We start from the raw sequence: 57671 nt of genomic DNA, 5'->3' as shown, positions 1-57671 counted from the left end.
GGCAAGATCATCGACCCGCAGATCCCCGTGGTCGGCGACCTCAAATCGGTGTTCGCCAGCCTCATCGAGAGCTTCGGCAAGTCGAAGAAGGCGCCCGACACCGCCGACTGGCTGGCCGAAGTGTCCGCGTGGCGCGAGCGCTACCCGCTCTACGACAAGCGCCTCGACCCCGACAACGACGTGATCGTGCCCGAGGTGTCCATCCAGCTGCTCTCGCACCTCATCGATCCGGACAACACCATCGTCGTCACCGAGGTGGGCCAGCACCAGATGTGGGCCGCGCAGTTCGTCGACACCGAGCGCCCGCGCTCCTTCCTCAGCTCGGGCGGCGCCGGCACCATGGGCTTCGGGTTCCCCGCCGCCATCGGGGCGGCCATAGGGTGTCCCGACAAGACCGTCGTCTGCATCGCCGGGGACGGGTCGTTCCAGATGAACAGTCAGGAGATGGCCACGGCCGCCATCGGCAACGTGCCGGTGAAGGTGGTGGTGCTCGACAACCGCGCGCTCGGCATGGTGCGCCAGTGGCAGAAGCTGTTCTACAAGCGCCGCTACTCGTTCACCGAGCTGGCCGACAACCCCGATTTCGTGAAGCTGGCCGATGCCTACGGGTGGCAGGGCGAGCAGGTGACCAGCGCAAGCGAGCTGGCGGCCGCCTACAAGCGCATGCTCGACGCGCCCGGCCCTTACCTGCTCGACGTGTGCATCCCGCGCGACCAGAGCGTGTTTCCCATGGTGGCGCCCGGAAAGGGCCTCTCGGAGGTCACCGGCGCCATCGACAGCGCGGCCGGGGCCGTGCGCGTCGGACCCGAGGATTCGCCCGAAGTCGCAACGCCGGAAGGAGCGAAGTAATGAAACATGTGCTCTCAATCTTGGTCGAGAACAGCCCCGGCGTGCTCTCGCGCGTTACCGGCCTCATCTCGCGACGGGGATTCAACATCGAGTCGCTGTCCGTGGGTCCCACCGAAGACCCCACCAAATCGCGCGTCACCATCATCGTGAACGCCAACGAGGTTGCCTACGAGCAGCTCACCAAGCAGCTCCACAAGCTCACCAGCGTGCACAAGATCAGCGACCTCACCAACGACAGCGCCATCGAGCGCGAGCTCGTCTTGTTCAAGGTGAACGCGCCGGCCGAGCGCCGCGGCGAGATCATCGAGATCGCCAACGTGTTCCGCGCCAACATCGTGGACGTGGGCCGCACCTCGCTCACCGTCGAGGCGACCGGCGACGAAGCGAAGCTCAAGGGCATGGAGGACCTGTTCCGCGCCTACGGCCTGAAGGAAGCCACGCGCACCGGCAAGATCGCCATGGGCCGAAGCTCGAAGGAAAGCTAGCGGCCGCGCGACGCTGCCGGCCCGCGAAGGGGCGCAAGGAGGCGCCGACCGGCTTTAAGCACGATCACCTGCGCGAAAGCGCACGCGATACCAGTAACAGCAGCCAACAGACGAAAGGAAGCGACATGGCTGTCACCATCTACTACGAAGAGGACTGCAACCCCGAGGTCATCAAGGGCAAGAAGATCGCCGTCATCGGCTACGGATCGCAGGGCCACGCCCACGCGCTCAACCTCAAGGACTCGGGATGCGACGTGCGCGTCGGCCTGCGCGAAGGATCCTCTTCGGCCGAGGCCGCCCGCGAAGCCGGCCTGAACGTCGTTTCCGTCGAGCAGGCCGCCGAAGAGGCCGACGTCATCATGATCCTCGTCCCCGACGAGATCCAGGCCAAGGTCTACGAAGAGCAGATCGCCCCGCACCTGCATGCCGGCGACACCCTCGCGTTCGCGCACGGCTTCAACATCCACTACGGCTACATCACCGCGCCCGAGGACGTGAACGTCATCATGTGCGCGCCCAAGGGCCCCGGCCACATCGTGCGCCGCCAGTACACCGAGGGCTCGGGCGTACCCGATCTGGCCTGCGTGCACCAGGACGCCACGGGGGATGCCTGGGACATCGCGCTGTCGTACTGCTGGGGCGTGGGCGGCGCCCGCACGGGCATCATCAAGGCCACCTTCGCCCAGGAAACCGAAGAGGACCTGTTCGGTGAGCAGGCGGTTCTGTGCGGCGGTCTGGTCGAGCTGGTGAAGGCCGGCTTCGAAACGCTGGTTGACGCGGGCTATCCGGCCGAGCTGGCGTATTTCGAGTGCTACCACGAGATGAAGATGATCGTGGACCTCATGTACGAAAGCGGCATCCACTTCATGAACTACTCGATCTCCAACACCGCCGAGTACGGCGAGTACTACGCCGGCCCCAAGGTCATCAACGACGAGTCGCGCGCGGCTATGAAGGAGATCCTCGAGCGCATCCAGAACGGGGACTTCGCACGCGAGTTCGTGGCGGACTGCAACAACGACCACAAGTGGCTGCTCGAGCAGCGCGAGGCCATCAACAGCCACGAGATCGAGAAGACCGGCGAGAAGATCCGCTCGATGTTCACCTGGATCAAGAAATAAACGGCTCTTCGGACCTGGGGGAGCGACCGCGCCTCCAGGTCCCCGGGCGAAGCCGCCGCGGGGCAGGGCCCCCGAGGGGTGCTCCGCTCGGGGGCTTCCCGGATACCCCTTGCCCCCTGCGGGCGCCGAAAGCATAGGCAACCACCCACTCACAGGAAAGGAGACTCGCATGACTCGGAAGATCAAGATCTTCGACACCACCTTGCGCGACGGCGAGCAGTCGCCCGGCGCATCGATGAACACCGAGGAGAAACTGGTGGTGGCGCGCGAGCTTCTGCGTTTGAACGTCGACGTCATCGAAGCGGGTTTCCCCATTTCGAGCCCGGGCGACTTCGAGAGCGTGCGCCGCATCGCCGAGTTGGCCGGCGACAACGCCACCGTCTGCGCCCTCACGCGCGCCGTCAAGAAAGACATCGACAGCGCCGCCGACGCCTTGAAGTACGCCAAGCGCCCGCGCATCCACACCGGCATCGGCGTGTCGCCCTCCCACATACACGACAAGCTGAAGATGACCGAGGACCAGGTGGTCGAGCGCGCGATCGAGTGCGTCTCGTACGCCAAGCAGTTCGTCGACGACGTGGAGTTCTACGCCGAGGACGCGGGCCGTTCGGACTACGACTTTTTGGTGCGCGTCATCCAAGCCGTCGTCGATGCGGGAGCCACCGTCGTGAACATCCCCGACACCACCGGCTTCTCGCTGCCCGAGGAGTACGGGCGGCGCATCAAGTACCTGCGCGACAACGTGCGCGGCATCGAGAACGTGGATATCTCCGTGCACTGCCACAACGACCTCGGCATGGCCACCGCGCTGGCCATGGCCGGCGTGCGCAACGGCGCCACCCAGATCGAATGCACCATCAACGGCCTGGGCGAGCGCGCGGGAAACACCGCCATGGAAGAGGTCGTCATGGCCATCCGCATGCACGGGGAAGAGCTCGACGCCCACACCGACGTCAACACGCGCGAGTTCGTCAAGGCGAGCCGCCTCGTGTCGTCCATCACCGGCATGAACGTCCAGGCCAACAAGGCCATCGTGGGAGCCAATGCGTTCGCGCACTCCTCGGGCATCCACCAAGACGGCGTGCTCAAGCAGCGCTCCACCTACGAGATCATCGATCCCGAAGAGGTGGGTGCGGGCCAGTCCAAGATCATCCTCACGGCGCGCTCGGGCCACGCGGCGCTCAAGCACCGCCTGATCGAGCTGGGATACGAGTTCGAGAAAGACGAGCTCGACAAGATCTACGAGGCGTTCCTCGACCTGGCTGACAAGAAGAAGGAGGTCTTCGACGAGGATCTGGAGAGCCTGGTCAACGAACGCGAGCGAGAGGCTGCGGCCCTGTACTCCATCGTCAGCGTCCAGGTGTCGAGCGGATACCCCCTGATCCCCACGGCGACGGTCACCCTGAAAGACCCCAACGGGATCGACACCACCGTCTGCACCTGCGGCGTGGGACCCATCGACGCGGTGTTCAAGGCCGTGAACCAGATCATCCGCGTGGACAACGAGCTGTCGGAGTTCTCCGTCCAGTCCGTCACCCGCGGCCTGGCGGCCCTCGGCGAGGTGACCGTGCGCGTGGCTGCCTCCGACGGACGCATCTTCGCCGGCAGGGGAGCCGACGGCGACATCATCGTGTCGTCTGCCAAGGCCTACGTGAACGCCCTGAACCGCCTTCTGTCCGACCGCAAGAATTAAGCGTTTGTTACGTGCCTGTGGGTTTCGGTTGGAGTTGGGGAAAACCGCGGCCCGTTGGTATAGATTGAATCAAAGGAGACACTTTCGCGCGAGGTGTCTCCTTGTTCGTTGGAGCCTAAGAGAAGCACGAGACTAAGAAGTTCAGCATGGATATCTTTTCGCACGCAGCCTTTCAGATGATCGAACTCACCCTTTTGGCGGCAGCCGGCGTCATCGCCCGAAAACTCGACTTCATGAACAGCGCGTTCGACACCATGCTGTCCCGCCTCGTGATGAACTTCTCGCTTCCCGCGCTGATGATATCGTCGGTTCTGAACAACACCGGCCTGCCCGACTTCGCCACCATCATGCGGATCCTCGGGTTCTCGATGCTCGCCTACGTGCTGATGATGGTCGTTTCCTACCTCGTCCCGCGTCTCTATCCCAACCTCGAGCCCGCCACGCGCGGCGCCCATTCCTTCATGATGGGGTTCGGGAACACCAGCTTCGTCGGCCTTCCCATCCTCAACGCCATCTTCGGGCCCGCTGCGGTGTTCTACGGCGTCATCAACAACATCCCGTTCAACATCTTCGCGTTCACCTGCGGAGAGGCCATGATCAAACAGGGAGGCGCCCCCAAAGCCGGCCCGTCGCTCAAACGCCGGGTGAAAAAGGTCTTGCGCAACCTCATGAACCCCGCCATGATCGCCTGCATCGTCGCCCTCGTGCTGGCATCGCTGGGCATCACCGACAACGGGGGACTGGTGGGCAACACCCTGAACTACATCGGGCAGATGACCGTCCCCGCCTCGATGCTGATCATCGGCTCAACACTGGCCACCATGTCGCCCAAAGAGATGCTCTCGCACGCGAAACCCTACGTCACCTCGGTCATGCGCCTGCTGGTCATCCCCGTCGCCCTGTTCTTCGCGATGCGGCCCTTCATCGACGATCCCCTGATCCTGGGCGTCATCGTGGTCGGCGCCGGCATGCCGGTGGCGTCGATGGGAACCATGATGGCCCTCATGTACGACGGCGACGTCAAGGCCATGTCGCAGGGCACCTTCATCACCACGGTCCTCGCGCTGGCCACCATCCCGCTGCTGGCCGTCCTGGTGTCGTAAGCCCCCGCGCGCCTGCGCATCGGGCAAGCCGAAGGAAGCCCCTCCCAAAACCTCGGGGGGCTGCCGAGAGGTGGCGGGGCCCAAACGTATTACTTGTGTGTTAACGAATTCCACGCATGCGAAAAACAGCTGATCACCTGCTACAATCTCGCTATCCCCAGCAGGGGATGTTTTTTTAGCCGCCCCGTTTGGAAAGAAAGGTGAGGACAATGGCATACTACCAGCCGGACATCGAGACCATGTCTCGAGAGCAGCTGGGGAAGTTGCAGTTTAAGCGCGCTCGATGGACGGTCCAGCATGCCTTTGACAACATCCCTTTCTACCGTGAGTCCTGGAAAGAGGCCGGGGTGGAGCCGGGCGATCTCAAGTCGCTCGAGGATCTCCCCAAGTTCCCTTTCATCAAGAAGCAGGACATGCGCGACAACTACCCGTTCGGCCTGTTCGCAGTGGAACAGCACCAGGTAGCGCGCATCCATGCGTCATCGGGCACCACCGGTCAGGCGACGGTCGTGGGCAGCACGGCGTCCGATCTGGCCAACTGGGCCGACTGCTTCGCGCGCGGCATCTACATGGCCGGGGGAGGCCCCGAATCCACCGTTCAGGTATCGTACGGATACGGCCTGTTCACGGGCGGTTTGGGGGCGCACACCGGAAGCGAGCGCGCCGGCGCCACGGTCATCCCCACCTCGTCGGGCAACACCCAGCGCCAGATCCAGATGATGAAGGACCTGGGCACCACCATCATCGCCTGCACGCCTTCCTACGCGCTGCTGCTGGCAGACACCATGATCGAGATGGGCATGGATCCGCATGCCGACCTCAAGCTGTCCGCCGGCATCTTCGGAGCCGAAGCGGCTTCCGACGGCCTGAAAGACGAACTCGCCCGCAAACTGGGCATCCGCTACGTGAACGTCTACGGCCTCTCCGAGATCATGGGGCCGGGCGTGGCGTTTTCCTGCGAGTTCAACAACGGGCTCCATCTGGCCGAGGACCACTTCTACGCCGAGATCATCGATCCCGACACGCTTTTGCCCGTGCCCGACGGCCAGTACGGCGAGCTGGTGTTCACCACGCTGACGCGCGAGTGCTGCCCCATGGTGCGCTACCGCACGCGCGACATCACGCGCATCGTCGATCGGGAATGCGCATGCGGGCGCACCCACCGCATGATCGACGACATCGTCGGGCGCTCGGACGACATGATGATCATCCGCGGCGTGAACGTGTTCCCGTCCCAGATCGAGCAGGTCATCACCGCAATCCCCGAGATCGCGGCCCAATACAAGATCATCCTGCGCACAGACGGTCACCTCGACCGCATGGAGCTGCAGGTGGAAACCGTTCCCGAGTTCCCCTTCGACGAGATCAGGAAGCTCGAAGAGGTCAAGGCGCGCCTCAAGGCCGAGCTCAAGAGCAACCTGCAGATCGGCGTCGACGTGAAGCTGGTCGAGCCGATGACCATCGAGCGCTCGGAAGGGAAGGCCAAACGCGTATTCGATCTGAGGGAGAAGGTGGCGCGATGATCAAGCAGCTTACCGTTTTTCTGGCGAACGAGCAGGGGCGCCTCTCGTCGGTGTGCAGGGCGCTGGCCGATGCCGGCATCAACGTGCACGCGCTCGTGCTGGCCGACACGGCCGAGTACGGGGTCGCCCGCTTCCTGTGCGACCGACCCGAAGCGGCGGCCCGCGAGTTGGAGCAGCGGGGGTACCGTGCGCGAACCGTCGACGTCCTGGGCGTCTACGTGGCCGATCGGGCCGGCGGGCTCGTCGAGGTCCTCGACGCGCTGGGCGAGCACAAGGTGAACATCGAGTACCTTTACTGCATCTCCTCCAACACCGACGACGCGCTCGACATCCTGAAGGTCGAAGACCCCCGATCCGTCGAGGCGGCGCTGAAAGACGCCGGGTTCCGCATCGCCGACCCATCCGATATCTATGATCTGGACTAACCGACCCACCGGCACGGGCAGGGCGAAGGGGGGCGCTCGCTCCCTCCTCGCGCTGTCCCTCGCCGCGGCCCTGGCGTTTCCCGCGCTGCCGGCCTTCGCGGACGTGCGCAGGTCCGACCAGATCGGCGACTCCACCGTCGAGGGCCTGGGGCTGTCGGTGGGGGACTGCCCCGACGTGGCCGCCGACTACGCCGTCCTGGTCGACTCGGAGGGAAACCCCCTGTTCCAACGCGATGCAAACGCGCCCGCGCAGATCGCCTCGATCACCAAGGTGATGACCGCGCTCGTAAGCATGGACTACCTCAAGCTCGACGAGCAGGTCTCCGTGAGCGATACGGCCGCCACGATAGGCGAGTCGTCGGCCAACCTCATGGCGGGCGATACCATGTCGTTCGAGACCGCGCTGAAGGCGCTGCTGGTCCCCTCGGGAAACGATGCCGCCGTCGCCATCGCGGAGGCCGCAGGGGCCGCCATCCTCAAAGACGAGCCCGGTCTGGCCGACACCCCCGCGGCGGCCTTCGTCGCGAAGATGAACGCCAAGGCCAAGGAGCTGGGCTGCGCCGACACCGTCTACGAGAACCCTCACGGGCTCGACGACGGGTCCTTCGCGGGAGCCCTCCACAGCACCGCCGCCGACCAGGCCCTCGTAGCGAGAAAAGCGATGGAAAACGACGCGATCGCCGCGATCGTGAAGGGCGGCAGCACGTCGATCGTGGTCAAGAGGAACGGCGCCAACACCCAGATCGACCTCGAAACCACCGACGCGCTGCTCGAGATGTACGACCGCGCCATCGGAATCAAGACGGGGGAGACGCTTCTGGCCGGGCCCTCGTTCATGGGGGCCGCCAGCGACGGGAGCATGAAGCTCTACGCCGTCGTGCTGCATTCCGACACCGCCCAGACGCGCTTCGACGATGCGCAGGCGCTGTTCGAGTGGGGATACCGCCACTACATCGACTACCGCCTGGTGAATGCCGATCAAACGGTCAGCATGGCCGCGAACTCCACGGTGACCGAGGTTCCGCTGGTGGCGCAGGTCGAGCTGGCCGACCGCCACGGGGACACCCTCGACGTGACGATCGCGGATCCCAACGCATCGGTGCGCGTGTTCGACCTCGACGGAAACGTCAGCCAGGACGTCCAGATAGACGGCAGCCGGCTTTCAGGGGTCGTCAAAGCCGGCCAGAAGGTGGGCACCATCTCGTTCAAGCAGCACAACGAGACGATAGCCAGCTACGATCTGCTGGCCGCCGAGACCGTCGACGCGCCCGGCATCTTCGACCGCATCTCGAACTGGTTCTGGGGCCTGTTCGGAAGCAGCGATGACCGCCAGAACGTCGTTACCGTGCACAACAATACGCCTATAATCAAGAACAACCAGAAAAACCAAGCGTAACCGCGCCCGGAGGTGCACCATGAGCCGAACCTGCCCCATTTGCAACAGCGTTGCCGACGACACGGCCCTGTCGTGTCCCGCGTGCGGTTTCAAATTCAACGGCTCCACCGAATCGTTCGCGCCCCTCCAGCTCACCGGCGCGAACCGCCCCGTCCAAACCAGGGATGCGCGCAAGCCCGGATGCCTCAAGGTCATTCGCGGCCCGCGGACCGGAGCCGTCATCGACCTGTACGACGGCGAGCTGTCCATCGGGCGCGATCCGCGCTGCGACGTGTTCCTGAACGACATGACGGTTTCGCGCAACCACGCGACCCTCACCGTGCAGGGTGGCAGCGCGACGATCCGCGACAACAACTCCTTCAACGGCGTGTGGGTCAACAACAGCAGCGTCGACGTAGCCACGCTCACCGTGGGCGACAAGATCCAGATCGGCGAGTTCTGCCTGCACTATTGCGAGGCGCAGTAGGAAAGCCCCTCCAGGGGGCGCCCGCTGCGCCGAAACGGACCTCTAGGGCTGAACAGGTGCCGCTGGCAGGTGGCGCGGCCCGGCGCCGAACGACTACGAAATCGCGACGATAGCCCCGTTTGCGGCGCTATCGGAGCCTGGAACGTTTATCCTGTTCGGATGGTTCCCATTCTTGCGGCAACCCGAGGGGGCCGCCGACCCGAAGGTCGGCGGGGCAGTGGAACCGTCGAATTGACGAGAGGCATCACATGGAACTTTTATCAGGAAACGAGGCCATAGCGCGCGGCGCCTGGGAGGCGGGCGCCCATATCGGAGTGGCCTATCCCGGAACGCCGTCCACCGAAACGCTCGAGACGTTCTGCACCTTCGACGACGTGTACGCGGAATGGTGCACGAACGAGAAGGTGGCCGTCGAAGTGGGCATGGGCGCTTCCGCCGCCGGCGCGCGCGTGCTTTCCACCATGAAGCACGTCGGCGTGAACGTCGCGGCAGACCCCCTGTTCACAGCGGCGTATACCGGCGTGAACGGCGGGTTCGTCATACTCGCCGCCGACGACCCGGGCATGTACTCGTCCCAAGACGAGCAGGACTCCCACTGGTACGCGCGGGCGGCCCACATCCCCATGCTCGACCCGGCGGACTCGGCCGAGGCGCTGGCCTTCACGCGCGACGCCTTCGATATCTCCGAAGAGTTCGACGTGCCCGTGTTCATCCGCTCGACGGTGCGCGTGTCGCACACCAAAACCGCCGTCGAGACGGGGCCGCGCCGCACCCGCGACATCAAGCCCTACGAGAAGGACGCTGCGAAATGGGTCATGATGCCCGCCTTCGCCAAACCGCGCCGCAAGATCCAGCTCGAGCGCATCGACGCGCTGCGCGCATGGGTTGAGACCTGCCCGTACAACAAGGTGGTCCGCAAGGGAACAGAGGTCGGGGTGATCTGCGCCGGAGCCGTCTACCAGCACGTCTGCGAGGCGCTGCCCGATGCCTCGGTGTTCAAGCTGGGGGTCAGCTGGCCCTTGCCGCAGCGAGCGCTCGAGGAGTTCGCAAGCTCGGTCGACAGGGTGTACGTGGTCGAGGAGGGATCCGAGTACTTCGCCGACCAGGTGCGCGCACTGGGCATCGAGCCCGCTGCGTTCGAACGGCCCCTGCCGCGCGACGGCGAGCTTTCACCCGGCCTCATCCGCACCGCCTTCGGCTACGAGGAGCCCGCGCACGCCGATGCGTTCGGCGATGTGCCCGCGCGTCCGCCCGCGCTCTGCCCGGGCTGCCCGCACCGCCTGGTGTTCAAGGAGCTCTCGCGCATCAAGGCCATCGTCACCGGCGACATCGGCTGCTACACCCTGGGTGCGCTCGCGCCGCTGTCCGCGATCGACACCTGCCTCGACATGGGGGCCTCGGTCTCGATGTCTCACGGATTCGAGCTCGCGCTCGCAGGCACGCAGCATCGACCCGTCGTGGGCATCATCGGTGACTCGACGTTCGCCCATTCGGGCCTCTCGTCCCTCATCTCGACGGTGTACAACCGGGGGAAGGGCACCGTCTGCATCCTCGACAACCGCACGACGGCCATGACCGGGCGCCAGGGCAACCCCTTCAACGGGGAAACCCTCCAGGGACGCCCCAGCAGGGAGCTCGACCTCGTCGGGCTGCTTCGCGCGATCGACGTCGACCATGTTTTGGAAGTGGACCCGCACAACGCCAAGGCCGTGCGCGCTGCGCTGCGCACCGCGACCAAAGACCAGGCCGACGAGCTGACCGTCATCGTGTTCAAGGCGCCGTGCGTGCTTTTGAGCAGGGACCGGCGTCCCAACTACTTCATCAACGGCAACTGCACCGCCTGCGGGGCCTGCACCTCCATTGGGTGCCCCGCTCTGTCCAAAGACCCTGAAAGCGGCCTGGCTTCGATCGACCAGTCGCTGTGCGTCGGGTGCGGGCAGTGCGAGCAGTACTGCCATTCGAACGCCATCGAGCAGCTGACCGGCCTTTCGGCCTAGGAGGGAAGTCCTATGAACGCGCGCACCGTCCTTCTTTGCGGAGTCGGGGGGCAGGGGACCATCCTCGCCGCCGACCTGCTTGCCCGCGCCGCTCTGGCGGCCGGCCTCGAAGTGAAGGTTTCCGAGATCCACGGGATGGCCCAGCGAGGCGGCGCCGTCACCACGGTCGTCCGCTTCGGCGAAAGCGTCTCCACTATGGTCGCCGATGCCGGCATGGCCGACTGCGTGGTCTCCTTCGAGACCACCGAGGCCCTGCGCAATGCGCCGTACCTGAAAGAGGGGGGATACCTCCTCGTATCCGACGAGACCATCAAGCCCCTGCCCGTCGCCTGCGGACGCGCGTCCATGCCCGCGCAGGCCCGAACGAAACTCGAGCGGCTCGGCGCGGTGATCGTTCCCGCCACGAAGATCGCCCGAGAGGCCGGCAATCCGAAGACCGTCAACGTCGTCCTTCTAGGGGCGCTCGAAGCGCGGCTCGGGTTCGGGCGCGACGCTTGGATACAGGCGATCGAGGGGAAGGTTCCCCCCAAGACCGTTGAGGCCAACACGCGGGCATTCGACCTCGCGCTGGAATTCGCCCAGGGCGATCTGGGTTAGCAGACCGTGACCGTCGTCGGCCGCTTCGCGCCCAGCCCGACGGGGCGCATGCATGCGGGAAACATCTACGCCGCCCTCCTTTCGTGGCTGATCGTCAGATCGCAGGGGGGCAGCATCGTTTTGCGCATCGAGGATCTCGACCGAGAGCGGTCGAAGCCCTCCTACGCCGACCAGATCATGCGGGACTTCGAGTCGCTGGGACTCACCTGGGATCGGGGGCCTTTCTACCAAAGCGGGCGCGACGACGCATACCGCCTCGCGTTCGATGCCCTCTCGCAGAAAACGCGCGTCTACCCCTGTTTCTGCACGCGCGCCGATCTGCGCGCTGCGTCGGCCCCCCATGCCGGCGAGCGCTACGTGTATGCGGGAACCTGCAGGGATATCCCCTCGAGCGAGGTCGAGCGCAGATCGAAACTGCGGGTCCCGTCCTGGCGGGTGTTCGCCCCGGATGCTGTTTATCGGGTGAACGACCTGGTCCAAGGATCATTCGAGCAGAACCTCGCAACGGATTGCGGGGACTTCGTCGTGCGGCGAGCCGATGGGTCCTTCGCCTACCAGCTCGCCGTCGTTGCCGACGATTTCTACCAGGGGGTTACCTGCATCGTGCGCGGTTGCGACCTGCTCTCGTCGACCCCGCAGCAGATGTACCTGCAAAACCTGCTGGGATTCGGCAACCCCTCCTACGCCCATGTCCCCTTGCTGGTCGATGCGAGCGGGCGACGGCTCTCCAAGAGAAACCGGGACGCATCGTTTGACGAGTTGATCGCCCGATACCGGACCCCCGAGGGCATCATCGGGCACATAGCCTATATCGCGGGCGTTCTGGAAGACGACGAGCCGGCCCCTCCGGCCGCGCTGCTTGCAAGGTTCGACCTCGACCGATGGAAGCGCCGCCTTAAAGCGCGGGGAGGAATGGCGCAGCTGGAGTGGCGCTGAAAAGCCGGCTCGGAACCGCTACAGCGACAGGTCGACCGAGGCCGACAGCAGGATCGCCGCCGAATAGAACGCGCCCAGCACGATGTTCACCGTGAGGATCTGCGGCATCGACTGGAGGCGCCGCTCGGGGGTGAGCGGGTTTCGGAACAGCGCCTGGAAAAGGGGCAGAGAACCCAGCACCATGAACGGCATCACGATCAGCCCTTTGGGGAACCACACCGCCAAAACGGCCAGCATCGCAACGACGCTCGCGACCGCAAGCGCGTGGTACAGCGATCGCGCCCGCTCGCGCCCGAGTGCGATCGCCAGGGTCCTGCGCTGCGCCGGAACGTCGCGCTCGATGTCGCTGATGTTGTTGGTGAACATGATCAAGCCGACCAAGAGGGCCAACGGCGCGCTCCATACGAGCACGAGCGGCTCGACCGATCCGGTAAGCGCCTGCACGACGGCGAAGGGCACCAGAGCGCCCATGACGACGCCGCTTACCGCCTCTCCGAGCGGCAGATAGGAGAGGGGAGTCTTCCCAGCCGAGTACACGACGACGAAGAAGGCTCCGATCACCCCGATCAGCAGGGGAAACAATCCCGCCTGCACGATCACGTAGATACCGAGCGCGAATGCGGCGGCCACGAAGCCCACGGCGAGCCTCAAAGCGCAGCGGGGGTCCACGTCGTTGTAGACCAGGACCGAGTCGCTGGGATCGACGTAGTCGTCCTCGCTGTCCGTCCCCTTGATGCAGTCGTAATAATCGTTGAAGGTGTTGGCCGCCGATTGGAACAGCACGACGATCGCCAGCATGGCCAAAGACAGCGACACCGAAAGCGACTCGACCCGCGTGGCCGCCATGCACACGGCCGCCAGCGTGGGGAGGATGGCGGCGGGCCAAGTATGCGGGGCCGCCAGCTCGAGGGCCATTTTCGCCGTCAGCCGCCCCGTATTACCGCTGGTTCGATCATGAGTGTTCAACGCTTTACCTCCCTTGCTGCATACCGATCCATCATGCCACAACCGCATCCGCGAATCCTCAATCGGATAAGTTAAATTATGGAATGATGAGGGTAGATCGCCCCGGAAGGGCCCTTGTTTGTTCTCGGGCAATATAATGCTTGATGAAAAGCCATAAAAAGGAGAGATCATGGTCAAGGTAGTCGAAGTCCCGGTACGTTACGGGGAAACGGACTGCATGGGCGTCGTGTACCACGCGAACTATCCGCTGTACTTCGAGGACGCCCGCGAGAAATTCATAGCTGATCTCGGGTTTCCCTACGCAGAACTCGAAAAGCAGAACATCATGGCCCCGGTGACGGAGATGCATCTGTCGTATTCGTCGTCGCTGAGGTACGGGGACACCGCGCTCATCAGGATCTGGGTCTCGAAGCTCACCGCCGTCCGGGTCACATATTCCTACGAGATCTTCCGCAAGGGGATGGACCTTCAGTTCGAGCGGCCCTGCGTGACGGGGTTCACCACGCTGTGCATCGTCGACAGCGAAACGTTCGAGCCTTTGAACATGAGGAAGGCTTGCCCTGAGCTCTACGCCAAATACAAAGAAGCCGTCGAATGCGAGCTCGACGAAGAATAGGGTTTCGCCTTTGCACGGAATCCGTCGAAGGCGAGAGGGGAAGCGGGTCCGATCCGATGAGCGTGGGTCGGGCTCGTCTTTTCCTTCCTCCTAAGTTTACATAACATATATTATCAATCTTATAGGTAGCTTAGAGACAGGCGTGCTCTTAACCCCAGGTGGAGTTGCCGTCCGTGCCGGTTCCCGTACCGCGATCGGCCGGCAGATTAAGCGCCTGGTCCTGAGAGTTGAACACCGCGGAAAGGTCGCCGCTTTCGACTGCGTCCATGATCATGGGAAAAATCATGATCGCTGCGACGAGATTGATGACGAGCGCTATTCCCGAGATCCCTATGCCAACCGCCGCCTGACGCTTCAGAAGCTTTCCAACCAGCGGCTTTTCAGGATGTCCATCACCCACGCGCTTGAAATTGACGAACGAGACGATCCCGCACACCGTGCCGACGCTGCTGAGCAGAACGCCGCCGATGAACAGCGATATCGGTCCGGCAACGTTCGCGATCGTCAGCAAGGTGCGGCCTCGCTTTATCCGGACCCGATCCTCGTCGGTGGCGTTGAACGACAATCCGTTCATAAGCAGGCTTTCCAAGCTGGCCCGCGGATCCCGATCGAAATCTTTCGAGGGGTCGCTCCAGCCGTTCGCATCGTAGCCCTTGGGAGGCTCTGGTGCGCCCTGATCCCGCCCATCGCGCTCCTCGACGTCGGACGTACGATCCTCGTTGTCTTCGTTCTTCTTTTCAGCCATATTTTTCCTATAGTTTGAACTGGGAAAATACCGTGTAAAGCCCTCAGATCGATTCTAAGGGCCTGTATTTGATGATTCGAGTCCTAACACCAGAAATCACCTGAAACCAAGCGAGTCCATGCGGCGTCGGACCGAATAGCTAAACCCCGCTGCTTCCGAACCCGCCAAGACCGCGTTCGGAGGAAGGCAGTTCTTCGCAAGGCGCCAAAGTGACAACCGGTGTGGCCAAGATGGTGAGCTGAGCGATGCGGTCGCCGCGCTCGATCCTGAACTCGTTTTCGGCATCGATGTTCAACAGCGCGACTTTCAGCTCTCCGCGATACCCGCTGTCGACGAGCCCGGGAGCGTTCACGATGGAAATGCCGTGCTTGGCGGCCAAACCGCTTCGAGGCAGAACGAAGCCCGCATACCCCTCGGGAATGGCGACCGCCAACCCAGTCCCTATAAGCTTGCGCTCGAACGGCTTCAGAACAGCGTCCTCTGCCGATCGCAGATCCAGCCCCGCATCACCCGGATAGGCATACGCAGGGAGCTCGATCGAAGGGTCGAGCTTTTTGATTTTCAATTCGATACCCATTATCTGTTCAACTCCTCAAGCGCTTCGGCGAACTCCTCGACGCTATTGAAATGCTTGTACACACTGGCAAAACGAACGTAAGCGACGTCATCGAGCTTCACGAGGCGGCTCATGATCATCGAACCGAGATCCTTGGAGTACACGTCGGTCTTCGATTCGGAGCGCAAAGACGACTCGATATCATCGACCAGGCTTTCGATCTGCTCGGGCGAGATCGGGCGCTTAGCGCAGGCGATCAGCAGGCCCCGCATCAGCTTGTCGCGATCGTACGCCTCAGACGACCCGTCGGATTTGATAACCATGAACGATGTGTCGATGAGGCGCTCGTACGTTGTGAAACGATTCCCGCATTTAAGGCACTCGCGCCGACGGCGGACCGAGGTCCCGTCGTCCGAAGGACGGGAATCCACGACCTTCGATTCAAGATTTCCACATGCTGAACAGCGCATATCGCTCCTTTGCTTCGGTCCTCCTAGAGTACCATGCAACGAGCGCGAGATGTTCGGCGGACAACCAAGCCCATAGAGAGCGCAGGGATTCGGAGCGCTTAGGCTCCGAGAAACATCCCGAGAGAGGCGAGCAGCACCAGGCCAGCGCCCAAAACCAGGGACTGACCCTTAGTGAGCAGGCCGAACGACACTCCGCGGGCATCTTCGTAAGCGATGCTGCACACAGCATCGCTGCAGCCGAGCACCGTCGTGTCAAGAAGACCGTCGACGACCGACTTCGCTGTGCGGCCGACCGCCGGTTCCGCGGAATACGACGGTAAGGCGCTTGAACCCTGATGCCGACGATCGGGCTGCATGGTTTCAGAGCCCCGTTCCGCGCTCCGCTTGATATCGTTGAACGAGATTATCTTCCCGTACCGAACGCCCTGGTACTGCAGAGCTGAAGTTCCCACCACCGGGCAGCGCTTGGAATCTTTGACGTTCATACCATGCCTTTCGCTTGCATAGAACCTTTGTTCGTGTTTATAATAAATCGAACAAAGGTTCTTGTCAAAGATTTTTCAAACAAATGTTCGTGTTTGGAGGAAACATGCCTGAGAAGCTTACGAAGAAGCAGCGCGCGGTGCTCGAATGCATCGAAGCGTGCATCCGCGAAAAGGGCTACGGCCCCACAGTGCGCGAGATCTGCACCGCACTCGACCTGTCCTCCCCTTCCACGGTCCACGTCCATCTCGGAGCGCTCGAACAGAAGGGCTACATCGAGCGCGATCCTTTGAAATCCCGCTCGATAACGCTCACGCACCCCGACGAAGAACAGCTCGTCGAGCCGACCAACATCATCGCACCCCGGTTCGGCAATGCGGTGGAAATCCCCCTCGTGGGAAACGTGGCTGCCGGCGAACCGATCTTCGCAGAGGAAAACATAACGGACACAATGACGCTTCCCACCGAAATAGTCGGAGACGCCCCGTCGTTCATGCTCTCGGTGCGAGGGGAATCGATGATCGAAGCCGGGATCAACGACGGCGATTACGTCGTCGTCAAAGAGCAGAAGGTCGCCAACAACGGCGAGATCGTCGTAGCGCTCATCGAAGACGGCGCGACCGTGAAGCGTTTCTACCGCGAACGCGACCACATTCGCCTTCAGCCCGAAAACTCATCCATGGAGCCCATCATCACCCGGGACTGCACGATCGTGGGCAAAGTGGTCGCGGTTTTCAGAAGAATATAGCGTTTTGTTTAATATGACAGAACTCAAGCTGAACTATTAATCAAAACTGAATTAAATAGCGTAAGGACGGAAGAAACGCTCGTGTGCGGGCGGAACGAACAGGGAGAGCCGCGTTCCCTGCTCGGTGTAGCTTTCGGACACAACGCGGCAGCGCTCATGCGCCAACGAGACCAGTTCCCCGCACGAAAACGGGATCTCGACCTCGAACAGCGCCTCGTCTGCGGAGGCCGCATGCGATACCACGGCCAGCAAGTCGTCCATTCCGTCACCTGTGGCAGCTGAAATGAACACGCCTTCCGAATAGCGCTTCCTGAACGCCCCCAACGTCGCTTCGTCCAGGGCATCGGTTTTGTTGAACACGAGCAGGCGCGGGATCTTCTCGGCTCCGATCTGACCGAGCACCTCGTTCACCGCCTCGATGTGAAACGACAGCTCGTCGCTCGAAGCATCCACCACGTGCAGGATCAGATCCGCGCCGTTGATCTCGTCGAGCGTAGACTTGAACGACTCCACCAGGGTGGTCGGGAGCTTCTTGATGAACCCGACGGTATCCGTGAGGGTGATGATGCGCCCTTCCGGCAGCGCAAACCGCCTCGTAGTGGAGTCGAGGGTCGCGAACAGCTTGTCGTCGCTGTAAACGCCCGCATCCGTCAGGTGGTTGATGAGCGTGGACTTGCCCGCATTCGTGTAACCCGCGATAGCGACCTTGAAGACGCCCGTGCTGTAGCGTCCTTCCCGCTGCACGCTGCGCACGCTTTTCACATGCTCGAGCTCGCGCTTGATCGACGTGATGCGTTTGCGCACCATGCGACGGTCCACTTCCAGCTGGCTCTCCCCCTCGCCGAATCGCGAGCCCACGCCGCCGCCCATGCGGTTGGAGGCGAGGTGGGCCCACATGCCGCGCAAGCGCGGGAGAAGGTACTGGTTCTGAGCCAGCTTGACCTGTAAGCGGCCCTCTTTCGTCGTCGCATGCAGCGCAAAGATGTCGAGGATCAGCGCCGTGCGGTCGAGCACCTTGATCGCCTTGTCGAAGCCCTTCTCGAGGTTCGCCTGCTGAGACGGCGTCAGCTCGTCGTCGAATACCACCACATCGGCCTTCAGGGAGCGCGCGGCCTCGGCGATCTCGGACACCTTTCCCGAGCCGATGAGAGTGCGCGGGTTCGGTTTGACCAAGCGTTGGGTAAACGAGCCGACGACCTCCGCACCCGCCGTATCGACCAGGCGCGACAGCTCCTGAAGCGACGAAGCGACCGGCCAGTCGAGGCCGGGGCGATCCACCCCGACCACAACCGCGCGCTCGCGCGGGGCCTCGACAGCCGTCATGCCCTTGACGGTCACTTCCTCGAATCGATCCAACCGTAACCTCCACGCAATCCGGGAACCTGGAACCCTACAGCTCGATATCGCCCTCGAACACCTGGGCGGCAGGTCCCGTCATGCGAACGCGCCCGTCCTCGGCGTATTCGATATGGAGCGTTCCGCCCAAAAGCCTCACGTCGTTCACGCGGCCCGATCGACCGGTGATGAACGCCGCAACGCCCACCGCGCAGGCGCCCGTTCCGCATGCAAGGGTCTCCGCCACCCCGCGCTCATACACGCGCATAGCCAGATGATCGGCCTCGATGCTGACGAATTCGATGTTGGCTTTCTCGGGGAAGGCCGCATGGGGCTCGAAGAAGGCGCCGACTTTGTCAACGTCCAGCGTTGCGAGGGATTTGTTCCCGGGATCGGTGAAGGCGGCGTCGTACAGGGCCTCCCAGTCCTCGATGAAGGCGACCGCATGGGGGTTTCCCATGGAAACGCACGTGAACCTGAAATTCCCGAAGGGCGATTTCAACGTGACATCGCCCACGAACGAGCGTCCGTCCTCTGTGGCCCCCGTCGCCGCGAGCACCGTGGGCACCTGGCTCGGCTCGAGGATGGGTGCTCCCATATCGACCGTTGCGGCGCGCATCAAGCCCCGTTCGTCGCGCGCGAACTCGATGGGCTTGGGACCCGAGAGCGTGTCGATGACGGTTGCCGAAGCCGAAGAGTCGACCAGGCCGCGATCGACGGCCCATTTCGCCGTGCAGCGAACACCGTTGCCGCACATCTGGGCGAGCGTGCCATCGGCGTTGATGTAGTGCATGAAAGCGGAAGCGCCCTCGGTTTCGCCCGGCCGCACCAAGATCACGCCATCGGCGCCGATGCCGAAGTGGCGATCGCACAGGAAGGCGACCTGATCGGGCGAAAGGTCGATGGACCTATCCCGATCGTCGATCATGACGAAGTCGTTCCCCGCTCCGTGGAGTTTCGCGAAATGCAGTTTCATGGCGGCCCTTTCTCGATCTAGTCGTTCACCGCAAGTGTATCAAGCCGATCGGATATGAACTCGCAGGCAGCGTCCCTATTCATGGAATCGTAATCGATCCATAAGATCCGGTTGTCGCGGTTGAACCAGGTGCGTTGGCGCTTGGCGTACCGATGCGTCGCCACCTTGATCTGCTCGAGCGCGTCGTCTAACGTCGAGCGGCCCTCGAGATGCTCGACGATCTCTTTGTAGCCGATAGCCTGAGGCGCGGTTATGCCCTCGCGAAAACCCTGGTCGAGAAGATGCTCGACCTCGCCCACCAGGCCCTCTTCGACCATCTGGTCGACTCGGAGATCGATGCGCTCCCTCAAAACGGCAGGGGTCACCCGCAGCCCGAACATCGCTGCGGGAAGCTTCTGCGGTATCGAGGCCAGCTTCTCTTTCTGGCGCGCGTACGACGTGCCGTCCGCAATGAGCTCGAAGGCCCTCACAACGCGCTTGACGTCGTTTTCGGGGATGATCGACGCGCTTTCGGGATCGACCCGCTGCAGCTCTTCCCACAGGCCATGGGCGCCAATCGAGCGGAACACCTCGAGGTAGCGGTCGCGCACGGGGTTTCCCACCTGCTCTCCGTCGGGAAACTCGTAATCGTCGATGGCCGCGCGGACGTAGAAGCCGGTTCCCCCGCAAAGGACGGGGATGTTGCCGAGCTCTTCGATTCCGCCGATGGCCGCGCGCGCATCCCGCTGGAACAGTGCCGCGGAATAGGGTTGGCCCGGATCGATCAGATCGAGGCAGTGATGGGCCACGACGCGCTCGGAGGCGGGCACCTTGCCCGTCCCGATGTCCATACCGCGGTACACCTGCATGGAATCGGCGCTGACCACTTCCCCGCCCACGGAAACGCACAGCGCCTGTGCAAGCGACGACTTGCCCGACCCCGTCGGTCCGACGATGCAGACGACGCGCTTGTCACCCATAGGGCAGCCTCCCGTTCGATCAGCGGACCGCTTCGCTCACCTCGGTCACGGTGCCGCGCAGATACCACGTGCGCGCCTCGTCGACGCGCACCGTCACCATGTTCCCGATGAGGTCGGAAGCGCAGATACCCTCGGGGATGGGCGCATGAACCGTCTGGTTTTTGGGGCTCTTCCCCACCAGGACCGAATCGTCGCGCTTCGAGGTTCCCTCCACCAGAACCTCGACCTCGGCGCCGAGGTCGACCTGGTTGGCGTCGAAGGCGCTTTTCTGAACGGCCTCGACCAAACGGTCGAAGCGCTCTTGGATGACCGAACGGGGCGTCTCGTCGTCCCATTTCGCAGCAGGCGTGCCCTCGCGCTTTGAGTAGATGAAGGTGAATACCTGGCTGTAGCCGACGCTGGAAACGAGATCGAACGTCGCCTCGAAGTCTTCCGCCGTCTCCCCCGGGAAGCCCACGATGATGTCGGTGGACAAGGCAATGTCGGGGCGAACCGCGCGGACCTTGTCGATGAGCTGACGATAATGCTCCACCGTGTACTTGCGGTTCATGCGCTTCAAGACATCGTTCGAACCCGACTGCGCGGGCAGGTGCAGATACGGCATCAGGCAGGGAAGCTTGCCGAACAGGGCGATGACCTCGTCGGTGAGGTCTTTGGGATGGCTCGTGGCGAACCGCAGGCGCTCGATGCCCGTCGCAGCCACCGCTTCGAGGACCTCTGCGAACCGAGGCTCTCCGTACAGGTCGCGCCCGTAGGAATTGACGTTTTGCCCGAGCAGGGTGATCTCGCGCACGCCCGAGGCCACGTAGCCTTCGGCTTCCTTGACGATGTCCTCGATCGAACGGGAGCGCTCGCGCCCGCGAACATGGGGGACGATGCAGTACGTGCAGAAGTTATCGCAGCCCACGGTGATGGGAAGCCACGCCGCCCAGGAATGCTCGCGATCGGTGGGAAGCTCGGAGGAGAACTCCGACGAGGCCTCCAGCACTTCGGCGCGCTTGCCCCCCTGCCCGTACGCGTCCATGAGCAGCGCGGGCAGCGACGAGAGGTTCTGCGTCCCGAAAACGACGTTGAGGTTCGGAAGGTCGTCGAACAGCTTCTCTCCGTCGCGCTGGCCGATGCATCCGCCCACGGCGACCAGGCGCTGATCCAGCGGGGAGCCCGTCCTCACGGGGAGGTTCTTCATCGAGGCGACCTGGCCGAACAGGCGCGTATCGGCGGCTTCCCTCACGCAGCAGGTCATGAAGACCACCACATCGGCGTCTTCGATGGAATCGACCGATTCGGCGCCCATGCTCTCCAGCATGCCGTAGACGCGCTCGGAATCGTGCTTGTTCATCTGGCAGCCGTAGGTTTGGACATGGAACTTCAGGTCCATAAAGGGAGCTTGGGAAAAGATCATGGAAGGAACCTCGCGTAACGGTCGGCGGAGCAGGCGGTATCGGCGCTAGTCCGCAACCACGTCGGTGACGCCGCGCACCGATTGCGCGACGATCGAGAAATGTATGGCGGTTCGGTACTCGTTGTCGATGACGATGTCGGCGAACGAGGGAATGCAGGCTACCTCGATGCCGATGGGCGAGAGGAAACCGCGCGAAATGGCGATGGCCTTGACGGCCTGGTTCACAGCGCCTGCCCCGACGGCCTGCATTTCGACGGGAACGCCGTCTTTCACCATCCCGGCTATGGCGCCGGCCACCGAAGCCGGGGACGACTTCGAAGAAACTTTCAGGCAGCTTCCGGCCTGCATCTCATCAAATGGCATAGTGCGGTTACCTTAGGTTTGCTCGTGCGTTTGCGTCGGTTTAGGTTTGTCTGTGTACAGCCTTTATATTTTACCGTAACTTGCCGCACATCTCGGTTAAAACGGCTCATGGAGCACATGAGATCCAGACGAACGAACCGGAAGGACGCGCATGGCGCCGCGGTTCCCGAACGTTAGGGAACGTCGTCTCGCACAACGAGCGGGACGGACACCACCACACGGCCGCGCTCGATGCGAACGGAGGGCTCGACGTCGTCTGACAGGTAGTATTTGTCCGCGAACCCGGCAAACGCTCGCAAGGTCGATCGCTTCAGCGAATCGACGTCGGCCCGATCGAACGACGGAGACGGCCCGCAGGCCGCATGCGGCCGACGAGAACCCCCCTTGGGTTTCGCCGGGCCGTCCGCAGGCTCTATGACAACGGCTTCGAGCAGATCAGGTGCGGGATCGATATCCCCGTCGAGGATACGGCGCGCCGAGCGCGGCGAGATATCCAAACCCAGCCCCGCCGCCAAAGAGGCGAAATCGGCGGGGTCCTGCGCAGTTGCGAGGCGCTTTGCAAGCGGCAGCTTGGAGGGATCGGCGCAGAACATGCGATCGAGTTCGGAAAGCGAGGCGCATCCGTGCTCGTACAGGGCCGCGGCGACCTCGGTCGGAGAGCCGAGCCTCACCCGGCAGGAGTTGCGGGCTTCGATCGCGAACTCGAAGCAGCATCGCGCGATGTTTCGGGGACCCCTGACCGCAACCTCGCTCCCCTCCCCCTTGATGAACCGGGGAAGCGTGGACTGGTCCTTTCGCTCGCCGACCTTTTTCAGATCGGTCACGACCCTGATGGATGTCCCCAGGCCGGGAAGCGAATCCTGGACGAAGGCGCGCTCGGCGTTCTCGGATATGGAAAACAGCGCCATACCCCGTCCGTGTATCCCCCATTTGTCGAGATGGGAGGTATCGAGCTTGGAAGTCACGCGCGAATCGAACACGCGCCGATGCATCGAGGGCGGTATGCCGTCCCCGTCGTCGACGACCGTGAACGAGCGCGCGTCGCCCTCCTTGGACGAGGCGACGAAGATCTGGGAGGCGTGCGCGTCGCGCGCGTTGCGCAGAAGCTCGATGACGATGTCTTCGGACGACCGTATGTCCTGAACCGCTTGGCGCCGTTCGGCTTCGGAAGTCCTCAAACGAACGAACCCACCTCCGAGGTCTTCTTCGACTCGGAGGTGGGCATCGCCTGAAACGCGCTCTACGAAACCGATGAGGGAATCGCCGTCCATGTTACTTGGCGAGGCCGATCGCGCGCGACTCCCTGATCACGACAACTTTGACCTGGCCGGGGTACTGCAGCTCGTTTTCGATGCGGCTTGCGATGTCGTGCGCGAGGACGACCGTCTTCGCTTCGTCGACTTTTTCCGGCTCGACCATGACGCGCACTTCGCGTCCCGCCTGGATGGCGTAGGTGCGCTCGACGCCGTCGTAGGAGCTTGCGATCTCCTCGAGCTTCTCGAGGCGCTTGACGTAGGCGTCGAGCGTCTCCTTGCGCGCGCCCGGACGTGCGGCCGACACGGCGTCGGCGGCTTGCACCAGCACGTCGAGGACGCTGTTGGGCTCAACGTCGTTGTGATGGGCCTCGATCGCATGGACGATATGCTCTTTCTCGCCGAAACGGCGGGCGAGGTCGGCGCCGAGAACGGCATGGCTGCCTTCGAGCTCTCGGTCGATCGCCTTGCCGACGTCGTGCAGAAGGCCCGCGCGGCGGGCAGGGATGGGATCGAGCCCCAGCTCGGAAGCCATCATCCCGCACAGGTACGACACCTCGAGCGAGTGGTTCAGCACGTTTTGCCCGTACGACGTACGGTAGCGCAGCTTGCCCAGGGTCTTCACGAGCTCGGGATGCAGATCGTGGATCCCCACGTCGAACACCGCCTGCTCGCCCGCTTCGCGAACGCGCTGGTTCACCAGGGCCTCGGCCTTGTTGTGCATCTCCTCGATACGCGCGGGGTGGATGCGGCCGTCGGCGATGAGGTTTTCCATCGTGACCTTGCCGATCTCGCGGCGAACCGGCTCGAAGCACGAGATGGTGACGCACTCGGGGGTGTCGTCGATGATGAGGTTCGTTCCGGTGAGCTGCTCGAACGCACGGATGCTGCGGCCTTCGCGACCGATGATGCGGCCTTTGAGCTCGTCTGAAGGGATATGGATCGTGGAAACCGTGTTCTCCACCGTGTGGTCGGCGGCCAAGCGCTGGATCGCGAGGCTGAGGATGTTGCGCGCGCGCTTGTCGGCTTCCGCCTTGGTGCGCGACTCCGAATCGCGGATGATGGCCGCGCTTTCGTGGGCGACCTCGTCGCGAAGGGAATCGAGGAGCTCCTCTTTCGCCTCGTCAGGCGTCATACCGGCAACGGCCACGAGGCGCTTTCCCACCTCGGCCTCTGCGGCCTCCAGATCGCGCTGGCGCTTTTCAACCTGGCCCTGCATCGATGAAAGCTGATGCTCGCGGCTGTCGAGCGACTCGGTACGGCGGTCAAGCGACTCTTCGCGCTGCGCAACACGGTTCTCTGCGGCGCGCACCTCGCTTTGACGCTCCTTGCGCTCCTGCTCGATTTCGGCTCGAAGCTTCAGCGCCTCGTCTTTCGCCTCGACCTCAACCTGGCGCTTAAAGGTCTCTGCCTGCAGCTTGATCGTTTCCGCCTGGCGCTTCGCGCCCGCGACGATATCTTCGGCCTCCTGCTCTTGTCGCTTCTGGGCAGCCGCGGCCAACTGGCGCGAAACCAAGAAACCAAGGGCAAGGCCGGCTGCGATGCAGATTACCGCTACGAAGATAGTGGTAGTAGCAAACATCTCAACCCTCCCGCTGTTCGTCTGAATTCATAGTCATTTAGGGTGCGACCAAGGGTCGCCAAGAGAGTTAGATGCTCTTAAGGTGATGATCTATTAGGTTAGATATTCAAAAACCCGTTAAGGGCAAATAATCTCATGTTGCTACATGATACTGGTAAATGAGCGTTTTCGGAAGCTGAAAGACGGGCGTTTCGGCTAATCTTCCCGCAATTGGGAAAAAGCGAACGTGCGCGCCGCCTCCGATGCCACGCTGCTGGAAAACCCTTTTCCCACGAGCCTCCGATACGCGGCCTCGCGCTTGTTCTTGGCGGTGGGAGGTTTCCGATCCAGCAGGGACAGAGCGCGCTCGAGTTCGCTTCGGCCGTCATCGAAGTACTCGTCGGGCCAACCGGAGACGGCATCGACGTCGATGCCCTGGTCAGCTAGCTCGCGCTCGATTCCCGCACGCCCCCTGCCCTGGGATATGCGGCTCCGAATAAGGAGATCGGCGAACCTCAGGTCGTCGAGGATGCCGGCGTTGCGGGCCCTCTCCACAGCCCGATCGACGTCCTCTTCCGAAAAACCCGCATCGGAGAGGCGCCGGCGCGCATCGCGTTCCGACCGATCCCGGTTGGACACTATGCGGAACAGCCGGGCGAACGCGTCGGCGGCAGACGGGGCGTCGGGCGCCTTGTCGGAGGCTTCCGCTGCACCGGCTCGGTCGGCGATGATCGAGTCCATGCGCCTCTGCATGGACTCGACGACGTCGCGCTTCATCATGGCTAGCGCTTCTTAGCGGGCTTCGGCTGGGGCTTCATCTCGCTTGCGGAGTCCTCGCTCGCCGTGATGACAGGAATGTCGAACGAAACGCGCACCTTGGTCTCGATCTCGTCGCGCAGTTCGGGGTTGGCCCGCAGCGTTTCCTTCGCCGCCTCGCGGCCCTGGCCCAAGCGCTCCTCGCCGTAGGTGTACCAAGCCCCGCTCTTCTTGGCCACGCCGGCCTCGACCGCCATATCGAGGACGCAGCCCTCCTTCGATATGCCCTCCCCGTACATGATGTCGAACTCGGCCTGCCTGAAAGGCGGTGCCACCTTGTTCTTGACGACCTTGGCCCTAACGTGGTTGCCGACCACATCGCTGCCCTTCTTGATGGTCTCGATGCGGCGTATGTCGATGCGGACGCTGGAGAAGAACTTGAGGGCGCGACCGCCCGGCGTGGTTTCGGGGCTCCCGAACATGACGCCGATCTTCTCGCGCAGCTGGTTGATGAAGATGCACGTGGTGTTGGACTTGGAAAGCGATCCGGCGAGCTTTCTGAGCGCCTGGGACATCAGCCTTGCCTGAAGGCCCACCGTAGAATCGCCTATCTCGCCTTCGATCTCTGCGCGCGGGACGAGCGCGGCGACCGAGTCGACGACCACGCAGTCGATGGCACCCGAGCGAACGAGCATATCGCAGATCTCGAGCGCCTGCTCGCCGGTGTCGGGCTGCGCGATGAGCAGCTCGTCGACGTCGACCCCCAGACGCGCGGCGTACACGGGATCGAGCGCGTGCTCGGCGTCGATGAACGCCACGATGCCGCCCAGCGCCTGGGCCTCGGCGAGTATCTGCAGGGCGAGCGTGGTCTTGCCGCTGGATTCAGGGCCGTAGACCTCCACGATGCGCCCGCGCGGCACGCCCCCGATGCCCAGCGCGGCGTCCAAGGGCAGAGCGCCCGTGGGAATCGCCCCGAGCGTGAGGTCCTTCTCGCTTTCCCCCAGCTTCATGATGGCGTGTTTGCCGAACTTCGACTCGATCTGGTCGGTGGTCAGCTTGACCATCTTCTCTTTTTCTTCGCTCATATGCACACCTTCTCTTCGCAACACGGCGATCATTATTACTCGAACATTTGTTTGTGTCAATATCGCAATCGACCTTGTGCCGTAAGTTTGAAGGAAGAGTCCGACAACCAGCCAACGAAAGTCAGACGGAAATGCGCCGAAAAGCCCGCACGGACCGATCCGCGCGCTGCGCGCTTCCCAACCGAAAGCCGGCCGGAACGCGGGTTTTCCCGACAGGAAAGCCCGCATCGAGTCGAAGGGCCCCTCGGGCGATGCCGCTTAGGCCGTTTCCCTCAGCTTGCCCAGAAGAGCCGAGAGCGCAGCGGCGACGGTCTGTTCGCGCACCTCGTCCCGATCGCCCTGGAAATGGAACTCGAAGCTTTTCACTCCCTTGTCGGAGGCAAGACCCATCCAGACGGTTCCCACGGGCTTGCCGGGCTCGGCGCCGGTGGGACCCGCGATGCCGGTGACCGACACCGCCAGGTTCGCGCCCAGCTGCTCGCGCGCGCCCTGCGCCATCTGCTCGGCGCAGCGGCGCGAAACGGCGCCGTCGGTTTCCAGCACGCGCTCCTCGACCCCGAGCACCGCGTGCTTCACCTCGTCGACGTAGCTCACCACCGATCCTTTGACCACCGCCGACGAACCGGGAACCGACGTCAGCGCGCCTGCGATCAAACCGCCCGTCAAGCTCTCCGCCGTCCCGACGGTGCGGCCCTGAAGGCGCGCGTGCTCGACGATGGACGAGGCCAGCTCTTCGATGCTCGCGGGAACGGCCTCGTCGTCTCCCCTGCGGTTCTTTTTGCGGTGAAACGACGACAGGCCGATGATGTCGCGCGCTTTGGCGACGTAGTCGATCATCGACCCGACGGTAAGGATCAGGGCGACGATCATGACCACCCAGCTTATGCACCACATGCTGTCGGAAAGCGCGCTCGACACGAATCGGATGAGATCGGAATCCTGCACGGTGAACAGCACGATCGCGACCATCTGGAAAACGGTTTTGAACTTGCCGATGTAGCTGGCCGCGATGACGACCCCTTCGCTGGCGGCCATCATCCGCACGCCCGACACGATGAACTCCCGCGTGAGGATGATGAGGACCACCCAGGTCGGCAGGGCGTCGAGCTCGATCAGGGCGAGAAGCGCCGCGGCGACGAGGATCTTGTCGGCGAGCGGATCCATGAACTTGCCGAAATTCGTCACCTCGTTACGGCTGCGCGCGAGGTACCCGTCGAGCCAGTCGGTGGCCGAGATGACGATGAACACGCCGGCTGCGAGCAGGCGCTGGGTATCGGCGGTGACGGCGGCCACGTTGAGCCACTCCGGCCAGGGGCTGAGCAGGACCAGCACGAACACCGGAACGAGCGCGATCCTCACCACGGTTACGACGTTGGCGGGCGTGAGCACGGCCTCGGGGCTTACCTGCGGGGCCTTCGCTACTGGGCGTCGTTGCACGGCGACACGCTCCCTTCCATCTCGTAGAGCAGCGTTTCCTCGATGAGCGCCTCGACGACGTCGCCCGGATTCCCCTCATCGAGGTAGGTCACGCCGTCGACGTCGGGAGCCTGGCACATGGCCCGGCCGAAGACCTGGCCGTCTTCCTCTTCCCCGCACACGAGCACCCTGCGCCTGCTTCCCACGCGCGAGGAGATGCGGGCGGAGCACACCGCGTCGGCGAGCTCGCGCAGGCGCTGGGCTCGATCGTGCTTCTCGTCCTCGTCGATCTGGCCGGGAAGCTCGAACGCGTGGGTGCCCTCCTCGCGCGAATACGGGAAGACCCCGATGTAGTCCAGGTCGCACTCGGACACGTAATCCAGCAGCTCCTCGAACTCCTCTTCGGTCTCGCCGGGAAAACCCGCGATGAACGTCGTGCGCAGCGCGGCATCCGGAATGCGCGCCCGAATGCGCTGCACGAGCCGATCGAACTCCCCGATCGACCCCTTGCGCCGCATGAGCTTGAGCAACCGCGGATTGACGTGCTGAAACGGTATGTCGAAGTAATCGCATACATTGTCGTGCGACGCGATGGCCTCGATGAGCTCGTCGGTCACGCCCTCGGGCTGGATGTACATCAGCCGCAGCCAGATATCGGGAAAGCGATCGGCGAGGTCGGATACGAGCTGCGCGAGGGTCCGAGGCTCTTCGAAGTCGTCGCCCCACCGGCCGGTGTCCTGGGCGATCAGCACGATCTCGCGCGACCCGCGCCGCACGAGGTCGTCGACCTGCGCCTCGATCTCGCCGTACTCGAAACTGCGGTAGCGGCCGCGGATGTAGGGAATCGAGCAGAACGAGCAGAAGCGGTTGCAGCCGTCCGATATCTTGACGTAAGAGGACACCGGGGCGGGATCGAGCACGACGCCGGATGCGGCGTCGAGGTAGCCGAGCTCTGCCCGGTCCAGACCGAACAAGCCGTCCATCACCGCGACGATATCGTCTTCCTTGGAGCACGGCACGAAGGCGCCGGCCTCCGTGATCTCGGAGGCGAGCTCGTCTCCGTATCGGGCGGGCATGCAGCCCGATACCACGAGATGGGCCCGGCCGCTTCGGACGCTGTCGAAATCCGCCACCTCGAGGATCGCCTCGATGCTCTCCTCGGTCGCCGCCTGGATGAACGAGCAGGTGTTCACGATGACGGCATCGGCCGCTTCGGGGTCCTCGGAGACGGAATAGCCCGCTTTAAGCAGGTGGGAGCGCATACGGGAAGTATCCACCTCGTTTTTCGCGCATCCCATGGTGATGAACGAGACGGATTTGGCCGTTGCCATACGTTGTGAAAGCTGCATGCGAAAACGGACCTAGCGGTAGTTGTTGAACTGGAGGGGCTGACCGTAGTCCTTCGACTTGACGAAGGCGATCACGTCTTGCAGCACATCGCGCGACGCCGAGCTGACGCGCAGCTTGTCTCCGTCGATGGTCACCTTGGCCTTGAACTTCTCGGCTTTGATGTCCTTGTTGATGCGCCCCGCGGTCTCCTTGTCGATCCCTTCGACGATGGAGGCGGTCCTCACCACGGTCGAGCCCGCGGCGGCCTGGGGTGCGCCCCATTTGACCGCAGCGAGGTCGATCCCCCGCTTGACCAGTTTGGATGAAACAACGTCGATCACCTGGCCGGCGACGAAGTCGCTGGGGGCGTGGACCGTCATGGTCTTGCCGCCTTTGTCAAACGCGATCGTCGCGCCCGAGTCTTTGAGGTCGTAGCGCTGAGCCAGCTCCTTTTTGGCCTGCTGGAAGGCGTTATCGACCTCCTGGATATCGACCGTGGACACGATGTCGAAACTGGATTCCTTTGCCATGGAAACAAACCTCTCTCTGAAAGCTAGTTGGAGGCCGGCGCCTGGGCGCCCGCCGAATTCTGCTGGACCACCGCCGCAACCGACCCGTTTGCCGGGGTCGAAGAGGCCGACGAGCCGCCGTTCGCCGAAGATTGCGCAGACGACGTCCCTCCCGTCGAGGAGCCCTGGGCGCTCGTGCCCGCCGCAGCCGACGAGCCTGACGAAGAGCCGGTGGAAGACGACGAGGTCGCGATGCCGTGCGCCTTGTTCCATTCCTCGAGGATCTGGGGGAAGTTCACGGTATAGGAGTACATGCCGTTGTAGTTCGCGTCGGAGGCGAGGGTGACCTCCTTGCCGTCGACCGTGAGCTTGAGGGCGTCGGCCGCCCAGGTGGTGATGACCCACTTGCCCGTAACCGATACGTTCTGGGACGTCGGCCCGATGAGCGTCTGGGCGTTCTCGAGCTTGTCATCGACGTAGATCTCGACGTAGCAGGCCTGACCGGCCCCCTCGACCGCGTAGGTGACCGACGCGCTGGTCGGCGCCGTCTCGGTGGGGGTCGCCGCAGGCGCGGTCGTACTCGACGCCTCCTCCGAGCTGCCGGTCGTGTCGCTGATGCCCGTGACCGGCAGCGTATCCACCGCAGCCGTCGATGCGGGCTTGTGCCCGAACAGCATGACCAGGATGATTATGATCACCGCGAGCGCAACGACGCCGCCGATGATGAACGGAAGGCGCGAATGGAGCGCGCCCTGGACGGCGGGGCTGGACACCAGGTTGGTGTACGAATTGGGGACCGCCTTGTGGTTCGTCGCGCGCGGCGTGCGCGAGCGCGAAGCGGGGAACCCGTAATCGTCGTCGTATTCCGGAGCGCTGCGCCGGGTGCGGCGAACCGTGCCGTTCAGGCCGTAGTCGGCCCGCGCGAACTCGGTACGGTCGTCGTACAGGTCGCGTCCCAGGGCGCTGCGATGGCGCTCGGGCTCGGCCGAAAACCCGTCGTCGTCCCTGCGCGCGCGCCGCGACGAGCGGCGGCTTTCGGGCGAACTCATGTCGAACCTGCGGCCCGACGACGAGCTGCGCGCACGTTCGACCTGGTTGGCATAGGCCTCTTCGAGGTACTGGTTGACGATGTCGGTGGGATTCAGGCCCAGAAGGCGCGCATAGGCGTTGACCATGTTGCGCGTGTAGCCGCGCGGGGGCATGACCGAAAAGTCGCCGCTCTCGATGGAGCGCAGGATGTCGGCGCGGATGCGCAGACGGCGGGCCACGGTGGCGAGGTCGAGCCCCTGGCGCTCGCGCGCGTCGCGCTTCGCGCAGCACGGCTCCGGAAGATTTCTTCGACACGGTTAACGCTCCTTCTCAGCCTAGTCGTTCTGCTCGAACGCCTTGAGGGTTTCGAGCTCCATGGCATCGACCAGCACGTCGCGCGGTTTGCTGCCGTTCGCGGGGCCGACGACGCCCTTTTCCTCGAGCATGTCCATTATACGTCCGGCGCGCGAATAGCCAACTTTCAGCTTGCGCTGGATATTCGAGGTGGAGCCCATGCCGGTTGCCACCACGATCTCGGCCGCCTCCCAGATCAGAGGGTCGTCATCTTCAACCGAACCGCCGGATCCGTCGGGCTGGGACGCGCCGAGCGTGATGAGGTTGGTCTTGAGGATGTCGTTGTGGTACTCGGGCTCGCCCTGGGCCTTGATCGCCTCGACCACCGACGAGATCTCGTCTTCTCCCACGTAGCAGCCCTGGATGCGGACGGGCTTGGCGAACTCGGGCTTGGACAGCAGCAGGTCGCCGTTGCCGATGAGGCTCTCGGCGCCGGCCGTGTCGAGGATGACGCGGCTGTCGAGGCCCGAAGCGACGTTGAACGACATGCGGTTGGTGATGTTCGCCTTGATGAGACCCGTCACCACGTTGGCGGAAGGGCGCTGCGTGGCCACGATGAGGTGGATGCCGGCGGCTCGGGCGAGCTGGGCGATGCGGCTGATGGAGAACTCCACTTCCTTGCCGACGTTCATCATGAGGTCGGCGAGCTCGTCGATGATGATGACGATGTAGGGAAGCTCCTCGAACTCCTCCGCGTCGATCTGGCCCGACTGCACCTTGTCGTTGTACTGCCCGATGTTGCGCGCGCCCACCTTGGAGAACACCTTCAGTCGGCGCTCCATCTCGGCCACCCCCCAGGAAAGGGCGCTGGCCGCCTCCTTGGGTTCGGTCACCACGGGCACGTAGAGGTGCGGGATGCCGTTGTAGGGCGTGAACTCGACGCGCTTGGGGTCGATCATGATGAAGCGGACTTCGGAGGGGGTCGCGCGCATGAGCATGGACATGATCATGGAGTTGATGCCCACCGACTTGCCCGAACCGGTGGTGCCGCCGATGAGCAGGTGAGGCATCTTGGCCAGGTCGGACACGATGGGCCGCCCTTCGACGTCTTTGCCTATCGCCATCTCGAGCGGGCCGCCCTTGGCCTCTTTGAGGATGTCGCCCAGCAAGACGTTCTCGCGGGTGATGTTGGGGACTTCGATGCCCACGTAGTGCGTGCCGGGGATGGGCGCGAAGATGCGCACGCCCGGCGCAGCGAGCGCGAGGGCGATGTCGTCGCCGAGGTTCGTGATGCGGTTGACGCGCACGCCTGCGGGGAGGTCGACCTCGAACAGGGTGACCGTCGGGCCGGCGATCCAGTCGACCACCGTGGCCATGATGCCGAAGTCCTCGAGCGTTCCCTGCAGGCGCGCGGCGGTGTCGGCCAGCTCTGCGGCGAACGCCTGGGACTTCTTGGTCTTCTTGCTGACCTTCAGAAGATCCATCGCGGGGAGCTCGAATCCGTCCTGGGGCTTCGGACCGGGCACGGGTCCGGCTGCGGGCGCCTTCTTCGCCGAGGGCTTCGCAGGCGCCGCCTGGTCCTCGGTTTGGCCGAGCCGGCGCGTGAGCGCCCCCGTGGACGCCCTGCCCGAAGAGCCCTGGCGCCTGCTTCCCAGCGCCTGCTCAAGCAAGGCGCGGGAATCGGGTACGGGAACCGTCTGGCCGCGCTCCGCCTCGGCCGAGGATCGGTCGAGCGCGCGCGTGGGCTGGTCGTCGGCCGGAGGTGCGGCGGGACGGGGAGCGCCGAAGGGCGCTGCGGGCACGACCGCGTCGTCGTCTTCGCCGGAGCGCAGCGAACGGCCCTTCTCGCGGACGCGCTCGACGAGGCGCGAGGCGGACAGGCCGATCACGGCCAGGCCGATGAGCACCACGCCCACCATGATGACGAGCGAGACAGGAAAGCCCAGGAAGTTGAGGCCGACCCAGGCGAAGCCCGCTCCGAAATACCCGCCTCGGGCCTTCAGCTGGTTCTCGTCGAACATCAGGCTGGGAACGGCGCCGTCGGAAGCCAGGTAGGGCGTGAACAGCGAGAGGATCACGAGCAGCGCGAAGAAGATGATCCCCAGCCCGATCGCGAGACGCGCCGGGACCCTGCCGTTGTCGATGCGCACGAGGAAGCACGCACCCACCACGAACAGGAGCAGGGGCAGAAGATAGGATCCCACGCCGACGAGCAGCTTGATGACCGTGGACAGCGCCGAGGTCACGACCGCCGAACCGGGAACGAGCGCTATCAGGAGGAAGGCCACGCCCAGCACGATGAACGAGATGCCCGCGATGTCGCGGCGCGCCCGCTCCTCCAAGACCGGGGCCTGTTGGGGTTCGGGCGCCCGTGCGCGCGAAGAGGCGGCCGCTTTGCGGGCCGCCTTCTCCTGGGGTGCCGCGGCGCGCGCCTTCGGGCGCGAAGCCGGTTTGCTGGTTCTCTTAAGCGACGACGGTTTCGCCACGCCCGTCTCCTTCGATGTGATCGTTTATGCTGCGTTCTCGAGGGCAATGGTACGGCAATAACACCGTTTCAGCAGCTTAAATATCCAAAATGCTCGTAACGACCATGGGGCGCTGCTTGGTGCGCTCCCACAGAACCGACGAAAGCGAGTCGCGCGCGGCGCGCTTGAGCTCGGTGTCTTTCCCGCCCTGCTCGAGCTGCTTTTTCAGCGACGCCGCAACACGGCGCACCGCCTCTTCGACCAGGTACGGGTCGTCGCCGCCGGTGATGCCGCGCATCTCGACGAGAACGTCCCCGCAGATCCTCTTGCCCTTGTACGACACGGCGGCGGCGACCGCGGCGAATCCCTGGGAAGCGAGCTGGGACCGGTCGTCCAAGACCACCTGCGAGGTATCCCCAACCGACAGTCCGTCGACGAAGACGACGCCGCTCTGGACGGTTTCTCCGAACTTGACCCCGCGCGAGGTGAGCTCGAGGCTCTCCCCGTTCTCGAGGATGAAGATGTTTTTGGGGTCGACCCCCGTGGCCTCGGCCAGCTTGGCGTGGGCGCGCAGATGGGTGGCCTCGCCGTGCACCGGCATGAAATGGACCGGGCGCACGATGCTCAGGACGATCTTGAGCTCCTCGGCGCTCGCATGCCCCGAAACGTGCACGAGCGCGCGGCGCTTGTCGTACACGTCGGCGCCGATCTTGGCCAGCATGTTCACGATGCGCGTGACGGCCTTCTCGTTGCCGGGAACCGGGGTCGCCGAGATGATGACCGTGTCGCCTTCCTCGATGCTGACCGTCTTATGGCTGCCGCCCGCGATGCGCGAGAGCGCCGAGAGGGGCTCGCCCTGCGAACCGGTGCACATCACGACGATCTTCTCGGGCGGAATGCCCTTGAGGTCGTAGGCGTCCACCAGATCCTCGTCGTTGATCTTGAGGTATCCCAGGCGACGCGCGATCTCGGTGTTCTGGATCATCGAACGGCCCGTGACGACCACCTTGCGCCCGTTGGCGACCGCCGCGTCGCAGATCTGCTGGAGGCGGTGGATATGGCTTGCGAACGAAGCGACGATGACGCGGCCCTTCGCCTGCGCGATGATGGGCATGAGCGCTTTGCCCACCTCGGATTCGGACGGCGTGAACGTGTTGTTCATCGAGTTGGTGGAGTCCGACAGCATGAGGTCGACGCCGATCTCGTTGTAGCGCGACAGCGCGGCGAAATCGGTATGGACCCCGTCTACCGGCGACTGGTCAAGCTTGAAGTCGCCCGTGTGCAAGACGTTGCCCGCAGGCGTCTGGTAGAAGATGCCCACCGAACCGGGGATGGAGTGGTTCACGGCGAAGAACTCCGCCTCGATGCAGCCGAGCTTCACGCGATCGCCCGGCTTGATCTCGACGAGCTTGGCGTTTTTGATGCGGTGCTCGGCGAACTTGCCCTCGATGAGGCCCAGCGTGAGCTTGGTGCCGTAGATCGGAACCGGCCGGTCGAGGTCCTTGTACAGGTACGGCAGCGAGCCGGTGTGGTCTTCGTGGCCGTGCGTTATGAAGATGCCCTTCAAGCGATGCGCGTTTTCCAGCACGTAGGTGTAGTCGGGCAGGATGAGGTCGATTCCCGGATGGTCGTCATCGGGAAACATCAACCCGGCGTCGTCGAGGATCATGTCGCCGTCGCACTCGAACACGGTCATGTTCTTGCCGATGGCGTCGAGCCCGCCCAGAGGGATGATCTTCATCGTCGAGCGCGGGTTCTTGTCGGTCGAGCCCGTCCGCTTGGGGGTGCGGCTCTTCAGCTGATCGGCGCCTTTGGCGCGCGCCGTCGCGCGCTTGGCCACAGCGGCCTTCGCGGTCTTGTTGTTCGAATTGCGCGACGTGCGCGGCTTGCGCGCGGTCTTGGTCGCGGCGCCCTCGCGGGTCGCTTCGGATGAGGGCGCCTTGCGCTTGGCCTCGCCCGACGCAGCCGCCTTCGTGCGACGCGGCTTCTTCTCGTTTTGCTCCATAAGTTACTCCGTTGATCAACGCACGAAAAGAGAAGCCCCGTTTCGGACCTCTCTTTTTCGTCGCCCTCCCTCGCGGGAGGGATCTTCGCCGCCTTGTGCGGCCTTTCTATCTCATTGCACCCGACGGTGCTTCAAGCCCGGTTGGGCGCGCCCTCTACAAAACGCCGACCTCGCGCATAAGGCGCGCGAGCCGTTCGCTCTGCTCGGGCGTGGCATCCACCAAGGGAAGGCGCACACCGCCCACGGGATACCCCGAGAGCTTCAGCGCTTCCTTCACCAGAATGGGGTTGGTCGTCTCGAACAGGCCCTCCATAAGCGGAAGCAGCGCGTCGTTTTCCTCCTTCGCGCGCTCCCACTCCCCTGCCGCGCACAGCTCGACGATGCGGCTCATGCGGTCGGGGGCGATGTTGCCTATTGTAGAGATAACCCCGTAGCCTCCGCGCTTCATGATGTCATAAGTTGCCGAATCGTCTCCGGAATACACCCAGAAACCAGAGGGCGCGCCCGCGCAGATGGCCTCGACCTGCGCCATGTCCCCCGACGCCTCCTTGACGGCGACGATGTTGCCGACGTCGTGCGCCAAACGCAGCGTGGTCTCGGCGGTCATGTTCGTAACGCAGCGCCCGGGGATGTTGTACAGGATGACGGGCAAATCCACCGACTCGGCGATGGTGCGGAAGTGGCGGTAGAGGCCCTCCTGGGGAGGCTTGTTGTAGTAGGGAACCACGCACATGAGCCCGTCCACGCCGAGCTTCTCCACCTCGCGTGCGAACTCGACCGTGTCGGCCGTGCAGTTGTCCCCGACATTGGCGATCACGGGGACGCGACCGTCGGCCGCGCTCACCGCCGCCTTGATAACCTCGATCTTCTGCGGGTAGAACACCGTCGGGCTCTCGCCCGTGGTCCCGCATACCAACAGCGAGTCGTTTCCCCCGCGGATGAGGCGATCGGCGAAATCCCCGATACGGTCCAGATCAAGATCGAGATCGTCTTTCATCGGGGTGATCATGGCGGTGATGAGGCGACCGAACGGTGAGTCTGACATGGCTTCTCCAATCATGGGCGACGGTTGATGGCTCGACGTTGCGGGAACTGACCGCTTCGACGCGGATCAGCCCATAAAGTTCTCAAGGCCGACGATAAGGCCCGCGCGCGCGCCGACGCTGCGGATGCCCAGCAGCACGCCGGGCATGTAGGACGTGCGGTCCCACGAGTCGTGACGGATCGAGAGCGTCTGGCCCATCGAGCCGAAGACGACCTCCTGAGAGGCGACGTAGCCCATCGAGCGCACCGCATGGACGGGCACTCCGTCGACGAGGGCCCCGCGGGCGCCCTCCATGCCCTCCATCTCGGTCTCGCGCCCCGGCGCCTGGGAGGTGCGCCGATCCCGGGCCTCCGCGATCATCTGCGCCGTGCGCACCGCGGTGCCGGAGGGGGCGTCCTTTTTGTTGCAGTGATGGAACTCGATGACCTCGGCTTCGGGGAAAAACGGAGCCGCGGCCTTGGCGAACTGCATCATGAGGACCGCGCCGGTCGTGAAGTTGGGGGCATAGAACAAACACGCGCCCGCCGCAGCTTTCGCCGAAAGCTCCTCGAGCTGGTCGTTGGTAAGCCCCGTGGTCCCCACCACGCAGTCTTTTCCCTGCGCAAGCGCGGCCGCGAGGTTCGCATAGACCGAGGAAGGCTGGGTGAAGTCGACCAGCACGTCGAAGTCGACGGCCGACAGGGCATCGTCGATCGCGGCGAACACGGGGAAATCGCGATCGGGCGCGTTCGGATCGATGCCGCAGGCTACGACCATATCGTCGGCAGCCCCCACCGCATCGACCACGGCCGAACCCATTCGTCCCGCATACCCGGCGACAGCGACTTTGATCATCGGAGCCTCTTTCCTCGCTTCAACGTTGCCTCTGCGCTCGATTCTACAGGATGGGAGGTTTCAGTTCGGTTTCACTCGGCCAGCGAACCAGCTTAGCACGGCAAATCCATCTTCCTCGGACAGGTCGCGCAAGCGCACGGAGGTGCGCCCCACCCCGGCCGCCGTCGTGGCGACCACGCTGACCACCCCGGCCGCGCGTTGGAAGGGGTTCGACTCGAGCCTCAGGTCCTGCACCTTGGGCTTCGGGCAGACCGTAAGCGAGCTGCGCAGGCCGCCCGACAGGATCGCGATGCGGCCCGATCCGAAGTCGACGCCCGACTCCTTCGTCCATACCACCGCGTTCACCGCTGCGATAGCGATCGCGACCAGGGCAAGCACCACAACGAACCAGCAGGCGACCTCGAGCGCCCGCAAAGCCGCGACCTCGAAAACATCGAGGGGGAGCTGGGCGGCGGCGCCTCCGAAGAGCGGGGCCAAGACGGCTGCGACCACGGCGAAGTAGAACCCGGCGTTTTTCCAGATGCAGTCGCGGATGAGGGCGCGGCGCAGGGCGACGGGCGCAACCCGGCGCGAAACCGGGCGGTCCACGCAGGCCTCGAATTCGGGAAGCAGCCTTCCCAGAAGGACCGAGGCGTCGGAGAGCTTCAGGAACGGATGGACGACCAGGACGCCCGGAGACATCGCCGAGACGCCCTTCGATCCCTCCTCGAGATCAACCGAGTCGATGCGTCCCAAGGACAGCTCGCAGTATCCGAAGCATTTCCGCACGAAGGACTGCCTGATGTTCACCGATTGGATGCGCTCGACCTCGATGCTGCTGAACACCCGTTGCAGCAAGCCGTGCTCGACCTCGATGCGCGAGCCGCGCCGGCGCATCTTGAAGCCCGCGAAGCGCGCTGCGAACCCGACGAGCATGCAGGCCCAGACGAACAGCGCCAGCAGGGACACGCCCACGGCGATCAGCATGAATGCGGGATGGACCAGCCAGGATGCAACGGCGCCCGCGCCTACGACCGTGCACAGGATCACGGCGAGCACCTGGGGTTCGGAGCTCGCGAGAACCGACAGGAGCAGCTGCTTGTTCGAAAGGGAGCCCTCCGCCGTCACCGGCTCGAGCCCGACGGCTCCCCCGCCCCATGCGCCGCGCCAGTCGCTCACGTCGCTCGTGGCCTGATCGAGAACGTTCGGCGCGCCGGCGCCCTGAACCGCAGCGGGGCGAGCCGGCGAGCCCGGAGCGCCGGGAGCTGCGGCGACGGGGTTCGAAGCACCGGAAGCGGACGGTACCGCACCCAGGGCGCGGGCCTTGCGCAAGAACAGCTCTTCGCGTATGCGCTCTGCATCGGCCAGGCAGATGTAGGGAACCTTCACGCCCTTGTTGGCCGCCCCGCCCGCCGTCTCGATCTGCAGCGTGCACACCCCGGCGACGCGCTGCAGGATGCTCGCCGTGTGGTTGACCGATTGGACCTTGGAATAGGGCACATGCACGCGCTTTTTCGTCACGATGCCCGAATGCAGGGAGAATTCTCCCTCGTCGAACCCGTAGCGCAGCCGGTTGTACTCCATCACGTTGACGACGAACGCCAGGGCCAGCGCGAACGCGAGCACGACGATCGCCGCGACGATCTCAGGGCCCGAAACGGAGAGCCGCAAGGCGCTCCGGCCGCCGGAGACCAGCGCCGAAACGATGCCCGGAAGCGATGTGACGGCGATGACGACCAGGCTGAACGCGATCGACAGGAAGCGCAGCCACAGATAGGAATGATGGACCTTGAACATCTCGCCCGTCGCGAAATGGGTGGGGGTTTCGGGAGCCTCGGACACGTTCTACACGTCCTCTCGCGCCACGCGGGCAAGCTCGGCGGCACGGTTGCGCAGGTCGTCGGCCACCTGAACGTCCAAGCCGGGAATCTCGTGCTCCCCCGCCGCCGTCGAGACGGTCACGCTCGAGAGCCCGAACATCCTCATCAGAGGACCCTGTTTCGTATCGGTGTTCTGAACGCGGATGAAGGGGATGACGGTGCGCTTCTTCCATATGATGCCCGTCATGATCTCGAGGAAGTCGTCGCTTATCTCGTAGCGCCACCGTGCGTAGCGGATCGGCGGGATGATGAAGGCGAACATGACGACCGCCGCGATGGAAAGCGCGATATCGGCCGCGGTCAGCATGCGCGCGATCTCGTCGAGGGCCTCCGCCGCCTCGGCGGCGGCGATGAGGCGCAGCACCCCGGCGGGAACCAGCAGCAGCAAATTGACGACGATGAGGGAAGCGACCAGGTCGTTGATGCGCCAGATGTTCTTGATGCGCGGATCGAGCTTTTCGCGGGGGATGGTGGGCATGGGCGCTCCTTTTTCTTCGGCTTGACCCCTCCACCCTACCATAAGTAGATGAAAACAGGCGGCGAATCGATGATCGCCGCCTGTCGAAAACACGTGCGACGCGCCTGCGTACGGACGCAGGCGCGCTGTTCGCGATTCTGTTTAGCCCTCGTGGTGGCGGCGCGGCGTGCGATTGCCCGCACGGTTGTTGCGCCCGGGACGGTTGTCGCGCCCGTCGCGGTCGAAGCGATCGCGCGAGCCGGCGCCCGAACCTTCGGGAGCGTCGGGCTTCTCGAGGCGATCCAGCGAGATCTTGCCCGTCTTGGGGTCGATCTCGAGCACCTGGACCTTGATGATGTCGCCCATGCTGAGCGCGTCCTCGACCGAATTCACCCGGCCGTTGGCCACGCGCGAAATGTGCAGCAGGCCGTCTTTGGCCGGCGTCAGCTTGATGAAGGCGCCGAAGTCCTTGATGCCGACGACCTCGCCCTCGAACACCTCGCCCACCTCGGGCTCCTTCACGATGCCGAGGATCATGGCCTTGGCGGCCTCGCCGGCCTTGCCCTCGATCGCCGCGATATGGATGGTGCCGTCTTCCTGGATGTCGATCTGAGCGCCGGTCTCTTCCTGGATGCCGCGGACGACCTTGCCGCCCGTGCCGATGACCTCGCGGATCTTATCGACCGGGATGTGGATGGTCTCGATGCGCGGAGCGTAGTCGGAAAGCTGCTCGCGCGGGGCCGCGATGGTGGCCAACATGCCCTCCAGGATGAAGGCGCGGCCGCGCTTGGCCTGCTCGAGCGCGCGGGCGAGGATCTCGACCGAAAGGCCGCGGGCCTTGTTGTCCATCTGCAGCGCCGTGATGCCCTTCTCGGTTCCGGTGACCTTGAAGTCCATGTCGCCCAGGAAGTCCTCGAGACCCTGGATGTCGGACAGGATGACCACGCCGTCGTCTTCCTTGATGAGGCCCATGGCGATGCCGGAGACGGGCGCCTTGATGGGCACGCCGGCGTCCATGAGCGCGAGGGTGGACCCGCAGGTCGAGGCCATAGACGACGAGCCGTTCGATTCCAGCACCTCGGAGACCACGCGTATCGAGTACGGGAACTCCTCTTCGGAGGGCAGAACGGGGATCAGCGCGCGCTCGGCCAGCGCGCCGTGGCCGATCTCGCGGCGCTTGGGCGAGCCCATGCGGCCCACCTCGCCCGTGCAGTACGGCGGGAAGTTGTAGTTGTGCATGTAGCGCTTGCCCTCGACGGGCTCGATGGTGTCGAGGCGCTGCCATTCGTTGAGCATGCCCAGCGTGGCGACGGAGAGCACCTGGGTCTGACCGCGCTGGAACAGGCCCGAGCCGTGAACGCGGGGAAGGTAGCCCGCGACGATGTGCAGCGGGCGGATCTCGTCGGCCGCACGGCCGTCGGCGCGCTCGCCGGTCTCGATGATCATGCGGCGCATGGCGTGCTTCTCGAGCTTCTTGAGCGCGGCGGCCAGGTCGGACTTCCACGCAGCGCGCTCCTCTTCGGTGAAGCGCTCTTCGAGGATGCGCGCCTTGAGCGCGGCGACCTTGTCCATGCGGGCATGCTTGTCGGCGTCTTTCAACGCGGCGGACATCTCGTCGTAGAACGCCTCGACGCGCTCGGCGATGGACGCATCGGGCTTGCGGATGGTCCACTCGACCTGCTCGATCTCGCACTTGTCCAAGAAGCGCTGCTGGGCGTCGCAGAACGCGGCGATGGCGGTCTGACCGAACGACATGGCGGCGAGCATATCCTCTTCGGAGATCTCCTCCCCGCCCGCCTCGATCATCGAGATGTAGTCGCGCGTACCGGCGATGACCAGGTCGAGGTCGGAGGCGGCTTCCTCCTCATAGGTGGGGTTGCAGATGAAGTCGCCGGTTTCGGGGTTGCGGGCGACGCGCACGCAGGCGGCCGGGCCGTCGAAGGGGGCCGAACCCACCATGAGCGCGGCCGACGCGCCCTGGACGCAGATGGTGTCGATGGGGTTCACGTGATCGGCCACGAGCGTGGTGGCAACCACGTGGACCTCGTTTTTGAACCCGTCGGCGAAGCCGGGACGGATGGGGCGGTCGATCATGCGCGCGTTGAGCGTGCCGCGCTCGGAGGGACGCGCCTCGCGCTTGAGGTAGCCGCCGGGGATGCGCCCCACGGCGTACATCTTCTCGATGTAGTCGACGGTCAGGGGGAAGAAGTCGTAGTCCTTTTCCTCCTTGGAGATGACGGCCGTCACGAGCACGGTGGTGTCGCCCTGGGTGACCAGGACGGCGCCGGAAGCCTGCTTGGCAAGCTCGCCCGTCTCGAAGCGGTACTGCTTGCCGTACAGCTCGAATGATTCGACGATTTTGTTCATGTACGAAGATCCTTCTCTTCTTCCCCTGCCCTATTGCAGGGAAACGTCTTCGGGAGGCCGCCCTGTGCGGACCCCCGCGAGCGAAGCCATCCTTATGACTCCGACCGCATTCGGTAAGAAGCTATCGTGCTTCGAAAACCCTTGGTGAAAGGCTGAAATCGCACAAAGGCCCGCCGAAGCGGGCCCCTGCGGTGACTTAGATGTTGTCGCGAATGCCAAGTTTCTTGATGAGCGCGCGGTACTCTTCGATGTTGCGGGCCTTGATGTACTTCAGAAGGCCGCGGCGGCGACCGATGAGCTTCATGAGGCCGCGACGGGAATGGTTGTCCTTCTTGTGCGTCTTCAGATGCTCGGTGAGGTTGCGGATGCGCTCGGTGAGGATCGCGATCTGAACCTCGGCGCTGCCCGAATCGTTGACACCCTTGCCGAATTCGGCGACGAGCTCGGCGGTGCGCTCCTTGGTGATGCTCAGCTTCTCTGCCACGGTTGTCCACCTTTCCGCACATGCGTGCGAGTCTGCCCCATCGGGGGCGGTTGTCTCCGAACCGAGTATGCAAACGGTGGCGCATGCATACCAAGTGGGGAGCCGCTGCCTTTTGCAGCACGCCCCATTGTACGGTAACGGACCCGCCGCCACAACGGATTTCCCAACCTACACTAATCGAACAGCAACGCGCGGAACCGCCCGCCCCCGCGCGACCGGGGCGCCCGCCCCCGGGATCGCCCCGGCGGTTCGCCGCAGCGCATCGCCGATGCGGCAGGGCGGGATAGCGCCGACGCTATCCCGCCCGCTGGGCCTCCCGCAGGGCCGCCACCATCTGGGCTGCGCACGACGTCCCGCGCCCCTTGCAGTCGTTGTGCTCGAGCAGAGGCGCGATCTCGTCGACCGTGCGCCCTTCGACCAGCTTGGAAAGCGCCTTCAGGTTGCCGTCGCAACCTCCGGAAAACGAGACCGATTCGATCACCCCGTCGGTCACTTCGACGTTGATCTCGCGCGGGCAGATCCGGCTGGTTTTATACGAATGCATGGAATCGACCTTTCGTGATGGGGACAGGGCGCCGAGGGGTTTCTCCCGGCAGCGTCAGGGGCGCGGTTGGGCCGAGGCGAGCGCGAACGGAAACGACCGCAGGTTCGCCCCGATATGGACCTCGATCCACCGACGGCACAGCTGCAGCACATCTGCGACCTCCCGCTCGTCGGGCCGGGCGGCTGAAACCTCCTCGAACGTCGAGTACAGCAGGAACTCGGCGAGCGCCAAGGTGCGTGCGGCGACCCGCACCGATTCGATCGCGCGCCCGCATTCCCCGCAGACGTACCCGCCGTCGACGAGGGAGAAGCGCACCATGCCCGCCGCGTCCGGCAGAGCCGCCCCGCAGCCGACGCACACGCGAAGAGACGGGGCGAACCCCGAGATCGACAGCGCTTTGAGCAGGTAGGCGGCCGCGAGGGTGCGCGCGGCGCCGGCGTCTGCCGCGCCCATGCGCTCGAAAACGGCGCAGGTCATATCGAACAGCCGCGGTACCGCGAGCTCTTCTTGGGCGATGCGCTCGGCAAGCTCGGCGGCGAGGCTCGCCGATGCGATCCTGTCGATGTCGCCCCGCAAGCCCGCGTTGCCCGAAACGAGCCGCACCTCCCTGGCGATGCCGAGCGATCCGCGCCCCTTGGCTATGAAGGCATCGACGACCGAGCACAGCTCCAAACGCGACGAGAACGGGCTCTGGGGCTTGCGCGCGCCCTTCGCCACCAGCTTCAACGCCGATCCGTCCTCGGCCAGCAGCGTGACGATGAGGTCGCTTTCCCCCAGTTTGGTCTTCTTCAGGACGACGCCGCGGGCGCGATAGGTCCGGTCTGCCACGGACGCGCTACGAAACCGAAGCGACGGTGTTCGATTCGGTCCAGGTTATGACCGCCTCGACGTCGCGGGCCGACAGCGAGACCGTTTCGCCCAAAAAGCTCATGAAGGGCTTCCCGACGAACTGGACCGACGTCTGGTTGTTTCCGATGTACTTGACGCCGTTCAGGCTCTGCACCTCGTAGCTGACGCCGCCCACCGTGATCTGCTGACCCTTGTACACGTAGGCCTGGACGGCCGCAACCAGCTCGGCGCCGCGCGACTTCGACACGTTCAGCACCACCGTGGAGCCCGACTCGAGCTTCGATCCCGGCGAGGGGGAGCATCCCAGCACCGTGCCGTTGTCCACCTGATCGGAATACGAGTACTGGATCTCGCAGCGGTAGCCCGCCTCCTCGAGCGCCTTCTGGGCCGCGTCGGCCGATTTGCCGGACACTTCGGGAACCGTGTGAGGAATCGCCACGGTCACCTGGATCTCGGTCGTGCTGGCCGCGCGCTCGCCCGGAGCGGGCGAAACCCCCAGCACGGTTCCCTCAGGTTCGTCGGACTTCTCCTCCGCGAAGGTCACCGACGTGAATCCCTCGTCTTTCAGCTGCCGCTCGGCATCCTCTTTGGACTTGCCCGCGATGTCGGGGACGATGCGGGCCGTGGAAACATGGATGATGACCTCGGTTCCCGCACCCTGGCGCTCGCCCGCCTCGGGATCCATCACCAACACGAGGCCCTCGGGTTCGTCGGACTTCACCTGCAGCGCCTTCACGGTAAAGCCCGCATCGCCCAAGACCGCCTGGGCCTCGGACTGCGTGAGCCCCGTCACGTCGGGAACGGTCTTTCCGCCCCAAAGCTCCATCTGGTACGTCGCGGCGGCGGCGATGGCCGCCAAGGCCAGAAGCACCAGGGCGACGAGCAGGGCGATCTTGCCGCGACCGAGCCGCTTTTTCTTGGAATCGGAAGCGAGGAAGTCCTTCGACCGGGGCTTCTCCTCGTCTGTCACGCGCGGGAACTCGATGGTGTGCCCGTCGTTCCAAACCGGGCGGGGGGCGGTGGCGGCGGGCACGACCGCCTCGCCGAACTCCGAGAGCCCGTAACCGGACGCGTCGAGCCCCGAAAGGTCGATGCGCGTCGTCGTGTCCGCCGCGTTCGAGAGGAACTTCAGGCTCGCGGGCGCATCGGGTGCCGGGCGGGGCGCGCCGGGGTCGGGGTTCGGCGCGGTTTCGCCCGCGGGGTCGGGATCCTCCGAAGCGTCGGTCCGGTCGTTCTGCTCGGCGGATGGGAAGCCCTGCTCGGAAGCATCGTCCGGCATCGCGGCCTCATCGGGATCGCCGGGCGCTTCAGACCCTTCGGGCCCGCCGGCGACATCGGCGGCGCTTTCAGGCGCTTCGGCACCCTTTTCCGCGTCGGGCGCAACGGGAGCGGAAACGGCGCATGCGCTGCTGTCGGACCCCTCGTCGGCGTCGGATATCTCGCTGAAATCGAAGTCGAGGGCCCCGCGGTCCTCTTCGCCGGGCGCCGGACGCAGAAGCGCCCCGCACTCGTCGCAGAACTTGGCGCTCTCGCGGTTATGGCTCTGGCAGTTGGGACAGATCATTCGTTCAATGCTCCTCTGGGTACGGTCGAGACAATTCTATACGAAACCCGCCTGCGGATATGACCCGAAGACCCGATAAGGTGCAAATTTTAACCGACGACCGAAATCAGGCGCGCCCCTACAGGCCCTCCCCGTAGCCGAAACGGCGTATCTGGGTGGCATCGCGGCGCCAGTTCTTCTTCACCTTGACGTTCAGATCGAGGTACACCCGCGTACCCAGAAGCTGCTGGAGGTCTTCGCGCGCCTCGATTCCGATCTGCTTGATCGCAGCGCCGTGCTTGCCGATGATGATCCCTTTCTGGCTGTCGCGCTCGACGTAGATGATGGCGCGGATGCTGTCGAGGTTGGTCTTGCGCGTGTACTTCATCTCCTCGACGCGCACACCGATCGCGTGGGGAACCTCGTCTTTGAACGTGCGCAGGATCTTCTCGCGGATGAACTCGGCCACCACCACCTCGATGGGCTGATCGGTCTCCATGTCGTCGGGGAACCACTTGGGGCCTTCGGGAAGGCAGGCCACCACGGTGTCGATGAACCCGTCGACGCCGTCGAGCGTCTGCGACGAGCACGTCACCACCGAATCCCAATCGGCCAGACCGCGCGCCGCTTCGAGCTGGGACTCAACCTGATCGGGAGTCGACAGGTCGGTCTTCGACAGAACCAGCACCTTCTTCGAGCGGGCGCGCTTGACCTGCTCGGCAACCCATTCGTCGCCCGTGCCGACCGGCTTTGACGAGTCGATGAGCATCGCCACCACGTCGACGTCCTCGAGCGCCTTGAGCGCCGAGGTGTTCAGCTCCTCCCCCAAGGCGTCGTGGGGTTTGTGCAGGCCCGGGGTATCGACCATGATCATCTGGAAATCGGGCCGGGTCAACACGGCGCGGAACCGATGGCGCGTGGTCTGGGCCGTGTTCGACGTGATGGCGATCTTCTTCCCCATGATGGCGTTGAGCAGCGTCGATTTCCCCGAATTCGGGCGCCCCACCAACGTGACGAAACCGGAGCGGAAGCCCTCCGGGCTGCTGAAGTCGAAATTCGAGGCCATGAAACCCCTTCCCTTAAAACCCGAGCATACCGAGGATGCGCGGAACGAATACGATGAGCCCGACAACCGCCGAAGCGGCCGCCGAGGCCAAAACCGCACCGGCTGCGCAGTCCTTGGCGCGGCCGGCCAGCTCGGAGTAGTCCGGCGAGACCAGGTCGGTCAGCGACTCGACGGCGGTGTTGGCGCACTCGGCGGCGACGACCGACCCGATGCACAGCGCCAGAAGCGCCCACTCGACCGCGCCCACGCGCAGGATCGCCGCGAGCGCGACCACCGCGACGGCGGCCGCGGCGTGGATCCTCATGTTGCGCTGGGTGGAAAACGCGTACGAAACGCCCTTTGCCGCGCATCTGAACGCATCGGCGAGCGTGAAGCGGGCCGGTCGGTTCGGGCCGGCCGCGCCCCGCCGCCGAAAACGCCCCGTCATCCCCGTCACCGGGCGAACGGGCGGCCGTAGAAAGACGAGAGCAGCTCGCGCTCGCGGCGCTCCATCTCCTCCGCCTCGCCGTCCTCGCAGTGGTCGTACCCGCACAGATGGAGCAGCCCGTGGACCAGCATGAGGCTCAGCTCGTCGGGAAACGCCGTGCCGAACTCCGCCGCCTGCCGCTCGCACACGTCCGGGGCGATGACGATGTCTCCCAGCTCGTACACGTCGGCCTCCGCAGCGTCGAAGCCGGCGTCGGCGACGCCGTCGCATTCGAACGACAAGACGTCGGTCGCCCGGTCGATGCCGCGGTACTCGCGGTTGAGCTGATGGATCTCGTCATCGGTCACGAAGTTCACGGAGACCTCCGTGCACGCGGGCTTTCCCTCGCTTTCGATGACGAAGCGGGCGATGCCCTCGATGTCGATGAGCCCGGCCGCATCGGGGCGGTACGGGCAGTTGATCGAAACGTCCATCGCTATCCTCTCTCGCCTGTGCGCTCGTAGGCCGCCACGATGCGGGCGACCAGGGAATGGCGCACCACGTCGCGCGCCGAAAGATCGCAAAACGCGATATCGTCGAGCCCCTCGAGAATCGCACGGGCGCCGGCGAGCCCCGAGGCCGCGCGCGGTATGTCGAACTGGGTGTCGTCGCCGGTGATGACCATGGTGGAGCCGAAGCCCAACCTCGTGAGGAACATCTTCAGCTGTTCGGGCGTGGCGTTTTGCGCCTCGTCGAGGATGATGAAGCTGTCGTTGAACGTGCGCCCGCGCATGAAGGCGAGCGGAACGATCTCGACGGCCCCGCTGTCGATGAGGCGCCGTGCGCGGTCGGGTCCCACCAGCGAGAACAGGGCGTCGTAAAGCGGCCTGATGTAGGGATCCACCTTCTCGGTGAGCGTCCCGGGGAGAAACCCCAGGCTCTCGCCCGCCTCGACGATCGGGCGCGCGAGCACGATGCGGCCGACCTCCTTGCGCTCGAGGGCCGCTGCGGCGAGCGCCATGGCGAGGTAGGTTTTGCCCGTGCCCGCAGGCCCCAGCCCGAACGAGACGGTGTGGGTGCGTATCGCGTCGGCGTAGCGCTTCTGACCAGCCGTCTTGGGGCGCACGACCACCGCGCCCCGGGAATAGAGCACGTCTTCGCGCAGCTGCGCGGGGGACAGGTCGGACGCCTCTATCAGCCGCGCGAAGCGCCTGATGGAGGCCCCGTTCGGCGCCTCGCCGGCCGCAACCTGGCGAAACATCTCGCTGAACAGGGATTGGAGGACCTCGACCTCGGCGCCGGGGCCCTCGAAGGACACGCGGTCCCCGCGCACCGTCACGCGCGCGGAGAACAGACCCTCGATCAGGCGAAGGTTCGCATCATGGGGACCTAGGACCAGGCCCATGTCGGTGCCGGGGGGCGCTGTGAGCGACGATGTGCACCGCTTCTGCCGCTGTTGTTCCATACCGCCCATTCTAGCATCCCTCCGCGCGCGGCTGGATGACCACCGGGACAAGGTCCCCGGCCATCGCCATCAAGGGAACGGGGACCTCGTGGTAGCTTTCGGTGAGGGCGCTGTTGGCCTCCACCGCCACTTGCTCGACCGTCCCCACGCGCCGCTCGTAGTCGCGCCGCCCCAACTCCGCCGACAACCGGCGCAGCTGCGCCGCGCGGCGGCGCTTCACCTGCTCGTCCACCTGGTCGGTCCTGAGCGCTGCGGGCGTTCCCTCGCGCAGCGAGTAGGGAAACACGTGCAAGCAGGAAAACGCCAAGCGCTCGACCAGCTCCTTCGTCATGAGGAAATCCTCTTCGGTCTCGCCTGGAAACCCCACGATCACGTCGGTGGACAAAGACAGCATCGGCATGCGCTCGTACATGCGCGAAACCAGCGCCTCGAACCAATCGGCCGAATAGTCGCGCGCCATCTCGGAAAGGACGCGCGAACTGCCCGACTGCAAGGGCAGATGCAGATGGCGGCAGACGCGGCCCTCGGAGCGGGCCATGATGTCGACGAGGTTGTCGCTCACATCCTGGGGCTCGATGCTCGATACGCGGAAGCGCGGAGGCGCCCCGCGCCCGTCGAAGGACGCCGTGCGCTCCAGCAGCCGCTCCAAAAGCCCGGCCAGGTCAACGCCTTCCGAAGCGTACGAACCCAGGTTGATGCCGGTAAGCACGATCTCCTTGGCCCCGGCGCGCGCGTAGGCGACGGCCTCGTCGACGACCCGGGCCGCAGAAACGCTGGTCGCGCGTCCCCGGGCGACGTGCACGATGCAGAACGTGCAGGCGTGGTCGCATCCGTCTTGGACCTTGATGCTCACCCGCGTGCGGAAGCCCTCGCCCATGCGCAGGGCGCGGGCGCCCGGGTCGGACGGGATGCGCTCCGACAGGCGCCCCTTGGGCACCACTTCGACGCGCGCATCCATGTCCCTGAACTCGCCCGGGTCGATGGCCGATGCGCAGCCGGTTACCAGCACCTGGGAATACCCGTTCGCGCGCAGCGCCTGGCGGACGGCCTTGCGGGCCTTCTTGTCGGCCTCGCCCGTGACCGTGCAGGTGTTCACCACCACGAGGTCGGCCTGCTCCATAGAGACCGAGCGGCCGCCCTGCGCGATGAGGGCGGCCGCTACGTCGTCGGATTCGACGCGGTTGACCTTGCATCCTAGATTGATCACCGTGAACTTCAAGGCGCCCCTTAGTTGAACACGTCGCGCAGGCGCTCGAGCGGGCTGCGCGCGTCCGACACTTCGTCGCCCAGCTCCTGGGCCAGCTGCTCGAGCAGATCGCGCTGCTTTTTGGTTACCTTCTTGGGAATGACCACGTTCACGTGGACGAACAGGTCGCCGCGCGCATCGCTGCGGAAGCGCGGGAGCCCGAATCCCTTGACGCGAACCACCTGGTCGTTCTGGCATCCTTCGGGCACATGGACCGACACCTGCTCATCGGGCATGATCCCGCCCAGCGAGATATCGGCCCCGAGGGCCGCCTGGACCATGCTGACGTTCGCCCGCACATGCAGGTTGTCGCCGTCGCGCTCGAAGAACTCGTGGGGCTGGATGCGGCAGGTGACGATGAGGTCGCCCGACTTGGCTCCGCGCAGACCCGCCTCGCCGAAGCCGCTCACGCGCAGCTGCTGGGCATCGCGGATGCCGGCGGGCACCTCCACCGTCACCCGCTGACGGTCGGGGACGCGGCCCTGGCCGTCGCACTCCGAGCAGGGGTTCTCGATGACGCGGCCCGTCCCGCCGCAGCGCGGGCACGTGGTCGCGGTCTGCATGTCGCCCAGAAACGTCCGCTGGACGGTGACCACGCGGCCGCGGCCCTGGCAGTCGGGGCAGGTGACCTCCTTGCCGTCCTCGCCCAAACCCGAGCACTCGGGGCACGGGGAGAGCCGGTCGTACACGATCTCCTTCTTGACCCCGGTCGCCACTTCCTCGAGCGTCAGGCGCAGCCCCACGCCCATGTCGCGGCCCTCGCGACGGGCGGAGGGGTTCTGCGCTCCCCCGTTGAAAAACGAGCTGAAGATGTCGCCCATGCCGCCGAACAGGTCGTCGAAGTCAACGTAGCCGCCGGCCCCCGACGGGCCGCCCGCAGCGCCGGGAACGGTCCCGAACCGATCGTAGGCCGAGCGCTTGGCCGGGTCGGATAGAACGTCGTATGCCTCGTTCAGCTCCTTGAACTGGTCTTCCGCATCCTCCGATCCGTTCACGTCGGGATGGAGCTTGCGCGCCTTGCTTCGGAACGCCTTCTTGATCTCGCTGTCAGACGCCCCGCGCGCGACACCCAGAACCTCGTACAGATCTTTGGCCATGCTTCGGCATACCTTCTTTCGCTATCGGGCAAAACGAGCCCGCTTCCTTTTTTCGATTCTAGTCTTCGTCAAGCGCCGCGCTCGCGATGCGCACCGCCTTGAGCACGCGCGAGTAGTCCATGCGCGTCGGGCCGATCACCGCCACCACGCCGGCCGAATCCCCGCGTCCGTAGCGGTTCGCCACAACCGAGACGCCGGAAAGCTGCTCGGTGGGGTTCTCGCTGCCGATGCGCACCATCGGGGCGCCCCGCTCGGCATCGGAGGTGGGATCGAGTATCTGGAGGAGCACCGCGTCGTCTTCGAGCACCTGCATGATGGGGATGAGCGCACTCGACTCGCTGAACTCCGGCTTGCGCGCCAGCGAGCTCATGCCGATACGGTGCGCATGCGCGGTGTCGTGCTCGTGCAGGCAGGCTATGATCTCGTCGATGACGAGGCGCACCAGGGGGTTTCCGAAGTAGTGGTTGCTCAGGCCCTCGGCGCTCATCTTCACGTCGCGCGCCGAGCGGCCCGCGAAGAAGTCGTTCAGGATGCGCTGCACCTCCGAGAGCCTCTCGGGCTCCACCGCTTCGGCGAACTCCATCTGGCGGTTGTAGACCTGGGCGTCTTTGGTGACGACCACGACCACGGCCTGGCGATCCGAAAGGGAGATGAGGGTGATCTGCTTCACCGTGGCCGTCCGCGCGAGGGGCGCGACCACGATGGAGAGGCAGTCGGTAAGGCGGGCGAGGGCGTTGGAGGCCGAATCCAGAAGCTCGTCGAGCTCGCTCGCGCTGCTTTTGAGGCGCTCGACCAGCTCGCGATCGTCCTCGCCGTGGCTGATGGCCCCGTTGGCCAAAAGGTTGTCCACGAACGTGCGGTACCCCAGGTCGGTGGGTATGCGCCCGGCCGACGTGTGGGGCTGGGAGATATAGCCGGCGTCCTCGAGGTAGGACAGCTCGTTGCGCACGGTCGCCGGGCTGACCCCCAGGTTGTAGCGCTCGGTCAGCGTGCGCGAGCCGACGGGAAGCGCTTGCGCCACGTACTCCTCGATGAGAACGGCCAGCACGCGCTGGCGCCTATCCGAAAGCATCGATGCCACCTCCCTGATACAACCGCGCGCGAAAACGCGCACCCGATGCCGTCCGCTGTATTCTAGCAGTTAGCCCCACGGTGTGCTAAGAGACGCCTTTCGCGGCACAACCCCACAACCAAAGCGTTACTTCGCCTCTGCGGGGCCCGCCGGTCCGTCGGGAACCTGCGCGCACCCGAGGATGCGTCCGTACAGGTCGTTTCCGCACAGCCACCCCGCGTCGGTCGGCCGCCAGCGACCGTCGGCGCGCTCGACGTACCCCTGCGCCGCAAGCGACTCGAGCTCGCCGCGCAGATGGGGAAAGGCCCCGATCGCACGGGAGACCAGCGCCTCGCTCGGCCCCTGGCTCATCCTCATGCCCAACATGACGTCTTCCACCAGCGCTTCGCGGGCGGATATGCGCTCTTCCACCGCGCCGTCGCGCACGCGGATGCGCTCGCCTTCGTTTTGCAGCATCGATACCGCCGAAGTGCCCAGCCCCAGGTACGGCACGCCCGTCCAGTACGCGCGGTTGTGCCGGCACTCGAAGCCGGGTTTCGCGTAGCTTGCCACTTCGTACCGATGAAAACCAGCTGCGACCAGCAATTCTTCCGCAGTGCGCATATGGTCGGCCTGCGTATCGCCGTCGGGGTCGGGCACCTCCCCCGCCTCGATGGCGCGCGCAAGCGGCGTGCCCTCCTCGACGGACAGCGGATAGACGCTCACGTGGGAAACCCCCGCCTCGATGGCCGCTTCGACGCTGCGGCACAGCGATTCTTCGCCCTGCCCCGGAATGCCGCACATCAGATCGCAGCTGACGTTGTCGAAGCGAAGCCGGGCAGCCCCGATGGCGCACCGGGCCGCCTCGGCGTCGTGCGCGCGGCCGAGCAGAGCCAAAACCCCGTCGTCGAAGCTCTGAACGCCGATCGAGAGGCGGTTCACGCCCATCGCCCAGGCGTCGCACACGATACGGTCGGTGAGGCTCTCGGGGTTCGCCTCCATCGTGACCTCGCACCGATCGGGAGAAAGGTTCATCGACAGCGACAGCGCGTACAGAAGCGACGAGAGATTCGACAGCCCGAGGTGGGTCGGGGTTCCACCGCCGATGTAGACGGTCTCGACCTGCGACAGCTCCCCTGCGCGCGACGCGCGGAACAGCTCCACCACCAGCCGCTCGACGTAAGTGCGCACCGCAGCGTCGTCGCACGCGACCGCCTCGGTCGAAAAGTCGCAGTACGAGCAGCGCTTCTTGCAGAACGGGATGTGGATGTAGAGGGCCCCGAACGGCTCGTGCGAAGCGAGCAGGGACGTCGCGGCCCTAGACATGGCCGCATCGCGCATCGAGCGCGTCGTGGAGTGAAGCCTGCTCGATCATGTCGTCGAGCACCGAGTCGAACTCGGCAAGCGTCGAGCAGCGGGTGAACCGCGCGCGGGCCGCCGAGGCCCCGGGAATGCCCGCGACGTACCACATGGCATGCTTGCGCATCCGCACGATCTGGCCTTCTGCCCGCTCGGCCAAAAGCCGTGCATGGCGCCGCGCCATCTCGATCCGCTCGCGCACCGTAGGGAGGTCGGGAACCTCCCGACCCTCGAGGGCGGCCTTCACCTGGGAGAACACCCAGGGGTTTCCCTGGGCCCCGCGCGCGATCATGATCGAGGCGCACCCGGTGTCCCGAACGAGGGCGCGGGCCGAAGCCGCATCGACCGCGTCCCCGTTGGCGATCACGGGGACCGAAACGGCCCGCCTCACCCGCGCGATCGCCCCGCGATCGGAGCGGCCCCTGTACATCTGGCGCGCGAAGCGGCCGTGAACGACCATCGAAGCCGCGCCGGCGTCCTCCATGCGGCGCGCGAAATCCACGCACGTCTCGACGCCCTCGTCGTATCCGCGCCGGAACTTCACGGCCACCGGGTGCTCGATCGCCGCGCCGACCGCCGACACGATGCGGGCGGCCAGCTCGGGATCGCGCATCAGAGCCGCGCCGTCCCCTTTGCCCGTGATCTTGCGGGCGGGGCACCCCATGTTGATGTCGAGGTAGACCAGTGCTTCTCCCAGCGCGTCTTCCACCCATGCCGCCTGCGCGGCCATGGTGTCGGGCTCGTGGCCGAAGATCTGGACCGCGATGCGGTCCTCCCCTTCTCCCAGCTCTAAGAGCTTGCGCGTCTTCTCGCTCGCGTACGACAGGCCCTTTGCCGACACCATCTCGGTGTACGCGAGGTCGGCCCCCTGCTCCTTGGCCAGAAAGCGGAACACCTCGTCGGAAACGCCCGCCATCGGAGCCAGAAGCACGCGCTGCCTGTCGAAGAAACCCCCCATGGCGAACGCCTACGCAGACGCGAGGGCCGCAAGCGAGGCAAGGGCCAGGCCGACCAGCACCACGATGAGGACGAGCGCCGCGAGGCACCCCGCACCCAGGGCGACCTTCATGCCGCCGCCCATGCCCGACGAGGCCTCCTCGCGGGCGGCCTTCTTCTCGTCGAACGCATCGTCAAGCCAGCTTGTCTCCTCGTCGCTTCTTCCCATCGGGGCACCTTTCGAACCGCAGTCTATTCGTCGACCTTCAGGATAGCCATAAACGCCTCCTGGGGCACTTCGACGTTTCCGATGTTCTTCATACGTTTCTTGCCCTCCTTCTGCTTTTCAAGGAGCTTGCGCTTACGCGAGATGTCCCCGCCGTAGCACTTGGCCAAAACGTCTTTGCGCTTCGCCTTGATGGTCTCGCGCGCCAAAACGCGCCCGCCGACGGCCGCCTGGATGGGCACCTCGAACATCTGGCGCGGGATGATGCCTTTGAGCTTCTCGGTCAGGACGCGGCCCCGGTCGTAGGCCTTGTCCTTGTGGATGATGAAGGACAGGGCGTCGATGGGCTTGCCCGACAGCAGGATGTCCAGCTTCACCAGCTTGCTTTCGCGGTATCCGGCGAACTCGTAGTCAAGCGAAGCGTAGCCTTTGGTGCTCGACTTCAGCCGGTCGAAGTAATCCATGATCATCTCGCCGAGCGGCATCTCCCATAAAAGCTCGACGGTGGTCGGGGACAGGTAGTTCATCGTGATGAAGTTGCCGCGCCTCGAAACCGTCAGATCCATGACGGCTCCCACGTAGTCGGGCGGGACCAGGATCTTCACTTTGAGGAACGGCTCTTCGATGCGATCGATCTCGGAGGGGTCGGGAAGCTCTTGGGGGGAGTGGAGCGACACCATCTCCTTGTTCGAGCGGTACACGTGGTACTCGACGGAGGGAGCCGTGGCCAGAAGGTTCAGGCCGAACTCGCGCTCGAGGCGCTCCTCGATGACCTCCATGTGCAAAAGCCCCAGAAAGCCCACGCGGAAGCCGAAGCCCAGCGCATGGGACTTCTCCGCCTCCCATATGAGCGCCGGGTCGTTGAGGGAGAGCTTCTCCAGCGCCTCTTTCAACGGCTCGAACTGGTCGCCCTCTATCGGGAACAGGCCGGTGAACACCATGGGCTTCACGTCGCGGTACCCCGGAAGCGCCTCGTGCGACCCGCCCGAAGCCGTGGTGACCGTATCGCCCACCTTCACCTGGGAGACGTCTTTCAACCCGGTGACGAGGTACCCGACGTCGCCCGCGCACAGCGCGTCGAGCGGAACCTCCTTGGGGCAGCGCGCGCCCACCTCCTCGACCAGCGTCTCGGTGCCGCTGGCCATCATGCGCAGGCGGTCGCCCTTGGCGATGGATCCATCGACGACCCTGATCAGAGCCACCACCCCGCGGTACGGGTCGAAAAACGAGTCGAAGATCAGCGCGCGCAAGGGCCCCTCGACGTCGCCCTGCGGCGCCGGAACGTTGTAGACGATGGCCTCCAGCAGGTCGTGGACGCCCACGCCCGTCTTCGCCGAACACAAAACGGCGTCGTCTGCGGGTATGGCCAGCCCGTCTTCGATCTGCTCGCGCGCGCGCTCGGGCTCGGCTGCCGGCAGGTCGATCTTGTTGATGAGCGGGACTATCTCCAGATCGGCGTTCATGGCCATCATGGCGTTCGCGACGGTTTGGGCCTCGACCCCCTGGGTCGCGTCCACTACGAGGACCGCGCCTTCGCACGCTGCGAGCGAGCGCGACACCTCGTAGGTGAAATCGACGTGGCCCGGCGTGTCGATCAGGTTGAACTCGTAGGTCTCCCCGTCGTCGGCCTTGTATTCGACCCGAACGGCCTGGCTCTTGATGGTGATGCCGCGCTCGCGCTCGATATCCATGGTGTCGAGGATCTGCTGCTGCATGTCGCGCGCGGAAACCGCCCCCGTAAGCTCGAGGATGCGGTCGGACAGCGTCGACTTGCCGTGGTCGATATGGGCGATGATCGAGAAGTTCCTGATCTTGCTAGGATCATGGGTGGTTTTTCGGGAGCGTTGAGGGGCCATGGGCTCACTTTCGGCGGACGGGGCGGACTTTTCCGACACGGCGCGGCGCGGGGCCGCAGGGCGCTCGGTCAGATCAGAGCGCCATTATACCCGACGGGAACTTTGCGGCCCCAGCGGGCGACCGGCCGCGATAGTAAAACCTCATCTGCGGAAACCATGTGGAACCTTGCAAGGCGGCGCTCCGAATGGAAGCGAGGTCGGGTAAAGTACCCACACGTGCGGCTTTTCGGCCCCTTTTTTTAGCCTGACCTTGTGCAAAAAACGGGGTTGTATGCTAGAATCATCGAGTTTCGTCTGGAAACGCAAGGTTTATAACTACGGAGGATTAGAGTGGCAAACATCAAGAGTCAGAAGAAGCGCATCATCACGAACGAGAAGTCTCGTCAGCGTAACCGCGCTGCAAAGTCCGAGCTGAAAACCGCAACTCGTCGCGTGAGGGAAGCTGTCGAGGCCGGTAACGGCGCCGAGGCTTACGCTGCAGCTCTCGCCGCTTGCCGCCTGTTGGACAAGGCAGCTGGCAAGGGCGTGATCCACAAGAACCAGGCCGCCAACCGCAAGTCCGGCATCATGGCCTCCATCAACGGCATCGTGACCGACGCCGATCGCGCCGCCTACGTGAAGCCCCAGCCCAAGCCGCAGAAGACCGGCTCCAAGAAGGCCGAGGCCAAGGCTGCCCGCAAGGCCGCCCAGGAAGCCCTCAACGCCGAGAAGGCCAAGCGCGTCGAGGCTCAGAAGAAGGCCGAGGCCAAAGCCGCCAAGGCCAAGGCTGAAGCTGCCAAAGCCGCTGCCGAAGCCGAGACCGAAGAGTCTCCTGCCGAAGAGGGCGCTGAATAGCGCATAGCGCACGATCCTCGGATCTGTCCGCATATCAAGGTTGAAGGGCCCCGAAAGGGGCCCTTCCCCGTTTTATCGGTCGGCAGGACGGGCTGCGACCGCGATCACCCAATCCATGAAGGTGCGGTCGGGATCCGACCCGCTCTTCATAGCGCGCTCGGCGTCCCTCAGCGAAACGAGGGCGCCCTCCAGTTCGGCCAACGTGAACCTCCGCGCGTCGGAGGCGTGGTTCTTA

55 protein-coding genes and 1 pseudogene (2 of these 56 cut by a window edge) are annotated in these 57671 nt (G+C 64.6%); 15 read left to right on the top strand and 41 right to left on the bottom strand.

Going from position 1 to position 57671, the window contains the following annotated elements:
- The 12 genes from ilvB to gluQRS form a co-directional block, all read left to right on the top strand.
- On the top strand, positions 1–849 hold the 3' end of the coding sequence (gene ilvB / locus JI75_RS04110) for a biosynthetic-type acetolactate synthase large subunit (RefSeq protein ID WP_039690500.1). It extends 981 nt beyond the left edge of the window; only the last 849 of its 1830 coding nucleotides appear in the window; its start codon lies off the left edge, out of view; the stop codon is at positions 847–849.
- Positions 849–1334 carry an acetolactate synthase small subunit gene (gene ilvN / locus JI75_RS04105; protein ID WP_039688979.1) on the top strand — a complete coding sequence of 162 codons (486 nt, stop codon included), beginning with the start codon at positions 849–851 and terminating at the stop codon, positions 1332–1334. Before ilvB ends, ilvN begins: the two co-directional genes overlap by 1 nt.
- A 68-nt stretch (positions 1335–1402) precedes the next feature.
- Positions 1403–2455: a ketol-acid reductoisomerase gene (gene ilvC, locus JI75_RS04100; protein ID WP_277141254.1), complete on the top strand. Its 1053-nt coding sequence runs from the start codon at positions 1403–1405 to the stop codon at positions 2453–2455.
- Positions 2456–2624: 169 nt separating this feature from the next.
- Entirely contained in the window at positions 2625–4148 is a 1524-nt protein-coding gene (locus JI75_RS04095) for a 2-isopropylmalate synthase (protein WP_039688977.1), read from the top strand.
- Between the two features lie 176 nt (positions 4149–4324).
- The gene (locus JI75_RS04090) at positions 4325–5251 is read left to right on the top strand and encodes an AEC family transporter (protein WP_158407618.1); all 927 of its coding nucleotides are present in this window, start codon (positions 4325–4327) and stop codon (positions 5249–5251) included.
- A 209-nt stretch (positions 5252–5460) separates the two neighbouring features.
- Positions 5461–6774 (top strand): phenylacetate--CoA ligase family protein, encoded by a 1314-nt coding sequence (locus JI75_RS04085; RefSeq protein ID WP_039688973.1) that lies wholly within the window; start codon positions 5461–5463, stop codon positions 6772–6774.
- A complete protein-coding gene (locus JI75_RS04080; protein WP_039688971.1) occupies positions 6771–7199 on the top strand; it encodes an ACT domain-containing protein in 429 nt (142 codons plus the stop codon). The genes JI75_RS04085 and JI75_RS04080 overlap by 4 nt, the downstream gene beginning before the upstream one ends.
- Positions 7186–8595, top strand: a complete 1410-nt coding sequence (locus JI75_RS04075; RefSeq protein WP_039688969.1) for a D-alanyl-D-alanine carboxypeptidase family protein — start codon at positions 7186–7188, stop codon at positions 8593–8595. The genes JI75_RS04080 and JI75_RS04075 overlap by 14 nt, the downstream gene beginning before the upstream one ends.
- Before the next feature lie 19 nt (positions 8596–8614).
- Positions 8615–9061 carry an FHA domain-containing protein gene (locus JI75_RS04070; protein ID WP_039688966.1) on the top strand — a complete coding sequence of 149 codons (447 nt, stop codon included), beginning with the start codon at positions 8615–8617 and terminating at the stop codon, positions 9059–9061.
- 248 nt (positions 9062–9309) lie between these two features.
- On the top strand, positions 9310–11058 hold the full coding sequence (locus JI75_RS04065; RefSeq protein WP_039688964.1) for a thiamine pyrophosphate-dependent enzyme: 1749 nt from the start codon (positions 9310–9312) through the stop codon (positions 11056–11058).
- Between the two features lie 12 nt (positions 11059–11070).
- Positions 11071–11655 (top strand): indolepyruvate oxidoreductase subunit beta, encoded by a 585-nt coding sequence (locus JI75_RS04060; RefSeq protein WP_039688962.1) that lies wholly within the window; start codon positions 11071–11073, stop codon positions 11653–11655.
- Between the two features lie 6 nt (positions 11656–11661).
- The gene (gene gluQRS / locus JI75_RS04055) at positions 11662–12591 is read left to right on the top strand and encodes a tRNA glutamyl-Q(34) synthetase GluQRS (protein ID WP_052241576.1); all 930 of its coding nucleotides are present in this window, start codon (positions 11662–11664) and stop codon (positions 12589–12591) included.
- Positions 12592–12609: 18 nt separating this feature from the next.
- On the opposite strand, the gene JI75_RS04050 is transcribed toward gluQRS, so the two are convergent.
- On the bottom strand, positions 12610–13557 hold the full coding sequence (locus JI75_RS04050) for a prenyltransferase (protein ID WP_240993223.1): 948 nt from the start codon (positions 13555–13557) through the stop codon (positions 12610–12612).
- Positions 13558–13726: 169 nt separating this feature from the next.
- Between JI75_RS04050 and JI75_RS04045 the strand changes: the two genes are divergently transcribed.
- Entirely contained in the window at positions 13727–14173 is a 447-nt protein-coding gene (locus JI75_RS04045; RefSeq protein ID WP_039688959.1) for an acyl-CoA thioesterase, read from the top strand.
- 148 nt (positions 14174–14321) lie between these two features.
- On the opposite strand, the gene JI75_RS04040 is transcribed toward JI75_RS04045, so the two are convergent.
- The 4 genes from JI75_RS04040 to JI75_RS04025 form a co-directional block, all read right to left on the bottom strand.
- Positions 14322–14918, bottom strand: coding sequence for a hypothetical protein (locus JI75_RS04040; protein ID WP_039688957.1), 597 nt, complete (start codon positions 14916–14918; stop codon positions 14322–14324).
- Between the two features lie 139 nt (positions 14919–15057).
- Entirely contained in the window at positions 15058–15495 is a 438-nt protein-coding gene (gene dut / locus JI75_RS04035) for a dUTP diphosphatase (protein ID WP_039688955.1), read from the bottom strand.
- Entirely contained in the window at positions 15495–15944 is a 450-nt protein-coding gene (gene nrdR, locus JI75_RS04030; RefSeq protein ID WP_039688953.1) for a transcriptional regulator NrdR, read from the bottom strand. The genes dut and nrdR overlap by 1 nt, the downstream gene beginning before the upstream one ends.
- A 98-nt stretch (positions 15945–16042) precedes the next feature.
- Positions 16043–16429, bottom strand: a complete 387-nt coding sequence (locus JI75_RS04025) for a hypothetical protein (protein WP_039688951.1) — start codon at positions 16427–16429, stop codon at positions 16043–16045.
- 104 nt (positions 16430–16533) lie between these two features.
- Here JI75_RS04025 and lexA point away from each other — a divergent pair, with 104 nt between their 5' ends.
- Positions 16534–17175, top strand: coding sequence for a transcriptional repressor LexA (gene lexA, locus JI75_RS04020; RefSeq protein WP_039690495.1), 642 nt, complete (start codon positions 16534–16536; stop codon positions 17173–17175).
- Between the two features lie 51 nt (positions 17176–17226).
- Here lexA and hflX read toward each other — a convergent pair whose 3' ends face one another.
- The 35 genes and pseudogenes from hflX to lepA form a co-directional block, all read right to left on the bottom strand.
- Complete coding sequence (gene hflX, locus JI75_RS04015) at positions 17227–18498, bottom strand: GTPase HflX (protein WP_039690493.1); 1272 nt, start codon at positions 18496–18498, stop codon at positions 17227–17229.
- 67 nt (positions 18499–18565) lie between these two features.
- Positions 18566–19486, bottom strand: a complete 921-nt coding sequence (gene dapF, locus JI75_RS04010; protein ID WP_039688948.1) for a diaminopimelate epimerase — start codon at positions 19484–19486, stop codon at positions 18566–18568.
- A 17-nt stretch (positions 19487–19503) separates the two neighbouring features.
- On the bottom strand, positions 19504–20445 hold the full coding sequence (gene miaA / locus JI75_RS04005; RefSeq protein WP_039688946.1) for a tRNA (adenosine(37)-N6)-dimethylallyltransferase MiaA: 942 nt from the start codon (positions 20443–20445) through the stop codon (positions 19504–19506).
- A gap of 19 nt (positions 20446–20464) precedes the next feature.
- Positions 20465–21847 carry a tRNA (N6-isopentenyl adenosine(37)-C2)-methylthiotransferase MiaB gene (gene miaB, locus JI75_RS04000; RefSeq protein ID WP_052241574.1) on the bottom strand — a complete coding sequence of 461 codons (1383 nt, stop codon included), beginning with the start codon at positions 21845–21847 and terminating at the stop codon, positions 20465–20467.
- A gap of 45 nt (positions 21848–21892) precedes the next feature.
- The gene (locus JI75_RS03995) at positions 21893–22210 is read right to left on the bottom strand and encodes a stage V sporulation protein S (protein ID WP_039688944.1); all 318 of its coding nucleotides are present in this window, start codon (positions 22208–22210) and stop codon (positions 21893–21895) included.
- Positions 22211–22383: 173 nt separating this feature from the next.
- Positions 22384–23388, bottom strand: coding sequence for an ATP-binding protein (locus JI75_RS03990; RefSeq protein WP_240993222.1), 1005 nt, complete (start codon positions 23386–23388; stop codon positions 22384–22386).
- A gap of 94 nt (positions 23389–23482) precedes the next feature.
- Complete coding sequence (rny, locus tag JI75_RS03985) at positions 23483–25045, bottom strand: ribonuclease Y (protein ID WP_052241573.1); 1563 nt, start codon at positions 25043–25045, stop codon at positions 23483–23485.
- Positions 25046–25240: 195 nt separating this feature from the next.
- Positions 25241–25804 carry a regulatory protein RecX gene (locus tag JI75_RS03980; protein WP_052241572.1) on the bottom strand — a complete coding sequence of 188 codons (564 nt, stop codon included), beginning with the start codon at positions 25802–25804 and terminating at the stop codon, positions 25241–25243.
- A 2-nt stretch (positions 25805–25806) separates the two neighbouring features.
- Complete coding sequence (recA, locus tag JI75_RS03975) at positions 25807–26865, bottom strand: recombinase RecA (protein ID WP_039688940.1); 1059 nt, start codon at positions 26863–26865, stop codon at positions 25807–25809.
- A gap of 258 nt (positions 26866–27123) precedes the next feature.
- Entirely contained in the window at positions 27124–28302 is a 1179-nt protein-coding gene (gene pgsA / locus JI75_RS03970; RefSeq protein ID WP_052241571.1) for a CDP-diacylglycerol--glycerol-3-phosphate 3-phosphatidyltransferase, read from the bottom strand.
- Positions 28284–29612: a 30S ribosomal protein S12 methylthiotransferase RimO gene (gene rimO, locus JI75_RS03965; protein ID WP_240993221.1), complete on the bottom strand. Its 1329-nt coding sequence runs from the start codon at positions 29610–29612 to the stop codon at positions 28284–28286. Before rimO ends, pgsA begins: the two co-directional genes overlap by 19 nt.
- A 30-nt stretch (positions 29613–29642) precedes the next feature.
- Positions 29643–30140, bottom strand: coding sequence for a YajQ family cyclic di-GMP-binding protein (locus tag JI75_RS03960; protein ID WP_039688934.1), 498 nt, complete (start codon positions 30138–30140; stop codon positions 29643–29645).
- Positions 30141–30163: 23 nt separating this feature from the next.
- Positions 30164–31414 (bottom strand): annotated as a pseudogene (locus JI75_RS03955) (helix-turn-helix domain-containing protein); the annotation flags it as partial.
- 69 nt (positions 31415–31483) lie between these two features.
- Positions 31484–33928, bottom strand: coding sequence for an FtsK/SpoIIIE family DNA translocase (locus tag JI75_RS03950; protein WP_039688931.1), 2445 nt, complete (start codon positions 33926–33928; stop codon positions 31484–31486).
- Between the two features lie 76 nt (positions 33929–34004).
- The gene (locus JI75_RS03945) at positions 34005–35912 is read right to left on the bottom strand and encodes an RNase J family beta-CASP ribonuclease (RefSeq protein ID WP_082019743.1); all 1908 of its coding nucleotides are present in this window, start codon (positions 35910–35912) and stop codon (positions 34005–34007) included.
- A gap of 154 nt (positions 35913–36066) precedes the next feature.
- The gene (dapA, locus tag JI75_RS03940) at positions 36067–36957 is read right to left on the bottom strand and encodes a 4-hydroxy-tetrahydrodipicolinate synthase (protein ID WP_039688929.1); all 891 of its coding nucleotides are present in this window, start codon (positions 36955–36957) and stop codon (positions 36067–36069) included.
- A 66-nt stretch (positions 36958–37023) separates the two neighbouring features.
- On the bottom strand, positions 37024–37791 hold the full coding sequence (dapB, locus tag JI75_RS03935) for a 4-hydroxy-tetrahydrodipicolinate reductase (RefSeq protein WP_039688927.1): 768 nt from the start codon (positions 37789–37791) through the stop codon (positions 37024–37026).
- 60 nt (positions 37792–37851) lie between these two features.
- Positions 37852–39612 carry a PH domain-containing protein gene (locus tag JI75_RS03930; RefSeq protein ID WP_039688925.1) on the bottom strand — a complete coding sequence of 587 codons (1761 nt, stop codon included), beginning with the start codon at positions 39610–39612 and terminating at the stop codon, positions 37852–37854.
- Between the two features lie 3 nt (positions 39613–39615).
- Positions 39616–40128 carry a PH domain-containing protein gene (locus tag JI75_RS03925; protein ID WP_039688923.1) on the bottom strand — a complete coding sequence of 171 codons (513 nt, stop codon included), beginning with the start codon at positions 40126–40128 and terminating at the stop codon, positions 39616–39618.
- A 141-nt stretch (positions 40129–40269) separates the two neighbouring features.
- Positions 40270–42474 (bottom strand): polyribonucleotide nucleotidyltransferase, encoded by a 2205-nt coding sequence (locus JI75_RS03920; protein ID WP_039688921.1) that lies wholly within the window; start codon positions 42472–42474, stop codon positions 40270–40272.
- A gap of 196 nt (positions 42475–42670) precedes the next feature.
- Complete coding sequence (gene rpsO / locus JI75_RS03915) at positions 42671–42958, bottom strand: 30S ribosomal protein S15 (RefSeq protein WP_082019742.1); 288 nt, start codon at positions 42956–42958, stop codon at positions 42671–42673.
- 295 nt (positions 42959–43253) lie between these two features.
- The gene (locus JI75_RS03910; RefSeq protein ID WP_039688918.1) at positions 43254–43502 is read right to left on the bottom strand and encodes a TIGR03905 family TSCPD domain-containing protein; all 249 of its coding nucleotides are present in this window, start codon (positions 43500–43502) and stop codon (positions 43254–43256) included.
- Positions 43503–43556: 54 nt separating this feature from the next.
- Positions 43557–44330, bottom strand: coding sequence for a DNA repair protein RecO (gene recO, locus JI75_RS03905; RefSeq protein ID WP_039688917.1), 774 nt, complete (start codon positions 44328–44330; stop codon positions 43557–43559).
- Between the two features lie 7 nt (positions 44331–44337).
- On the bottom strand, positions 44338–45915 hold the full coding sequence (locus tag JI75_RS03900; RefSeq protein ID WP_039688914.1) for a PASTA domain-containing protein: 1578 nt from the start codon (positions 45913–45915) through the stop codon (positions 44338–44340).
- 118 nt (positions 45916–46033) lie between these two features.
- Entirely contained in the window at positions 46034–46960 is a 927-nt protein-coding gene (gene era / locus JI75_RS03895; RefSeq protein ID WP_039688912.1) for a GTPase Era, read from the bottom strand.
- A 13-nt stretch (positions 46961–46973) separates the two neighbouring features.
- Positions 46974–47387 carry a diacylglycerol kinase family protein gene (locus JI75_RS03890; protein WP_039688910.1) on the bottom strand — a complete coding sequence of 138 codons (414 nt, stop codon included), beginning with the start codon at positions 47385–47387 and terminating at the stop codon, positions 46974–46976.
- A gap of 5 nt (positions 47388–47392) precedes the next feature.
- Complete coding sequence (gene ybeY / locus JI75_RS03885; RefSeq protein ID WP_039688908.1) at positions 47393–47860, bottom strand: rRNA maturation RNase YbeY; 468 nt, start codon at positions 47858–47860, stop codon at positions 47393–47395.
- A 2-nt stretch (positions 47861–47862) separates the two neighbouring features.
- Positions 47863–48831 carry a PhoH family protein gene (locus JI75_RS03880; protein ID WP_039690480.1) on the bottom strand — a complete coding sequence of 323 codons (969 nt, stop codon included), beginning with the start codon at positions 48829–48831 and terminating at the stop codon, positions 47863–47865.
- A 10-nt stretch (positions 48832–48841) separates the two neighbouring features.
- Positions 48842–50050 carry a MiaB/RimO family radical SAM methylthiotransferase gene (locus tag JI75_RS03875; RefSeq protein ID WP_039688906.1) on the bottom strand — a complete coding sequence of 403 codons (1209 nt, stop codon included), beginning with the start codon at positions 50048–50050 and terminating at the stop codon, positions 48842–48844.
- 8 nt (positions 50051–50058) lie between these two features.
- Positions 50059–51174: a molecular chaperone DnaJ gene (gene dnaJ / locus JI75_RS03870; protein ID WP_039688904.1), complete on the bottom strand. Its 1116-nt coding sequence runs from the start codon at positions 51172–51174 to the stop codon at positions 50059–50061.
- A gap of 58 nt (positions 51175–51232) precedes the next feature.
- Complete coding sequence (gene hrcA / locus JI75_RS03865) at positions 51233–52246, bottom strand: heat-inducible transcriptional repressor HrcA (RefSeq protein WP_039688902.1); 1014 nt, start codon at positions 52244–52246, stop codon at positions 51233–51235.
- A 126-nt stretch (positions 52247–52372) separates the two neighbouring features.
- Positions 52373–53551: a radical SAM family heme chaperone HemW gene (gene hemW / locus JI75_RS03860; RefSeq protein ID WP_052241746.1), complete on the bottom strand. Its 1179-nt coding sequence runs from the start codon at positions 53549–53551 to the stop codon at positions 52373–52375.
- Positions 53544–54542, bottom strand: a complete 999-nt coding sequence (gene dusB / locus JI75_RS03855) for a tRNA dihydrouridine synthase DusB (protein WP_039688900.1) — start codon at positions 54540–54542, stop codon at positions 53544–53546. Before dusB ends, hemW begins: the two co-directional genes overlap by 8 nt.
- Before the next feature lie 9 nt (positions 54543–54551).
- A complete protein-coding gene (locus JI75_RS03850; RefSeq protein ID WP_039688898.1) occupies positions 54552–54749 on the bottom strand; it encodes a hypothetical protein in 198 nt (65 codons plus the stop codon).
- A 23-nt stretch (positions 54750–54772) separates the two neighbouring features.
- Complete coding sequence (lepA, locus tag JI75_RS03845; RefSeq protein ID WP_039688895.1) at positions 54773–56602, bottom strand: translation elongation factor 4; 1830 nt, start codon at positions 56600–56602, stop codon at positions 54773–54775.
- Between the two features lie 330 nt (positions 56603–56932).
- Here lepA and rpsT point away from each other — a divergent pair, with 330 nt between their 5' ends.
- Positions 56933–57436, top strand: a complete 504-nt coding sequence (gene rpsT, locus JI75_RS03840; RefSeq protein WP_039688893.1) for a 30S ribosomal protein S20 — start codon at positions 56933–56935, stop codon at positions 57434–57436.
- A 72-nt stretch (positions 57437–57508) separates the two neighbouring features.
- Here rpsT and holA read toward each other — a convergent pair whose 3' ends face one another.
- Positions 57509–57671, bottom strand: partial view of a DNA polymerase III subunit delta gene (gene holA, locus JI75_RS03835; protein ID WP_039688891.1) — the final stretch only. Its footprint extends 824 nt past the window's final position; only the last 163 of its 987 coding nucleotides appear in the window; its start codon lies off the right edge, out of view; the stop codon is at positions 57509–57511.

This window comes from Berryella intestinalis, assembly GCF_000814825.1.
In the GTDB taxonomy this organism is placed as follows: domain Bacteria; phylum Actinomycetota; class Coriobacteriia; order Coriobacteriales; family Eggerthellaceae; genus Berryella; species Berryella intestinalis.
This window is presented reverse-complemented; position numbering and strand designations above follow the sequence as displayed.

Bases quoted from the DNA above. Each gene is read 5' to 3' on its own strand.
- ilvN (WP_039688979.1), top strand. From the start codon at position 849: ATGAAACATGTGCTCTCAATCTTGGTCGAGAACAGCCCCGGCGTGCTC.
- JI75_RS04095 (WP_039688977.1), top strand. From the start codon at position 2,625: ATGACTCGGAAGATCAAGATCTTCGACACCACCTTGCGCGACGGCGAG.
- JI75_RS04090 (WP_158407618.1), top strand. From the start codon at position 4,325: ATGATCGAACTCACCCTTTTGGCGGCAGCCGGCGTCATCGCCCGAAAA.
- JI75_RS04085 (WP_039688973.1), top strand. From the start codon at position 5,461: ATGGCATACTACCAGCCGGACATCGAGACCATGTCTCGAGAGCAGCTG.
- JI75_RS04080 (WP_039688971.1), top strand. From the start codon at position 6,771: ATGATCAAGCAGCTTACCGTTTTTCTGGCGAACGAGCAGGGGCGCCTC.
- JI75_RS04075 (WP_039688969.1), top strand. From the start codon at position 7,186: ATGATCTGGACTAACCGACCCACCGGCACGGGCAGGGCGAAGGGGGGC.
- JI75_RS04070 (WP_039688966.1), top strand. From the start codon at position 8,615: ATGAGCCGAACCTGCCCCATTTGCAACAGCGTTGCCGACGACACGGCC.
- JI75_RS04065 (WP_039688964.1), top strand. From the start codon at position 9,310: ATGGAACTTTTATCAGGAAACGAGGCCATAGCGCGCGGCGCCTGGGAG.
- JI75_RS04060 (WP_039688962.1), top strand. From the start codon at position 11,071: ATGAACGCGCGCACCGTCCTTCTTTGCGGAGTCGGGGGGCAGGGGACC.
- JI75_RS04045 (WP_039688959.1), top strand. From the start codon at position 13,727: ATGGTCAAGGTAGTCGAAGTCCCGGTACGTTACGGGGAAACGGACTGC.
- JI75_RS04040 (WP_039688957.1), bottom strand. From the start codon at position 14,918: ATGGCTGAAAAGAAGAACGAAGACAACGAGGATCGTACGTCCGACGTC.
- dut (WP_039688955.1), bottom strand. From the start codon at position 15,495: ATGGGTATCGAATTGAAAATCAAAAAGCTCGACCCTTCGATCGAGCTC.
- nrdR (WP_039688953.1), bottom strand. From the start codon at position 15,944: ATGCGCTGTTCAGCATGTGGAAATCTTGAATCGAAGGTCGTGGATTCC.
- JI75_RS04025 (WP_039688951.1), bottom strand. From the start codon at position 16,429: ATGAACGTCAAAGATTCCAAGCGCTGCCCGGTGGTGGGAACTTCAGCT.
- lexA (WP_039690495.1), top strand. From the start codon at position 16,534: ATGCCTGAGAAGCTTACGAAGAAGCAGCGCGCGGTGCTCGAATGCATC.
- hflX (WP_039690493.1), bottom strand. From the start codon at position 18,498: ATGACGGCTGTCGAGGCCCCGCGCGAGCGCGCGGTTGTGGTCGGGGTG.
- dapF (WP_039688948.1), bottom strand. From the start codon at position 19,486: ATGAAACTGCATTTCGCGAAACTCCACGGAGCGGGGAACGACTTCGTC.
- miaA (WP_039688946.1), bottom strand. From the start codon at position 20,445: ATGGGTGACAAGCGCGTCGTCTGCATCGTCGGACCGACGGGGTCGGGC.
- miaB (WP_052241574.1), bottom strand. From the start codon at position 21,847: ATGATCTTTTCCCAAGCTCCCTTTATGGACCTGAAGTTCCATGTCCAA.
- JI75_RS03995 (WP_039688944.1), bottom strand. From the start codon at position 22,210: ATGCCATTTGATGAGATGCAGGCCGGAAGCTGCCTGAAAGTTTCTTCG.
- rny (WP_052241573.1), bottom strand. From the start codon at position 25,045: ATGTTTGCTACTACCACTATCTTCGTAGCGGTAATCTGCATCGCAGCC.
- JI75_RS03980 (WP_052241572.1), bottom strand. From the start codon at position 25,804: ATGATGAAGCGCGACGTCGTCGAGTCCATGCAGAGGCGCATGGACTCG.
- recA (WP_039688940.1), bottom strand. From the start codon at position 26,865: ATGAGCGAAGAAAAAGAGAAGATGGTCAAGCTGACCACCGACCAGATC.
- rimO (WP_240993221.1), bottom strand. From the start codon at position 29,612: ATGGCAACGGCCAAATCCGTCTCGTTCATCACCATGGGATGCGCGAAA.
- JI75_RS03960 (WP_039688934.1), bottom strand. From the start codon at position 30,140: ATGGCAAAGGAATCCAGTTTCGACATCGTGTCCACGGTCGATATCCAG.
- JI75_RS03945 (WP_082019743.1), bottom strand. From the start codon at position 35,912: ATGGAGCAAAACGAGAAGAAGCCGCGTCGCACGAAGGCGGCTGCGTCG.
- dapA (WP_039688929.1), bottom strand. From the start codon at position 36,957: ATGTCAGACTCACCGTTCGGTCGCCTCATCACCGCCATGATCACCCCG.
- dapB (WP_039688927.1), bottom strand. From the start codon at position 37,791: ATGATCAAAGTCGCTGTCGCCGGGTATGCGGGACGAATGGGTTCGGCC.
- JI75_RS03925 (WP_039688923.1), bottom strand. From the start codon at position 40,128: ATGCCCACCATCCCCCGCGAAAAGCTCGATCCGCGCATCAAGAACATC.
- JI75_RS03920 (WP_039688921.1), bottom strand. From the start codon at position 42,474: ATGAACAAAATCGTCGAATCATTCGAGCTGTACGGCAAGCAGTACCGC.
- JI75_RS03910 (WP_039688918.1), bottom strand. From the start codon at position 43,502: ATGCATTCGTATAAAACCAGCCGGATCTGCCCGCGCGAGATCAACGTC.
- JI75_RS03900 (WP_039688914.1), bottom strand. From the start codon at position 45,915: ATGATCTGTCCCAACTGCCAGAGCCATAACCGCGAGAGCGCCAAGTTC.
- era (WP_039688912.1), bottom strand. From the start codon at position 46,960: ATGGCCTCGAATTTCGACTTCAGCAGCCCGGAGGGCTTCCGCTCCGGT.
- JI75_RS03890 (WP_039688910.1), bottom strand. From the start codon at position 47,387: ATGACGGGGCGTTTTCGGCGGCGGGGCGCGGCCGGCCCGAACCGACCG.
- ybeY (WP_039688908.1), bottom strand. From the start codon at position 47,860: ATGGACGTTTCGATCAACTGCCCGTACCGCCCCGATGCGGCCGGGCTC.
- JI75_RS03880 (WP_039690480.1), bottom strand. From the start codon at position 48,831: ATGGAACAACAGCGGCAGAAGCGGTGCACATCGTCGCTCACAGCGCCC.
- dnaJ (WP_039688904.1), bottom strand. From the start codon at position 51,174: ATGGCCAAAGATCTGTACGAGGTTCTGGGTGTCGCGCGCGGGGCGTCT.
- hrcA (WP_039688902.1), bottom strand. From the start codon at position 52,246: ATGCTTTCGGATAGGCGCCAGCGCGTGCTGGCCGTTCTCATCGAGGAG.
- hemW (WP_052241746.1), bottom strand. From the start codon at position 53,551: ATGTCTAGGGCCGCGACGTCCCTGCTCGCTTCGCACGAGCCGTTCGGG.
- dusB (WP_039688900.1), bottom strand. From the start codon at position 54,542: ATGGGGGGTTTCTTCGACAGGCAGCGCGTGCTTCTGGCTCCGATGGCG.
- JI75_RS03850 (WP_039688898.1), bottom strand. From the start codon at position 54,749: ATGGGAAGAAGCGACGAGGAGACAAGCTGGCTTGACGATGCGTTCGAC.
- lepA (WP_039688895.1), bottom strand. From the start codon at position 56,602: ATGGCCCCTCAACGCTCCCGAAAAACCACCCATGATCCTAGCAAGATC.